Origin of the sequence: Muricoccus vinaceus (assembly GCF_042433125.1) — a bacterium.
In the GTDB taxonomy this organism is placed as follows: Bacteria; Pseudomonadota; Alphaproteobacteria; order Acetobacterales; family Acetobacteraceae; genus Roseomonas; species Roseomonas vinacea.
Genome location: NZ_JBHLVZ010000043.1, coordinates 166,410 through 212,071, shown reverse-complemented (window position 1 = coordinate 212,071; position 45,662 = coordinate 166,410). Strand labels below are relative to the sequence as shown.

General features: G+C 72.9%; 50 protein-coding genes (1 of these 50 only partly in view). 19 read left to right on the top strand and 31 right to left on the bottom strand.

Annotated features, from left to right (window positions below; all coding sequences use genetic code 11):
- Window positions 1-72: 72 nt before the first annotated feature.
- From ACFFIC_RS16265 to ACFFIC_RS16220, 10 genes are all read right to left on the bottom strand, one after another.
- Window positions 73-1,977 (bottom strand): hypothetical protein, encoded by a 1,905-nt coding sequence (locus ACFFIC_RS16265; RefSeq protein ID WP_377052182.1) that lies wholly within the window; start codon window positions 1,975-1,977, stop codon window positions 73-75.
- Between the two features lie 119 nt (window positions 1,978-2,096).
- On the bottom strand, window positions 2,097-3,068 hold the full coding sequence (locus ACFFIC_RS16260; protein WP_377052180.1) for a Bug family tripartite tricarboxylate transporter substrate binding protein: 972 nt from the start codon (window positions 3,066-3,068) through the stop codon (window positions 2,097-2,099).
- Between the two features lie 95 nt (window positions 3,069-3,163).
- A complete protein-coding gene (locus ACFFIC_RS16255; RefSeq protein WP_377052178.1) occupies window positions 3,164-3,988 on the bottom strand; it encodes an SH3 domain-containing protein in 825 nt (274 codons plus the stop codon).
- 170 nt (window positions 3,989-4,158) lie between these two features.
- Window positions 4,159-4,530, bottom strand: a complete 372-nt coding sequence (locus ACFFIC_RS16250) for a DsrE family protein (protein ID WP_377052176.1) — start codon at window positions 4,528-4,530, stop codon at window positions 4,159-4,161.
- A complete protein-coding gene (locus ACFFIC_RS16245) occupies window positions 4,527-5,315 on the bottom strand; it encodes a HesA/MoeB/ThiF family protein (protein WP_377052174.1) in 789 nt (262 codons plus the stop codon). The genes ACFFIC_RS16250 and ACFFIC_RS16245 overlap by 4 nt, the downstream gene beginning before the upstream one ends.
- Before the next feature lie 73 nt (window positions 5,316-5,388).
- On the bottom strand, window positions 5,389-5,979 hold the full coding sequence (locus ACFFIC_RS16240) for a hypothetical protein (protein ID WP_377052172.1): 591 nt from the start codon (window positions 5,977-5,979) through the stop codon (window positions 5,389-5,391).
- Between the two features lie 63 nt (window positions 5,980-6,042).
- Window positions 6,043-6,492 carry a dUTP diphosphatase gene (gene dut, locus ACFFIC_RS16235; RefSeq protein ID WP_377052170.1) on the bottom strand — a complete coding sequence of 150 codons (450 nt, stop codon included), beginning with the start codon at window positions 6,490-6,492 and terminating at the stop codon, window positions 6,043-6,045.
- Complete coding sequence (locus tag ACFFIC_RS16230) at window positions 6,489-7,934, bottom strand: bifunctional phosphopantothenoylcysteine decarboxylase/phosphopantothenate synthase (RefSeq protein ID WP_377052168.1); 1,446 nt, start codon at window positions 7,932-7,934, stop codon at window positions 6,489-6,491. Before ACFFIC_RS16230 ends, dut begins: the two co-directional genes overlap by 4 nt.
- Window positions 7,931-8,686, bottom strand: a complete 756-nt coding sequence (locus ACFFIC_RS16225; RefSeq protein WP_377052166.1) for a class I SAM-dependent methyltransferase — start codon at window positions 8,684-8,686, stop codon at window positions 7,931-7,933. Before ACFFIC_RS16225 ends, ACFFIC_RS16230 begins: the two co-directional genes overlap by 4 nt.
- Window positions 8,687-8,760: 74 nt before the next feature.
- A complete protein-coding gene (locus tag ACFFIC_RS16220) occupies window positions 8,761-10,476 on the bottom strand; it encodes a gamma-glutamyltransferase family protein (protein ID WP_377052164.1) in 1,716 nt (571 codons plus the stop codon).
- Between the two features lie 35 nt (window positions 10,477-10,511).
- Between ACFFIC_RS16220 and mutM the strand changes: the two genes are divergently transcribed.
- From mutM to ACFFIC_RS16195, 5 genes are all read left to right on the top strand, one after another.
- Window positions 10,512-11,405, top strand: coding sequence for a bifunctional DNA-formamidopyrimidine glycosylase/DNA-(apurinic or apyrimidinic site) lyase (mutM, locus tag ACFFIC_RS16215; RefSeq protein WP_377052163.1), 894 nt, complete (start codon window positions 10,512-10,514; stop codon window positions 11,403-11,405).
- Between the two features lie 102 nt (window positions 11,406-11,507).
- Complete coding sequence (locus ACFFIC_RS16210; protein ID WP_377052161.1) at window positions 11,508-12,056, top strand: MarR family winged helix-turn-helix transcriptional regulator; 549 nt, start codon at window positions 11,508-11,510, stop codon at window positions 12,054-12,056.
- A complete protein-coding gene (mdlC, locus tag ACFFIC_RS16205; RefSeq protein WP_377052159.1) occupies window positions 12,056-13,669 on the top strand; it encodes a benzoylformate decarboxylase in 1,614 nt (537 codons plus the stop codon). The genes ACFFIC_RS16210 and mdlC overlap by 1 nt, the downstream gene beginning before the upstream one ends.
- Before the next feature lie 15 nt (window positions 13,670-13,684).
- On the top strand, window positions 13,685-15,181 hold the full coding sequence (locus tag ACFFIC_RS16200) for an aldehyde dehydrogenase (protein WP_377052157.1): 1,497 nt from the start codon (window positions 13,685-13,687) through the stop codon (window positions 15,179-15,181).
- 20 nt (window positions 15,182-15,201) lie between these two features.
- A complete protein-coding gene (locus ACFFIC_RS16195; RefSeq protein WP_377052155.1) occupies window positions 15,202-16,176 on the top strand; it encodes a Bug family tripartite tricarboxylate transporter substrate binding protein in 975 nt (324 codons plus the stop codon).
- Between the two features lies 1 nt (window position 16,177).
- Here ACFFIC_RS16195 and ACFFIC_RS16190 read toward each other — a convergent pair whose 3' ends face one another.
- The 3 genes from ACFFIC_RS16190 to ACFFIC_RS16180 all read right to left on the bottom strand — a co-directional run bounded on the left by ACFFIC_RS16190 (window position 16,178) and on the right by ACFFIC_RS16180 (window position 17,920).
- Window positions 16,178-16,747, bottom strand: coding sequence for a histidine phosphatase family protein (locus tag ACFFIC_RS16190; RefSeq protein WP_377052153.1), 570 nt, complete (start codon window positions 16,745-16,747; stop codon window positions 16,178-16,180).
- Between the two features lie 41 nt (window positions 16,748-16,788).
- Window positions 16,789-17,415 (bottom strand): glutathione S-transferase family protein, encoded by a 627-nt coding sequence (locus tag ACFFIC_RS16185; RefSeq protein WP_377052151.1) that lies wholly within the window; start codon window positions 17,413-17,415, stop codon window positions 16,789-16,791.
- A 112-nt stretch (window positions 17,416-17,527) separates the two neighbouring features.
- Window positions 17,528-17,920, bottom strand: a complete 393-nt coding sequence (locus ACFFIC_RS16180) for a hypothetical protein (protein ID WP_377052149.1) — start codon at window positions 17,918-17,920, stop codon at window positions 17,528-17,530.
- A 122-nt stretch (window positions 17,921-18,042) separates the two neighbouring features.
- Here ACFFIC_RS16180 and ACFFIC_RS16175 point away from each other — a divergent pair, with 122 nt between their 5' ends.
- Window positions 18,043-18,816: a helix-turn-helix domain-containing protein gene (locus tag ACFFIC_RS16175; protein WP_377052147.1), complete on the top strand. Its 774-nt coding sequence runs from the start codon at window positions 18,043-18,045 to the stop codon at window positions 18,814-18,816.
- Here the strand turns inward: ACFFIC_RS16175 and ACFFIC_RS16170 are convergent.
- The 5 genes from ACFFIC_RS16170 to lgt all read right to left on the bottom strand — a co-directional run bounded on the left by ACFFIC_RS16170 (window position 18,813) and on the right by lgt (window position 23,571).
- Window positions 18,813-19,745 carry a ribose-phosphate pyrophosphokinase gene (locus tag ACFFIC_RS16170; protein WP_377052145.1) on the bottom strand — a complete coding sequence of 311 codons (933 nt, stop codon included), beginning with the start codon at window positions 19,743-19,745 and terminating at the stop codon, window positions 18,813-18,815. The two genes, ACFFIC_RS16175 and ACFFIC_RS16170, sit on opposite strands and share 4 nt — an antisense overlap.
- A 162-nt stretch (window positions 19,746-19,907) precedes the next feature.
- Window positions 19,908-20,840 carry a hypothetical protein gene (locus ACFFIC_RS16165; protein ID WP_377052143.1) on the bottom strand — a complete coding sequence of 311 codons (933 nt, stop codon included), beginning with the start codon at window positions 20,838-20,840 and terminating at the stop codon, window positions 19,908-19,910.
- A 138-nt stretch (window positions 20,841-20,978) separates the two neighbouring features.
- Window positions 20,979-21,764, bottom strand: a complete 786-nt coding sequence (gene pgeF, locus ACFFIC_RS16160) for a peptidoglycan editing factor PgeF (RefSeq protein WP_377052204.1) — start codon at window positions 21,762-21,764, stop codon at window positions 20,979-20,981.
- Complete coding sequence (locus tag ACFFIC_RS16155) at window positions 21,764-22,750, bottom strand: class I SAM-dependent methyltransferase (RefSeq protein ID WP_377052202.1); 987 nt, start codon at window positions 22,748-22,750, stop codon at window positions 21,764-21,766. Before ACFFIC_RS16155 ends, pgeF begins: the two co-directional genes overlap by 1 nt.
- Window positions 22,751-22,761: 11 nt before the next feature.
- Window positions 22,762-23,571 carry a prolipoprotein diacylglyceryl transferase gene (gene lgt, locus ACFFIC_RS16150; protein ID WP_377052141.1) on the bottom strand — a complete coding sequence of 270 codons (810 nt, stop codon included), beginning with the start codon at window positions 23,569-23,571 and terminating at the stop codon, window positions 22,762-22,764.
- Window positions 23,572-23,822: 251 nt separating this feature from the next.
- Between lgt and ACFFIC_RS16145 the strand changes: the two genes are divergently transcribed.
- The 6 genes from ACFFIC_RS16145 (at window position 23,823) to ACFFIC_RS16120 (ending at window position 28,325) form a co-directional block, all read left to right on the top strand.
- The gene (locus tag ACFFIC_RS16145; RefSeq protein WP_377052139.1) at window positions 23,823-24,845 is read left to right on the top strand and encodes a TerC family protein; all 1,023 of its coding nucleotides are present in this window, start codon (window positions 23,823-23,825) and stop codon (window positions 24,843-24,845) included.
- Window positions 24,846-24,960: 115 nt separating this feature from the next.
- Window positions 24,961-25,413 carry an accessory factor UbiK family protein gene (locus ACFFIC_RS16140; RefSeq protein WP_377052137.1) on the top strand — a complete coding sequence of 151 codons (453 nt, stop codon included), beginning with the start codon at window positions 24,961-24,963 and terminating at the stop codon, window positions 25,411-25,413.
- Between the two features lie 127 nt (window positions 25,414-25,540).
- On the top strand, window positions 25,541-26,044 hold the full coding sequence (locus tag ACFFIC_RS16135; RefSeq protein WP_377052135.1) for a type III secretion system chaperone family protein: 504 nt from the start codon (window positions 25,541-25,543) through the stop codon (window positions 26,042-26,044).
- Between the two features lie 51 nt (window positions 26,045-26,095).
- Window positions 26,096-26,914: a pyrroline-5-carboxylate reductase gene (gene proC / locus ACFFIC_RS16130; protein ID WP_377052133.1), complete on the top strand. Its 819-nt coding sequence runs from the start codon at window positions 26,096-26,098 to the stop codon at window positions 26,912-26,914.
- A gap of 21 nt (window positions 26,915-26,935) precedes the next feature.
- Entirely contained in the window at window positions 26,936-27,823 is an 888-nt protein-coding gene (locus tag ACFFIC_RS16125) for a hypothetical protein (protein ID WP_377052131.1), read from the top strand.
- 70 nt (window positions 27,824-27,893) lie between these two features.
- Window positions 27,894-28,325 carry a phasin family protein gene (locus ACFFIC_RS16120; protein WP_377052129.1) on the top strand — a complete coding sequence of 144 codons (432 nt, stop codon included), beginning with the start codon at window positions 27,894-27,896 and terminating at the stop codon, window positions 28,323-28,325.
- 6 nt (window positions 28,326-28,331) lie between these two features.
- On the opposite strand, the gene ACFFIC_RS16115 is transcribed toward ACFFIC_RS16120, so the two are convergent.
- A complete protein-coding gene (locus ACFFIC_RS16115; protein ID WP_377052127.1) occupies window positions 28,332-28,532 on the bottom strand; it encodes a DUF4169 family protein in 201 nt (66 codons plus the stop codon).
- A 39-nt stretch (window positions 28,533-28,571) separates the two neighbouring features.
- On the opposite strand from ACFFIC_RS16115, the gene ACFFIC_RS16110 reads away from it, so the two are divergent.
- Complete coding sequence (locus ACFFIC_RS16110) at window positions 28,572-29,234, top strand: dienelactone hydrolase family protein (RefSeq protein ID WP_377052125.1); 663 nt, start codon at window positions 28,572-28,574, stop codon at window positions 29,232-29,234.
- 234 nt (window positions 29,235-29,468) lie between these two features.
- On the opposite strand, the gene ACFFIC_RS16105 is transcribed toward ACFFIC_RS16110, so the two are convergent.
- Window positions 29,469-30,356: an S-methyl-5'-thioadenosine phosphorylase gene (locus ACFFIC_RS16105; protein WP_377052123.1), complete on the bottom strand. Its 888-nt coding sequence runs from the start codon at window positions 30,354-30,356 to the stop codon at window positions 29,469-29,471.
- A gap of 172 nt (window positions 30,357-30,528) precedes the next feature.
- Here ACFFIC_RS16105 and ACFFIC_RS16100 point away from each other — a divergent pair, with 172 nt between their 5' ends.
- The gene (locus ACFFIC_RS16100) at window positions 30,529-32,352 is read left to right on the top strand and encodes a putative bifunctional diguanylate cyclase/phosphodiesterase (RefSeq protein WP_377052121.1); all 1,824 of its coding nucleotides are present in this window, start codon (window positions 30,529-30,531) and stop codon (window positions 32,350-32,352) included.
- A gap of 89 nt (window positions 32,353-32,441) precedes the next feature.
- Here ACFFIC_RS16100 and ACFFIC_RS16095 read toward each other — a convergent pair whose 3' ends face one another.
- Genes ACFFIC_RS16095 through petA form a run of 3 tightly spaced genes read right to left on the bottom strand, consistent with a single transcriptional unit; the run spans window position 32,442 to window position 35,132 of the window.
- On the bottom strand, window positions 32,442-33,233 hold the full coding sequence (locus tag ACFFIC_RS16095; protein WP_377052200.1) for a cytochrome c1: 792 nt from the start codon (window positions 33,231-33,233) through the stop codon (window positions 32,442-32,444).
- On the bottom strand, window positions 33,233-34,510 hold the full coding sequence (locus tag ACFFIC_RS16090; RefSeq protein ID WP_377052119.1) for a cytochrome b: 1,278 nt from the start codon (window positions 34,508-34,510) through the stop codon (window positions 33,233-33,235). Before ACFFIC_RS16090 ends, ACFFIC_RS16095 begins: the two co-directional genes overlap by 1 nt.
- A gap of 13 nt (window positions 34,511-34,523) precedes the next feature.
- Window positions 34,524-35,132, bottom strand: coding sequence for a ubiquinol-cytochrome c reductase iron-sulfur subunit (gene petA / locus ACFFIC_RS16085; protein ID WP_377052117.1), 609 nt, complete (start codon window positions 35,130-35,132; stop codon window positions 34,524-34,526).
- 315 nt (window positions 35,133-35,447) lie between these two features.
- Between petA and hemF the strand changes: the two genes are divergently transcribed.
- Complete coding sequence (hemF, locus tag ACFFIC_RS16080) at window positions 35,448-36,308, top strand: oxygen-dependent coproporphyrinogen oxidase (protein ID WP_377052198.1); 861 nt, start codon at window positions 35,448-35,450, stop codon at window positions 36,306-36,308.
- Window positions 36,309-36,382: 74 nt separating this feature from the next.
- Window positions 36,383-37,378 (top strand): Bug family tripartite tricarboxylate transporter substrate binding protein, encoded by a 996-nt coding sequence (locus ACFFIC_RS16075; protein WP_377052115.1) that lies wholly within the window; start codon window positions 36,383-36,385, stop codon window positions 37,376-37,378.
- A 45-nt stretch (window positions 37,379-37,423) separates the two neighbouring features.
- Here the strand turns inward: ACFFIC_RS16075 and ACFFIC_RS16070 are convergent, their stop codons facing one another.
- Together ACFFIC_RS16070 and ACFFIC_RS16065 are read right to left on the bottom strand one after the other, a co-directional pair.
- Entirely contained in the window at window positions 37,424-37,642 is a 219-nt protein-coding gene (locus tag ACFFIC_RS16070; RefSeq protein WP_377052113.1) for a hypothetical protein, read from the bottom strand.
- 2 nt (window positions 37,643-37,644) lie between these two features.
- Window positions 37,645-37,836 carry a hypothetical protein gene (locus ACFFIC_RS16065; RefSeq protein ID WP_377052111.1) on the bottom strand — a complete coding sequence of 64 codons (192 nt, stop codon included), beginning with the start codon at window positions 37,834-37,836 and terminating at the stop codon, window positions 37,645-37,647.
- Window positions 37,837-37,951: 115 nt separating this feature from the next.
- Here ACFFIC_RS16065 and ACFFIC_RS16060 point away from each other — a divergent pair, with 115 nt between their 5' ends.
- Window positions 37,952-38,614 carry a tyrosine-protein phosphatase gene (locus ACFFIC_RS16060; RefSeq protein ID WP_377052196.1) on the top strand — a complete coding sequence of 221 codons (663 nt, stop codon included), beginning with the start codon at window positions 37,952-37,954 and terminating at the stop codon, window positions 38,612-38,614.
- Window positions 38,615-38,879: 265 nt separating this feature from the next.
- On the opposite strand, the gene ACFFIC_RS16055 is transcribed toward ACFFIC_RS16060, so the two are convergent.
- The 5 genes from ACFFIC_RS16055 to ACFFIC_RS16035 are packed head-to-tail and all read right to left on the bottom strand — an operon-like array spanning window position 38,880 to window position 43,337.
- The gene (locus ACFFIC_RS16055) at window positions 38,880-39,413 is read right to left on the bottom strand and encodes a HutD/Ves family protein (RefSeq protein ID WP_377052109.1); all 534 of its coding nucleotides are present in this window, start codon (window positions 39,411-39,413) and stop codon (window positions 38,880-38,882) included.
- Window positions 39,414-39,422: 9 nt separating this feature from the next.
- The gene (locus ACFFIC_RS16050; RefSeq protein WP_377052107.1) at window positions 39,423-41,216 is read right to left on the bottom strand and encodes an ABC transporter ATP-binding protein; all 1,794 of its coding nucleotides are present in this window, start codon (window positions 41,214-41,216) and stop codon (window positions 39,423-39,425) included.
- Window positions 41,217-41,263: 47 nt separating this feature from the next.
- A complete protein-coding gene (locus ACFFIC_RS16045; RefSeq protein WP_377052105.1) occupies window positions 41,264-41,677 on the bottom strand; it encodes a DoxX family protein in 414 nt (137 codons plus the stop codon).
- Between the two features lie 44 nt (window positions 41,678-41,721).
- Window positions 41,722-43,038, bottom strand: a complete 1,317-nt coding sequence (locus ACFFIC_RS16040) for a CCA tRNA nucleotidyltransferase (RefSeq protein WP_377052103.1) — start codon at window positions 43,036-43,038, stop codon at window positions 41,722-41,724.
- Window positions 43,035-43,337: a hypothetical protein gene (locus ACFFIC_RS16035; RefSeq protein ID WP_377052101.1), complete on the bottom strand. Its 303-nt coding sequence runs from the start codon at window positions 43,335-43,337 to the stop codon at window positions 43,035-43,037. The genes ACFFIC_RS16040 and ACFFIC_RS16035 overlap by 4 nt, the downstream gene beginning before the upstream one ends.
- A gap of 142 nt (window positions 43,338-43,479) precedes the next feature.
- On the opposite strand from ACFFIC_RS16035, the gene ACFFIC_RS16030 reads away from it, so the two are divergent.
- Together ACFFIC_RS16030 and ACFFIC_RS16025 are read left to right on the top strand one after the other, a co-directional pair.
- Complete coding sequence (locus ACFFIC_RS16030) at window positions 43,480-43,935, top strand: opioid growth factor receptor-related protein (protein WP_377052099.1); 456 nt, start codon at window positions 43,480-43,482, stop codon at window positions 43,933-43,935.
- A gap of 88 nt (window positions 43,936-44,023) precedes the next feature.
- Window positions 44,024-45,520 (top strand): protein adenylyltransferase SelO, encoded by a 1,497-nt coding sequence (locus ACFFIC_RS16025; RefSeq protein WP_377052194.1) that lies wholly within the window; start codon window positions 44,024-44,026, stop codon window positions 45,518-45,520.
- Window positions 45,521-45,524: 4 nt separating this feature from the next.
- On the opposite strand, the gene ACFFIC_RS16020 is transcribed toward ACFFIC_RS16025, so the two are convergent.
- Window positions 45,525-45,662: the 3' portion of a Bug family tripartite tricarboxylate transporter substrate binding protein gene (locus tag ACFFIC_RS16020; RefSeq protein ID WP_377052097.1), read on the bottom strand. It continues 837 nt past the right edge of the window; the window shows 138 of its 975 coding nt (coding positions 838-975); the start codon falls outside the window, past its right edge; the stop codon is at window positions 45,525-45,527.

The following is a 45,662-nucleotide window of genomic DNA, read 5'->3' as shown; positions in this document are numbered from 1 at the left end:
TCGCGCTGGGGCGACGATCGCAGGCGATCGCGCTGGGGCGACGATCGCAGGCGATCGCGCTGGGCTGCCCGGTCAAGCGTGGAGCAGGTTCATGGAGAGGGCGACCTCGTCGGGCGAGAGGACGGCGAGGAGCAGGGTGGCGGCGCTCAGGGCGTTGGCGCCCTCACCGCTGCCGGAAAGCACCTCCATCGCCGGCTCCCCCGCGCCCTGTTCCACGGCGCGGAGGCGCCCGGACAGAAGGTGGAGCGCCGCCTCGCGCAGGGCGGCGGCACGGGCGAGAACCTCGGCGTCGGGCGCGATCCGGCCTGTTTCGGCAAAGAACTCCGTGGCCCGCGCGCCGCGCAGCACGGCCGCCAGCGCGCGGGTGGGAGGCGCCTCCACGGTGTCGGACAGGTCTTCGGGGGTGACGGCCAGCATGGCGCGGCGCAGCGCCTCCTGTACCCAGGGCTCGGGGATCAGCGTGGCGCCGCGGGCCAGGGCGAGAACGGCGGCGCCCTGATCGGCCAGACCGGCGCTCCCGCCCCCCGCGGCCATGGCCGCGAGGCGGGTGAGCAGATGGCGCAGCCGGCGCCGGTCCCGCGGCAAGCCGCCCGCGCGCCAGGCCGCGTCCAGTGCCAGCGCCGTTGAAGCCAGTTCTCCCATGGGCAGGGGCGTGGTGTCGTCGTCCGGCAAGGCGGCAATCCGGCGGTCCAGCCAGTCCTGCAGGATGGCCAGCCGGTCGCGGCGGATGGGCTCGGCGAAGGCCGGGGCGTTCAGCAACGTGGCGGCCACGGCGGCCAGCGGCGCGCCGATGCCGGCCTGGCCGGGATCGCGGCCGCCCAGGCTCGACGGTGCGGCGATCAGGCGAAGCGCCTCGGCCGGGCTGCCCTGGGCAACCCCTTGGGCCAGCAACCGGTCCTCGCGCAGGGTCGCGACGCCGCCGGGAGGCAGGTCGGCCAGGCTGTGGCGCAGCACGAGCCAGTGGGGGGCGCCGTTGCGCCCGTATGCGCGAATGCTGAACACGCCTTCCGCGGCACGGGGGCGGAGATGAAGGGCGAGGGCCTCCTCCTCCGGCCCGGACTGCCAGAGGTGGAGCGATTCCGCGCCACTCTCGGAAAGCAGTTCCTCGGCCGCGAAGGGACCGGCGGAGCGGGGAAGCTGGACACCCTCGCGCCCGACCGACGCATGGGCGAAGGACGGCACGGCTTCGGACAGGGCATCGACCGCCGTGGTCAGCCGGATGGCCGACAGGCCCGCACGGCTTCCCGCCCTGAGCGTCACCGCCACGCGCAGCAGCGGATCGGCGGAGGAAACGCGGTACTCGTAGCGCAGGGTGCCGACATGGATGGAAAGCCCCGGCAGCGGGCGCAGGCGCAGCGCGCTCTCGTGCCACATCACGGCACCCGCGCCTTCGGGCTGGACGCCCTGCGCGGTGATCGCCTCTTCCACGTCGAGCGTGCGCGCGCGCAGCGACAAGCGCCCGAGCAAGCCGGGAACGCCGCCCACCGGGCGCAGCCGCGCCATGTTCCCGGTGTGCTGCACGATGCGCGCGCACGTCCCGTCCTGCGGCACCTCCCGGGGTGGGGCATTGCCGCCGGATGGGGCGCGCATGCGCTGGCGCAGCACACCGTGGGTGAGGTCGCCGGTGAACTCGTGCCAGGACGTGAGAAGGCGGAAGCTGGCGGGGTCGTCGCGCAGGATCTCCACGCGCCCGCCGGCCTGCGGCAGAACGGCGCGAGGGGGCGGGCCCTCCTCCTTCCCCACGGCGACCAGAAAGGAAAGAACGGAGTCGGCCAGGGCGGGATCCGCCTCGCGCAGGGCGGGAATGGCCATGGCCTCGGCCGCCAGCGCGTTGTCCAGCGTGTGCAGCGGCGCGCCCGGTGCGGCGCGGTGCGCGAGGCCCGAGAGCGGCTGTCCCTCCAGCACCGCTTGGCGCAGCAGCCGGCGCAGCCCGGCGAGCAGCCGGTCGCGCTCCTGGGGATGCAGCAGGTCAGGCAAGGGGCCGCGGCCTCCGTCGGCTGGGAGTGCCCCGTTCTAGGCGATTCCGCACGCCCCTGGAATTCGCGCGCCGCGCGCCGCGCGCGAGGCCGCCTCCCCTGTGGCCAATCCGCCGCGGATCAGTCGGTGAGGCGCACGCCGGTCGCGCGCGCGATCTCACCCCAGCGGGCGCTTTCCTGCGCGATGAAGCGCCCCATGGCGGCGGGATCGCGCGCTTCCACAGTGAAGCCCGCCGCGACGACGCCGCGGCGCACCGTTTCGTCGGTCTGGGCCGCGGCCAGGGCGGCGGCGACGCGCTCCACCGCCGCGTCCGGCACGGCGCGCTGCGCGAAAAGCGCGTTCCAGACCGGCAGGACAAAGCCGGGCACGCCGGCTTCCTCGAAGCTCGGCACCTCCGGCAGCAGCGGGTCGCGCGCGGGGCCGGTGACGGCGAGGGCGACCACCTTGCCCTCCCGGATCAGCGGCAGGGCGGAGCCGGTGGCGGCCACCATCACGTCGACCCGGCCGGCGGCGATCTCGATCAGTGCCTGGGGAGCGCCGCGGTAGGGGATGTGCTGCCCCTTCAGCCCCGCCTGGGCCACGAGCCCGGCCATGAAGAGATGGCCTGCCGATCCCGCGCCCACGCTGCCGTAGTTCACCTCCTGCACGCGGGCCTGGGCCAGGAAGCCCGCGAGGTCCGTGGCCAGCCCGGGCCGCACCACCAGCACCTGCATGGACACGCCGAGAAAGGCGACCGGACGAAAGTCGCGGTCGGGATCGAAAGGCATGCGGTCGGTGATGTGCTTGTTGATGGAGATGGTGCCGTTGCTGCCCACGAACAGCGTGTTGCCGTCGGGCACGGCGCGCGCCGCGTACTCGGCCGCGATCATGCCGCCACCGCCGGCGCGGTTGTCCACCACCACCGGCTGGCCGAGCGGGCCGGAGATGGCCGCGCCGTAGAGGCGGGCCAGGGTGTCGGGGGTGGTGCCGGCGGGAAAGGGCACCACGAGGCGCAGCGGCGAGCCGGCCTGGGCCCTCGCCCCACCCACGCCGGCCAGCGCGGCCGGGACGGCCAGGGCGAGCCTTCGGCTGATGCGGTGCTGTGTTGTCATGTGCGGCTGGCTTCCCCTGGCGCAGGCCGTCGCTGCGGCCCTTCCCAGCGGGATAGGGCGGTGTCCCGGGCTGGGCAAGACGTGCCCGCGCCGGATCATTTCACCTCTTCGCCGGGCATGGCGCCGAAGAAGTCGGTGCGGCGAAGCCAGCCGCGATGCTCGCCAACCTGGACCTCGCACCAGGCCTCCCCGCTGGCGCAGAGGCGGATGCGGCCGAGCACGCCCGGGCGGAGGCGCGCGACCACGCCCGCCGATTCCTCGGCGCGGCGGCGCAGCACGCGCTCCTCCCCGGTCACGACCATGTTGCGACGGCCGGTGAGGTTGGACTGGTGCACCCAGCCCTCCGTGCCCTCCATGTCGCGGATGCGGCGCCACAGCTCGAACTCCCGCACGATTTCCACGGGCAGGTCGCGGCGCTGATAGGTCCACTCGATGGGATAGCGGGTGCCAGGGCCGGCGCGGAGGTTCACCTCCTCCGCGCGGAGCGAGGCGAAGCGGGGCAGGGGCAGGTTGGTGACCGGGCCGATCGGCGGCGGCGGGGGCTCGGCGGGAGCCGGTGCGGGCGCCGGGGCGGCAGGGGCCGCCGCTGCGGCCGCCGCCGCCGCGGCCGCGGCGGCGGCCGCCGCGGCACGGCGGCGGCTGGCCGGGGTCTGGCGGGACTCACTGGGGCGCGCCTGGCCAGGACGGGCCTGTTCGGGGCGCCCTGCGGCCGGCGCGCGGGTGGTTGTGGCCGCGGCGCTCCCGGCCGGGGGAGTGCGCGGCTGTGAAGGGGCCGGCCGTGCCGGGCCAGGACTTGGCGGGCCAGGGCGTGGTGGGGTGGTGCTGGCCGCAGGCTGCCCAGGCGCGGCGCGGCGCGGCGCGGCGGGGGAGGCCGGGGCCGCGGGTGCGGCAGGGCTGGCCGGGGTGGCGCCCCGCGGCACGGGCGGCGGCAGGCTTCCGGCAGTCTGCGCCCACGCCTTCGGGGCCCACGCCTTCGGGGCCCACGCCTCCGGCGACAGTGCGAGGATCAGGGAAAGGAAAGGGACCAGGCGTTTCATCGGGGGGCGATCACGCGCAAAACCGCGCCGCCCGGTCAAGGCGCCCGATGCAACTAGAGCGAGAGAAGCTGCCCCGGCCCCACCGATTCCAGGAAGGTGACGACACCCGCCACCTCCACGCCCGCGGCGAGGTCGCTGGCCGCCACGCCCTCCGCCCGCAGACCGGCATCGCAGGCGATCCTGCGCAGGCCGAGTTCGGCGGCGGCCTCCAGCAGGGTTGAGATGCCGGCGACGCCGCGCGCGGCGAGCAGGGCCTCTCGCGGGTCCGACAGGAGGGGCGCGCCGCGCTGGAACAGGGCGAGGCCAGCATTTGTGGCAAAAAGCGTGACCGGGCGGCCGATGGCGGCGGCGGCGGTGGCGAGCACGAGCGCGTAGTGCGCGGGCTCGTGCCCCGCACCGCGCAGGAGGATGCCGAGGGGGGTCATCCTCCGCAAAGCTTGCAGGCGGGGTCGCGGCGCAGGCGGATCGTGCGGAAGCGGGTGTCCAGCGCGTCCCAGAGGAGGAGGCGCCCGGAGAGGGACTCGCCGATGCCAAGGATTTCCTTCAGCACCTCCGTCGCCTGGAGCGTGCCCATGACCCCCGTGACGGCGCCGAGCACCCCGGCCTCGCCGCAGGAGGGGACCAGCCCATCCGGAGGGGGTTCGGGGTGCAGGCAGCGGTGGCAGGGATGTGGCGCGCCGAGATGGGACTTGAAGGTGGAGAGCTGGCCCTCGAAGCGCAGCACCGCTGCCGAGACGAGGGGGCGGGCAAGGCGGTGGCAGGCGTCGCCGAGCAGGAAGCGGGTGGGGAAGTTGTCGGTGCCGTCACAGACGATGTCGTAGCGGGGGATGAGGTCGCGGGCGGTGCCTTCATCCAGGCGGCAGGCGTGCGGCTCGATGGTGGTGAGGGGATTCAGGGCACGCAGCGTCGTCGCCATGCTCTCGACCTTGGCGCGGCCGACGCGGTCCGTCGCGTGCGCGACCTGGCGCTGGAGGTTGGAGAGCTCCAGCGTGTCGTGGTCCACCAGGCCGATGGTGCCGATGCCGGCGGCGGCCAGGTACATGGCCAGCGGCGAGCCGAGGCCGCCGGCGCCGACCACGAGCACGCGCGCCTGGCGGAGGCGGGCCTGGCCGGTGGCGCCGACCTCGCCGAGGAGGATGTGGCGGGAGTAGCGGTGAAGCTCGTCCTCCGTGAAGTCGAGGTCGAGCGCGGGGGGGGCGGGGCCGTCCATCGGGGGGATGTCGGGCGTTCGGGAGCGCTGGGCAAGCTCCAGGCAGTGCGAACCAGCCCAGCGCCGGATGACGTCAGCGCGGCTGCGATGGCTCCGCGCCCAGCATGGCCAGGGCGCCCTTCCGTTCAATCCCGGCCTCGCCGGTGGGCGCACCGCAGCCGGACGGTCCACAGGCGGCCCGGATCGTGGCGACGCGGTCATCGCCTGCATGCCGGACCGCGGAGGTCTGCGCGGGCGGGTTCGCCGGGCTCAGGTCGGATATGACGGGTCCGCTCGGGGCGGGGCTGGCCGGGGTGAGAGCGATCTGGATGCTGTCCGGATATTTGGAGATCGCGCCGGTGCTGACGTCCACGACGATGCCGACCACCCCCCCGAGAAGAATGTTTCCAAGGAACATCGGCTGAAACTCAGGCGAAAGCGCCGTCTGCGCCGGCAGGTGGCCGTCCCGCGTACAGGTGATCGTCGTCTCGCGGTTGGACTTGCCGATCCGGACGGTGCCCGGCGTCGGGTTCACCACGGCAAGAGGAGCGCCGTTGCGTTCGATCTCGCAGCTCGCGCCGGCCGGTTCGGTCAGCACGGTCAGATTTTGGCTGGGGCTGGTGGTGATGGTGGCGCAGGCGGGCAGGAACGCGAGGCCCAGAAGGGCCGCGATGCGCAGGAACAAGGTTTCTCTCCGATTTTGAAGACGGAGATATCGTAACGATTCAGCAAGGACTTAACAGCACTTTTAACGGCCTCCCGTGCTGCCGAACCCCCCCTCCCCGCGCGGGGTGTCCGGCAGCACCGGCACCTCCTCGAACACGGCGCGGGTCACGGGCGCCAGCACGGCCTGGGCGATGCGCATGCCGCGCTCCACCCGGAACGGCTCGTTGCCCGCGTTCAGGATGATGACCTGGACCTCGCCGCGGTAGTCCTCGTCGATCGTGCCCGGGGAGTTCGGCAGGACGATGCCGTGCTTGAGGGCGAGGCCCGAGCGGGGGCGGATCTGCCACTCGTGGCCGGGCGGCAGGGCCACGCGCAGTCCCGTCGGGATGAGCGCGCGGCCGTGGGGCAGGATGACGACGGGGGCGCCGATGGCGGCCAGCAGGTCCATCGCGGCGGCGCCCTCGGTGGCGTAGGCGGGCAGCGGCAGGCCCTCCGCGTGCGGCAGGCGGATGACGCGGATGGTGGCGCTCACGGGTGAAGCGCCTCGGCCACGCGGTCGGCCAGGCGGGCGGCGACCTCGGGCTTGGGCAGGCGGGGCCAGTGCTCCACGCCGTGATGGGTGACGAGGTGGACGGTGTTCTCGGCGCCCCCCATGGCGTCGCCCGAGACGTCGTTGGCGACGATCCAGTCGCAGCCCTTGCGGGCGAGCTTCGCCTGGGCGTGCTCGATCACGCGCTCGGTCTCGGCGGCGAAGCCGATGACCAGCTCCGGCCGCTGCGGGTGGCGGGACAGGGTGGCGAGGATGTCGGGGTTCGGCACCAGCGCGAGCGGCGGCGCGGACTGGTCCAGCGGCTTCTTCATTTTCTGCTCGGCGACGGCGGCGGGGCGCCAGTCGGCGACGGCGGCGGCGAAGATGGCGGCATCGGCCGGCAGGGCCGCCTCGCAGGCGGCCAGCATATCGCGGGCGGTCTCGACATGGAGGGTGTCCACCCCACCCGGATCGGGAATGGAGACGGGTCCGGCGACGAGGGTCACGCGGGCGCCCAGCGCCGCGAGCGCCTGCGCGATGGCATGGCCCTGCTGCCCGGAGGAACGGTTGGCGATGAAGCGCACGGGGTCGATCGGCTCGTGCGTCGGGCCGGAGGTGACGAGGACGTGGCGGCCCGTCAGCGGCAGGGCGCCCGGGGCGGCGCCGCGCACGGTGTGCGGCGCGGGGCCGGCGGGGACCTGGGAGGCGGAGAAGGAAGACGGTGCCGCCTCCACCGGGGCCGCGTGGTGGTCGGCGGGGTGGGGCAGGCCCTCGGTGAAGCTGGAGGGGGACGGCGCCCGGGGCCGGGGCGGCGACTGGCCGTCCTGCTCGGCGATCGCGGCGTCCAGCGCATCCTCCAGCGCGGCGTCGGGCGCGCCGTGGGCAGGGTCGGACAGGACGGCGTCGATGGCGGCGAGGATCGTGGCGGGCTCGGACAAGCGGCCGGTGCCGCTCTCGGCCTCGGCCATGGGGCCGTCCTCCGGGCCGATGAAGGTGACGCCACGGGCCATCAGGGTGGCGACGTTGGCGCCGGTGGCGGGGTGGGACCACATGGTCGGGTTCATGGCCGGGGCGACCAGCACGGCGCCGCCCCAGGCGAGCAGCGCGGCGCCGGCGAGGTCGTCGGCCATGCCCACCGCCATGCGCGCGATCCGGTCGGCCGAGGCGGGTGCGACGACGACGAGGTCGGTCTCGCGCGCGAGCCGGATATGGCCGCGGGCGGATTCCTCCTCCAGCGACCAGAGGTCCTGGGCCAGCGGGCGGCCGGTGATGGCCTGCAAGGCGTGGGGGGTGACGAAGCGGGCGCCGCCGGCGGTCAGCAGGCCGGTGACGGTGGCGCCGGCCTTGCCCAGCAGGCGGGCGAGCTCAAGCGACTTGTAGGCGGCGACCGAGCCCGAGACGATCAGGAGGACGCGCTTGCCGGCGAGGTTCCCAAGGGGGCTCACAGGCGCCACCCCGAATGGATGGCGACGATGCCGCCGGACAGGTTGCGGTGGGTGACGTTCTCGAGGTCGGCCTCGCGGAACATCGTCGCCAGGGCTTCCTGGTCGGGCATCATGCGGATGCTTTCGGCGAGATAGCGGTAGCTTTCGGAATCATTGGCCACGCGGGCGCCGATGGCCGGAAGCGCCTTGAAGCTCCAGGCATCGTAGAGCGGGTCCAGCGCGGCAACCTGGAGGCGGGAGAATTCCAGCACGAGGAAGCGGCCGCCCGGGCGCAGCACGCGGCGGGCCTCGCGCAGCACGGCGGGCTTGTCCGTGCAGTTGCGCAGCCCGAAAGCCATGGAGACGCGCTCCACCGAGCGGTCGGGGAAGGGCAGCTTCTCGGCGTCGCAGCAGACGAAGTCGAGGCCCGCGGCGAGGCCCCGGCCGAGCGCCCTGCCCTGCCCCACGCCGAGCATGGCGGCGTTGATGTCGGCCAGGATCACGCGGCCCGCGCCGCGCTCCTTCGCGAGGAAGCCGATGTCCCCGGTGCCGGCGGCCAGGTCCAGCAGCGTGTCGCGCGGGCCGGCCCCGATGGCGTTGACGAAGGCGCGCTTCCAGAGGCGGTGCAGGCCCACCGACATGAGGTCGTTCATGACGTCGTATTTCGGCGCCACGCTGTCGAAGACCTGCCGGACCATGCCGGCCTTGCTCTCGCGCGGAACGGGGGTGAAGCCGAAGTCGATGGTGCCGTCGGTGTTGTCGTTCTGGGACATGGAGGAAGAATAGGACGGCCGGGCACGCTCCCCCAGCCCCCTTCCCTCCGGTGGGCAAAATCCTCCGCCGGCCCTCAGTCCCCCATGGCCGCCCCGTCCCGCCTCGGGTCCGCCGCCCCTTCCCAGCCACCGGGGATGCGCCGGATGAGTTGCAGCCCGGTGTTCATCTCGACCACGCGCGGGGCATGGCCCATCGCGCGCAGGGGTTCGGCCAGGCCCGCCGCCGGGGTGCCGGCTTCCAGCTCCTCCGCGCCGTTCTGGGCGCCGATGCGCGGGCGGGCGGTGGCGTGCAGGGTGTCCGCGCCCCAGGCGAGGACCTCCACCACCGCGACGGTGACGGAATCGACGATGCGGGCGCCGCCGCCGGCACCGACCACGAGTTCCGGGGCGCCATCCGGCCCGAGGACGACCGTGGGGGCCATGGTGGTGACGGGGCGCTTGCCGCCGGCCATGGCGTTGAAGGCGGACGCCTCCGGCGGGCCGGGGGTGGCGGCGAAGTTGGTCAGGCCGTTGTTCAGGGTGATGCCGGCGGCCAGCCGCTCCGCCCCGAAGTTGAGGTTGTTGGTGGTGGTGAAGGACACCGCGTTCCCGGCGGCATCCACGATGGCGAGGTGGGAGGTGCCGGCCAGCGCCAGGGGGTCGGAGGCGGCGGGGAGCGCGCCGTGGCGCTCCATCGGATTGCCGGCGGGGGCCTCGGCCATGGCGCGGGCGGGATCGACCAGGCGGGCGCGCGCCGCGAGGTAGGCGGGGGAGACGAGGGGCTGGGTGGGAACGGGCACGCGGTCGGGGTCGCCCATCCAGCGGCGCCGGTCGGCGGTGGCGAGGCGGCTGGCCTCCAGGATCAGGTGGGCGGCTTCCGGTGAGTCCGGTGCGAGCCGGGCGATGCCGAGGCGGTCCAGCATCCCGAGTTGCTGCTGCACGGCAATGCCGCCGGAGGATGGGGGCGCGGCCGAGCAGACCTGGCGACCGAAGGCCTCGGAGCAGACGGGATCGCGGCGCTTCGCTTGGTAGGCCGCCAAGTCCGCGGCCGTCATCCATCCGGGCACGGGCTCGCGCGCGGTCGCGTCCAGCACGGCCTCGGCGAGGGCTCCGCGGTAGAAGGCCTCGGCGCCGTGCTCGGCGAGGTGGCGCAGGGCGGCGGCCTGCACGGGGTTGCGGACGAGGGCGCCAACCGGAAGGGGCTGGCCGTCCAGCCCGAGGAACAGGGCGCGGATCTCCGGGTCGCGCGCGAGCTCCACGGCGCGGGCGGCGAGCACGCGGTGCAGGGTGGGCGGCATCGGGAAGCCATCCTCCGCCACGCGGATGGCGGGGGCGAGGAGGTCCCGCCAGGGCAGCCGGCCGTGGTCGGCATGGACCAGCGCGAGCATCCGCAGCGTGCCGGGAACTCCCACGGCCCGGCCGGAGCGGGCGACGGTGGCGGCGCCGGCGCGGCTGCCGTCGGCGGCCTCCACCAGGCGGGACGTCGCGGCGGCGGGGGCGGCGGCGATGCCTTCGTAGCCACCGAGCCGGCGGGTGGCCGCGTCCCAGTGCAGCAGCAGGGCGCCGCCGAGCAGGCCGGTGGCGTTGGGCTCCACCACCGAGAGCATGGCCTGGGCCGCCACGGCGGCGTCGGCCGCGCTGCCGCCGGCGCGGAGCATGTCGAGGCCGGCGCGGGCCGCGAGGGGATGGGCGGCGGCGACCATCTGGCGGGTTGCGCGGGTGGGACCCTCGGCGGTGGCGGGCAGGGCCGGCGCGACGGCCAGCAGGGCGGCGAGGGCGAGGAGGGGGCACGGGGCGATCGGGCGGGGCATGGACGAAATCATGCCCGCCTCCCCATATCCCGGCCATGCCCGAACTGCCCGAAGTGGAAACCGTGATGCGCGGCCTGTCCGCCGTGCTCACCGGCCGGACCATCGCCCGTGCCGAGACACGCCGCGCCGGCCTGCGCTGGCCCTTCCCCGAGAACCTGGCCGAGCGGCTGGGCGGCCGCCGGGTGGAGGGGTTCCGGCGGCGGGGCAAGTACATGCTGATGCGGCTGTCGGAGGGGGAATCGGCGCTGATCCACCTGGGCATGTCCGGCCGCATGGTGGCCCGCCCACCCGGGCAGGAGCCGGTGGCCCGCATCGCGCCGCAGGGTGCCTTCTCGGACGCGCGCGGCGCCGGGGATGGCCTCGCGCACGAGCACCTGATGCTGGAAACCGAGGATGGCTGGCGCGTCGGCTTCCAGGACCCCCGGCGCTTCGGCTGCCTGGACCTGGTGCCCACCGGGGCCGAGGACGGACACCGGCTGCTGGCGGGGCTGGGACCGGAACCGCTGGACGACGCCTTCACCCCGGCCGCCCTGTCGCGCTCCCTCGCGGGCAAGAACACGCCGATCAAGGCCGCGCTGCTGGACCAGGGCGTGGTGGCGGGGCTTGGCAACATCTACGTGGCGGAGGCGCTGTTCCGCGCGGGCCTCTCGCCCCGCCGGCTCGCGGGCACGGTGCCCGGGGCGCGGGCGGCGCGGCTGGTGCCGGCGATCAAGGCGGTGCTGGGCGAGGCCATCGAGGCGGGCGGGTCCTCGCTGCGCGACTACGTGCGGAGCGACGGGGAACTGGGGCGCTTCCAGGACCGGTTCGAGGTGTATGACCGCCTGGGCCATCCCTGCCCGCGCTGCCCCGGCCCCCCGGCCTGCCCCGGCGTCGCGCGGATCGTGCAGGCGGGGCGCAGCAGCTTCTTTTGCCCGCGGACACAAAGATAGCAGCCCCGCCACGGGGTGCTTGCCGCGAGATCGTTGGGCATCCTACGGTTCCGGCAAAAGCGGTGCGCGGTTCATGACGCGCCGCCCGGAGGATGCCGTTCCTTGGCCCAGCCATCCCAGGCGATACCCGCGCGCGCCGCTCATCCGCCCCAGGCGAAGGCCGCCCCTGCCCTGCGCGTGCTGCCCGGGGGCTTGGGCACGGTCCGGCTGGGGCCGCTTGGCGACACGCTGGGCTTTCACCTGCGGCTGGCGCAGGAGGCCTCCTTCGCGGCCTTTGCCCGGCGCAGCGGCGCCTCGGGGCTGGAGTCCGGGCTGAAGCCGGGGCGCTTCGCCATGCTGGTGATGATCCGCGAGAACCCGGGCCTGTCGCAGACCGCGCTCGGCGCCGCCGTCGGGCGGGACAAGTCCACCCTCACCCCGGCGCTCGCGGAGCTGGAGCGGCGCGGGCTGATCCGGCGGGACCGGGCGGCGGACCGGCGCAGCTATGCCCTCAGCCTCACCCCTGCCGGCGAACAGGCGCTGGAGGCCCTGAGCCTTCACGCCGCGGCGCATGACCGCGCGCTCGACGCCATCGTGGGCGCGGAGAACCGCGGCGCCTTTCTCGACACGCTGCGCCGGCTGATCGCCGCGCTGGATTCGGACAGGACCTGATGGACGGAAACACCACACCCACCCGCACCACCGTGCGGGAGGCGACCTTCGACCTGTTGCGCCAGCTCGGCATGACTACGGTGTTCGGCAATCCCGGCTCGACCGAGCTGCCCTTCCTGGACCGTTGGCCGTCCGACTTCCGCTACGTGCTGGGATTGCAGGAGGCGAGCGTGGTCGGGATGGCCGATGGCTATGCCCGCGCCACCGGGCGATGCGCCATGGTGAACCTGCATTCCGCCGCCGGCGTCGGGCACGCGCTGGGCAACGTGTTCACGGCGCTGCGCAACGGCGCGCCCATGGTGATCACGGCGGGCCAGCAGACGCGGGCGCTGCTGCCGAACTTCCCCTTCCTGGGCGCGACGGAGGCGGCACAGTTCCCCAAGCCCTACGTCAAGTTCTCGATCGAGCCCGCGCGGGCGGAGGACGTGCCGGCGGCGATCGCGCAGGCGCACCGCATCGCCACCCAGCGGCCCTATGGCCCGACCTTTGTCTCCATTCCGTCCGACGACTGGGCGGCGGCCTGCCAGCCGGTTCCGGCGCGCGCCTGGCACCCGGACACCGCGCCCGACCCGGCGGCGCTGGAGGAAGCGGCGCGGGCCATCGGCGCGGCGCGGCGCCCCGTGCTGGTGGTGGGGCCCGAGGTGGATGCGGAGAACGCGGGGCCGGCCATGGTCGCCCTCGCGGAGCGGATCGGCGCGCCGGTCTGGACCAGCCCCTTCTCCTCGCGCCTGTCCTTCCCCGAGGACCATCCGCTCTTCGTGGGGCATCTGCACGCCTCGCCGGAAAAGGTGTCGGACGCGCTGATCGCGCATGACCTGGTGCTGGTGATCGGCGCGCCCGTCTTCACCTTCCACGTGCCCGGGGAATGCGCGCTGTTCCGCGCGGGCATCCCGATCATCCAGATGACGACGGATGCGGAAACCGCCGCCTCCGCCCCCATGGGCACGGCGATCCTGGGCGCGCTGCGGCTGGGGCTGCCGGCGCTCGCGGCGCTGCTGCCGGCGGATGGGCGTGCCCTGCCCGCCCCGCGCCCGCGCCCCGCGCCGCCGGAGGCGAGCAGCCCGGTGAGCGCGGCCTATGCGCTGCACCGGCTGCACGCGGCCATGCCGCCCGACGCCATCCTGGTGGAGGAGGCGCCTTCCCATCGCCCGACCATGCACGCGCAGATGCCCATCCGCGAATGGGGAAGCTTCTTCACCATGGCCAGCGGCGGGCTCGGCTACAGCCTGCCCGGCGCGGTGGGGGTGGCGCTGGCGCATCGCGGGCGGCGCGTCGTGTGCCTGATCGGGGATGGGTCCTTCATGTACTCGCCCCAGGCGATCTGGACGGCGGTGCAGGAGAAGCTGCCGCTGGCGGTGGTCGTGATGAACAACGCGGGCTACGGCGCGATGCGCTCCTTCTCGCGCGTGCTGCAGGTGCGGGACGCGCCGGGGATCGACCTGCCGGGCCTCGACTTCGTGGCGATGGCGCGCGGCATGGGCTGCCCCGGGCGCCACGTGGCGACGCCGGAGGAGCTGGAGGACGCGCTGGCCGAGGCGATGGCGGCCACGGGGCCGATGCTGGTGGAGGTCTCGATCGATCCCGGCATCGCCCAGCTCTACGACAAGAAATAGGAAGGGAGACACACCATGCTGGACGTGCCGCTGATCATCGGCGAGGGCGACCGCCCCGCCACGGGCGCCGGAACCTTCGAGCGCCGCAACCCCGTGACGGGCGAGGTCGCGACCCGCGCCGCGGCCGCGACGGTTGCCGATGCGGAGGCCGCCTGCGACGCGGCCGCGAGCGCCTTCCCCGCCTGGTCCGCCATGGGGCCGAGCGCGCGGCGCGGCGTGCTGCTGAAGGCCGCCGACGCGCTGGCGGCCAAGGCGCCCGAGTTCATCCGCCTGATGGCCGATGAGATCGGCGCCACCGCGGGCTGGGCCGGGTTCAACGTGCACCTGGCGGCCGGCATGCTGCGCGAGGCGGCGGCGATGACCACGCAGACCACGGGCGAGGTGATCCCGTCCGACAAGCCTGGCTGTCTTGCCATGTCGATCCGCGCGCCGGTGGGCGTGGTGCTGGGCATGGCGCCCTGGAACGCGCCGGTGATCCTGGGCGTGCGCGCGCTGGCCCTGCCGCTGGCCTGCGGCAACACGGTGGTGCTGAAGGCGAGCGAGCTTTGCCCGGGCACGCACAGCCTGATCGCGCAGGCGCTGCGCGAGGGGGGCGTGCCGCCCGGCGTGGTGAACGTGGTGACGCATTCGGCGGAGGACGCGCCGGCCGTGGTGGAGGCGATGATCGCCCACCGCGCCGTGCGCCGCATCAACTTCACCGGCTCCACCAAGGTCGGGCGGATCGTGGCCGTGCACGCGGCGCGGCACCTCAAGCCCGTGCTGCTGGAGCTGGGCGGCAAGGCGCCGATGATCGTGCTGGAGGATGCCGACCTGGACGAGGCTGTGAAGGCCGCGGCCTTCGGCGCCTTCATGAACCAGGGCCAGATCTGCATGTCCACCGAGCGGCTGGTGGTGGTGGAGAGCGTGGCGGACGAGTTCGTGCGCCGCCTGGATGCGTTCGTGGCGGCACTGCCGGTGGGCGATCCGCGCGGGGGCAACGTGTTCCTGGGATCGGTGGTGGACGAGGCCTCGGCGGTGAAGGTCGAGCGCATGATCGCGGACGCGACCTCCAAGGGCGCGGTGCTGCATGGCGGCGGCGCGCGGCAGGGCACGATCATGCCGGCCGCCATCGTCGATCGCGTGACGCCTGAGATGGACCTCTACGCGGAGGAGTCCTTCGGGCCGGTGGTGGCGATGATCCGCGTGGCGGACGCGGAGGAGGCGCTGCGCGTCGCCAACGACACCGAGTACGGGCTGTCGGCCGCGATCTTCACGCGCGACGTGGCGCGCGGCATCGCCCTCGCGCAGCGGATCGAGAGCGGCATCTGCCACGTCAACGGCCCGACCGTGCATGACGAGGCGCAGATGCCCTTCGGCGGCACCAAATCCTCCGGCTACGGCCGCTTCGGCGGGCGCGCGGGGATCGCGGAGTTCACGGAGCTGCGCTGGATCACGGTGGAGACGCGTCCGGGGCAATACCCCTTCCCACCCGCCGCCAAGGCGCCGCCCGCCGCGACGCCGGGTGCGCATTGAGCGGCACGGGACGAAACGCCATGACCATCCTCACCCGTCGCCTCGCCCTCGGGGCGGCCACCGCCCTGGCGGCGCCCGCCGTCCGTGCCCAGGGCGCCTGGCCCAACAAGCCCGTGCGCATCGTCGTGCCCTTTCCGCCGGGGGGGCTGGTGGACCTGCTGGCGCGCTCCGTCGCGCAGTCCATGGCGGCGCGGCTGGGGCAGCCCTTCGTGGTGGACAACCGCACGGGGGCCGGCGGCAACATCGGGGCGGACATCGTCGCGAAGGCGGCGCCGGACGGCTACACGCTGCTCGCCTCCTCCATGGGGCCGCTGGCGGTCAACCAGTTCATCTATCCGTCCATGCCCTATGACACCAACACGGCCTTCTCGCCGGTCACGCTGCTGGCGACGACGCCCAAGGTGGTCTGCGTGGCGACGTCGCGCCCCTGGCAGAACCTGGGGGCCCTGGTCGCCGCGGCGAAGGACAAGCCGGGGCAGCTCACGGCCGGCTCGGCGGGCGCGGGCAGCAGCCTCCATCTGGCGCTGGAGCTGTTCAAGGGCGCGACGGGCACGGACATCCAGCACGTGCCCTATCGCGGCGCGGCCCCGGCGGTGACGGACCTCGTCTCGGGCAACATCGACATGGTCATCGACAACGTGCCGAACATCATCCCGCAGATCCGCGGCAAGGGCGTGCGGGCGCTGGCGGTGGCCACGGAGAAACGGCTGCCGCAACTGCCGGACGTGCCGACCACGGCCGAGGCCGGGGTGCCGGGCTTCCTGTTCGGCACGGCCTTCGGCATGGCCGCGCCGGCGGGCACGCCGGACGCCATCATCGCGGCGGCGGCCGATGCCGTGGCGGAGGCTCTGCGCGACCCCGCGATCGGCGGGCGGCTGGCCGAGCAGGGCACCATCCTGGGCGGCACCGGCCCGCAGGCCTTCGCCGCCCTGGTGGAGAACGAGAAGCGGACGCTGGAGCCGGTGATCCGGCGCGCCAACATCCGCGCCGACTAGCTCAGGCCCCGAGTTCGGCGGGGACGAGGCGCCAGCCTTCCCCCGCCGCCGGCGGCTCCACCCGCAGCGGCAGGGCGTTGGGCGTGCGGATATTGGCCGGCAGGCCCGCCGCCTGGCGGAAGGCACGCCAGAGGGCGCCGTGGGCCACCACCAGCACGGGGCCTTCCTTGGCCGTCGCGCGGTTGATCGCGGCCACGGCCCGCTCGCGCAGGTCGGCGAAGGGCTCGGCGCCCTCGGGCGTCGTGGTGCCGGCGATCCAGTCGTCGAACCAGCCGGACATCTCCTGGCCTTCCTGCACGCCGAAGGCGCACTCGATCAGGCCCTCGTCGAAGGTGATGGGCAGGTTGAGGCGGGCGGCGACGATCTCGGCCGTGACGCGCGCGCGGCCGAGGGTGCTGGAATGGATGGTGCGGATGCCCTTGTCCGCCAGGGCCTCCGCCGCGCGCCCGGCCTGGGCGAGGCCCACGGGGTTGAGCGGGATGTCCACCTGCCCCTGGGACAGCATGCGGGCGTTCCAGTCGGTCTCGCCGTGGCGGAGGAACCAGAAGGGGATCGGGTTGGGTTCGGTCATCGGACTGAAAAGCCGCGGGAGTGTTCCCCGGCCTTCCCTTCTCAGGCGGCCAGCCCTTCCTGCTCCAGCACCCGCTTCACCGCCGGACGCTCCAGCATCGCCTTCAGGTGGCGGTCCAGCTTGGGCGGCAACGGCTTGCCGACGCGCCTGGCCTGCCAGAACTCCACGAAGAACAGCGCGGCGTCGGCCACGGAATAGCCCTCGGGCAGCACCCAGGTGTCGCCGGTCCAGTTCTTCTCCAGCAGGTCGAAGAACTTGTCGGCGTTCTCCTGCGCCTGGGCGATCACCTGCGGGTGGTCCTCCTCGCGGACGGAGAAGTTGCCCGGGCGGAACTGGCGGGTGAAGGCGTTGGGGTGGATGGTGCCGGTGACGTAGTCGATCGCCTCCAGCGCGCGGGCCTGGGCGGCGGGATCCTTCGGCAGCAGGTTGGCCTCGGGGTTGGCGGCGCCGAGGTAGAGGGCGATGGCCGGCCATTCCGTGAGCGCCCGCCCGCCGTTGCCGAGATCGAGCGCGGGCACCTTGGCCTTGGGGTTCACCGCCTTGAACTCGGGCTTGTGCTGCGCGCCGTCCTTGAGCGCGACGGACGACAGCTCATAGGGCTTGCCGATCTCCTCGAGGATGACGTGGATGCCCATGGAGCAGGCGCCGGGGGCGTAGTGAAGCTTCATCTGGCGGGTTCCTCAGCCTTGCGGGGGCGGAGGGTGGCCGAAATAGGAGCGGGGTTGAAGGGGGGCGCCGTGTCCGGGCCCGCGCCCCGCGGCGCGGGCGCGGGCGAAGCGCTCAGGCGGCGAGGGCGCGCGCCCCGCGCAAGGCACTGGCTTGCACGCCCGCGAAGCCCGCGACGACCAGCGCCTGGCCCAGCACGAAGGCCTGGCCCAGCGCGTTCGGCACCACCCAGCCCAGCGCCAGGATCGCGGCGCTCTCGGCGGCCCAGAGGACGTTGAGCGCGATCACCGCGAGCACCAGCGGGCGCGCCGGGAAGGGGCGCCGCGCCAGCCAGAGCACGAAGGCCGCATAGGGGATCAGCACGGCTCCGGCGGCGCGGAGGAGGCCGGGCGGCAATTGGGTGAGCCCGGCCAGCGGGCCGGCCGCGAGGAGCATCAGCGCGCCGGTGGCGCCGCTCGCCGCCGCGTCCAGCAGCAGGGCGCGGCGGAGGAAGGGGGAGGCGTTCATGGGTTGGCTCCGTTCAACCGGCGGAAGTGCCGGCGGGCGGACCCTGGGCCTGGCGCCGGTCGTGGGTCGATGACCTCGGAGGTCATGGAGACGCCGCGGGCGACGGGGTTAGGCTCGTTTCCATGAGCACACGGGCAGCCCCGATCGGCGACCACCTCCGCGCCTGGCGGCAGCGCCGGCGGATGAGCCAGATGGACCTGGCGCTGGAGGCGGAAATCTCCACGCGGCACCTGAGCTGCCTGGAAACGGGGCGGGCCATGCCCAGCCGGGGCATGGTGCTGCGCCTGGCGGAGCAGCTGGAGGTGCCGCTGCGGGAGCGGAACCTGTGGCTGGCCGCGGCCGGATACGCGCCGGCCTATCCCGAGCGGCCGATCGGCGATCCCGCCATGGCGCCGGCGCGGGCGGCGGTGGAGGCCGTGCTGGCCGCCCATGCGCCCAATCCCGCGCTGGCGGTGGACCGGCACTGGAACCTCGTCTCGGCCAACGCGACCGTGGCGGCCCTGATCCGGGGGGCGGATGCCGCCCTGCTGGCGCCGCCGGTGAACGTGCTGCGGCTGGTGCTGCACCCCGGCGGCCTGGCGCCGCGCGTGGGCGACCTCGGCACGCTGAAGGGGCACCTGCTGTCCCGCCTGGCGCGGCAGGCCACGGTGTCGGGGGATGCGGCGCTGGCGGAGCTGTTGCGGGAGTTGCGCGCCTATCCCGCGCCGCCCGGCGGGGCGGAGGAGCCGGAGGCGCTGGCCCTGCCCTTCCGGCTGCGCGTGGGTGAGGACGAGATGTCGTTCCTAACCACCACCATGGTGTTCGGGACTGCGCACGAGGTGGCGCTGTCCGAGCTGACGGTGGAAACCTTCTTCCCGCTGGACGACGCGACGCGCGAGGCGCTGCGGCGGCTTTAGTTGAACAGCGTGGAGACCGAGGATTCCTCGCTGATCCGGCGCATGGCCTCGGCCAGAAGCGGCGCGATGGTGAGCTGCTTGATGTTGGAGGACACGCGCACCGCTTCCGTCGCCTGGATGCTGTCGGTGGTGATCATGTGCTGGATCGGCGCGGCGCCGATGCGGGCCACCGCCCCGCCCGAGAAGACGCCGTGCGTGACATAGACGGAGGCCGAGCGCGCGCCGTTCTTGAGCAGAGCGTCCGCGGCGTTGCAGAGCGTGCCGCCCGAATCGACGATGTCGTCCACCAGAATGCAATCGCGGCCATCCACGTCGCCGATGACGTTCATCACCTCCGACACGCCGGCGCGGGGGCGGCGCTTGTCGATGATGGCGAGGTCCGTGTGCAGGCGCGTCGCGATGGCGCGCGCGCGCACCACGCCGCCGACGTCGGGCGAGACGACCATCAGGTCGCGGCCCTTGAAGCGCTCCTGGATGTCGCGCGCGAAGAGGGGGGCGGCGAAGAGGTTGTCCACGGGAATGTCGAAGAAGCCCTGGATCTGCCCGGCGTGGAGATCCAGCGTCAGCACGCGGTCGGCGCCGGCCTGGGTGATGAGGTTGGCGACCAGCTTGGCGGAGATGGGCGTGCGCGGGCCGGACTTACGGTCCTGCCGGGCATAGCCGAAATAGGGGATGACCGCGGTGATGCGGCGCGCCGAGGAGCGGCGCAGCGCATCCAGCGTGATCAGCAGCTCCATCAGGTTGTCGTTGGCGGGATAGCTCGTGGACTGGATGACGAACACGTCCTCGCCGCGGATGTTCTCCTGGATCTCGACGAAGATCTCGAGGTCCGCGAAGCGGCGGACGGAGGCCTGGGTGAGCGGCAGGTTGAGGGCCGCTGCCACCGCCTCGGCGAGGGGGCGGTTGCTGTTGCAGGCGAGGATCTTCATCCGCGTGGATTCTCCGGGCGCGCCGCGCGCGGGCCGTGCGGGTGCTGGCGCGGCGGCTTGGGGCGGGCGGGGGATAGCAACCACCCGCGGTCAAGTCCATGGCAGGGGTGGCTGCGCGGGCCACGCAGGGCGCATGCCAGCGCGGCGCCGCGCACGCGAAGGTTACGGCGCGCGCGGGGGGACGGTAGCGGGAGGAGCCGGGGGCTGGTCCCTGCGAGCCGCGGCCTCGCCCAGGCCGCCTGCATTGGCGATGATGTCGCGCACGGCCACCGAGGCTTCCTCGGCCACCACATAGGCCACATCCCCCCAAAGGCCGTTCAGGCTGCCGGCCGGCACCTCGTTGAGCTGGAGCGCGCGGCCGAGGTCGTGTCCGTCCCGGCGGGACACCTTCCAGAGGATTTCCACCCGCTGCTTGCGGGCCGCCCCCGCGGCCATGGTGATCTCGCCCGAGACGGCGAAGGCGGCGCCATCGGCCCCGTCCTGAACCACAAGGCCCTGGGAGGCCAGGAACTCGCGCATGCGGGTGGCGAGCGCCTGGTTGCCGTCTCCCGGGGCGCCGCGCACACCGGTGAAGCGCACGCGCGGCGGGCCGCCCGCGCCGTTGAAGGCGACCGTTTCCGAGGCGCGGCGGGCGGCCTCCCCGCGGGACAGCAGGCCCGCCACCACCCCGGCATCGCGGGAGGCGACCTTTCGGAGCAGGTCGGGGGTGGACTGGCTCCACTCCGCGACGCCGACCGAGGCGCCGCGCGCCTGGCCGAGCACCCGGCCATCGGCATCGCGCACGGCATAGGCCGGGACCACGCCCTGGCCCTCGCGGTCGGCGCTGATGTCCAGGCGCCAGTCGAGCGGCGCGGGGGGGCCGGCGACCGCCGGAACCTCGGCGGCCTCCAGCGCCTCCGCCACGGCGACGGCGAAGTCGCTGGAGGCGACGTCGGACAGCAGCGCGGTGGAGGGGGACGGCACGGCGATGCGATAGGCCGGGGGCGCGGCCAGCCGGCGCCCCTCGGCGCCGGGGTTGCCGCGGAAGGGCTGCGGCAGGGGCCCGCAGGCCGCGAGCAGCGCCAGCGGCAGCAGAAGGCTCAGAAAGGGGCGCATGGCAGTCAGCCCAGCACGCAGGAGGCGACCAGGGTCAGGAAGGCGAGCGCCAGGAAGATGAAGATGTACGGCATCGGGCGCCCTTATCCCTGGCCCGGCGCCCTCGCGCCAGGGCGATCCTCAGAAAGGGGGCGATCCTCAGAAAGGGAGCGCGATGGCGGAAAGCTGGTGGCCGATCGGGCCGCCACCCTCCAGCGTGCGGCGGCGGTGGGAGAAGAAGCGGTCCTCCTCGGCCAGGGTGTCGTTCGGCAGGGCCTCGGCCGCGACGCCGGCGGCGCGCAGGCGGGCCAGGATCAGGCCGGCCATGTCGAACTGCCAGCGGTCCTCCCGCGCGCCGGGCGCCAGGAAGCGGCCTCCCGCGGGATCCGCGGCCAGCAGGGCCTCGCGCAGGTCGGGCCCCACCTCGTAGCTGGGCTGGCGGATGCAGGGGCCGAGGCTGGCGGCGATGTCCGCGCGGGCGGCGCCGAGCGCTTCCATGGCCTCGATCGTGGCCTCCAGCACCCCGGACAGGGCGCCGCGCCAGCCGGCATGGCAGGCGCCGACCACGCCCGCGCGCGGATCGGCGAAGAGCACCGGGCCGCAATCGGCGGTGATGATGCCCAGCGTGACGCCGGGCCGGTTGGTCACGGCGCCGTCCGCATGCGGCCGGGCCTCGTGCGCGACGGGCGCCTCCACCACGGCGACGGCGGTGCCATGGACCTGGAACAGGCCGGACAGGGAGGCGGGCTCGGTGCCCAGGGCGCGCATGGCGCGGGCCCGGTTCTCCCGCACCGCCTCCGGTTCGTCCTGGCCGGACAGGGAGCAGTTGAGGCTGGCGAAGCGCCCGGCGGAGACGCCACCGCGCCGGGTGAAGAAGCCGTGGGGCATGCCGGACAGGCCGGGGGCGGTCAGGAACTCGGCACCAGGGGGCACGGGCGTGGGCATCATGCGGTCTCGAAGCCGGGCGGGGTGGGAAGGGTCGGGTGACAGAGGACCAGGGCCTTGAACAGGCGGCCCATGGCCTCGGGCGCGGTCAGGCGGGTGGCGGCCTCGATGTGGCGGGCACCCCTGCCGGGGTCGGAGGCGGCAAGGGCGGCGGCGCGGCTGTGCAGGCCGAGGGCGGAGAGGAAAACGCCCTGCGGCACCGGGCCGTGAGCGGCGGCACCGGCCGCCCGGGCCGTGCGGGCAAGGGCGGCGAAGTCCACATGGGCGGTGAGGTCGGCCGTGCCGGGCTCCGCCAGGGGATCGGCGGCCTCCCTCCCCCGGATGGCCTGCAGGCTGTCGCCCGGGGCGCTTTCCGCCGGGCCATAATCCAGGAACAGGGCGGCGCCGCCCCTCGCGGCCAGGCGGGCGCCGAGGGTGGCGGCAAGGCGGAGCGCGGGCTCGTTCACCTCGCGGATCTCGCCCTCCGCGCCCGTGCCGGGCAGGGCGACCCCGGAGGCGGGGCGCTCGGCGAAGGCGCCACCGGCCACCCAGCGCTCGGCCCAGGCGCCGTCGCGGCGGACGAACTGGCGGATGGGCAGGGCATCGAGGAACTCGTTGGCGAGCAGGATCAGCGGGCCATCCGGGAGCGAGGCGGCGTCCTCGTGCCAGGTGGCCTCGGGCAGGCGGGCGCGCTGGGCCTCGCGCAGGAGGGGCGAGGTTTCCACCAGGTGCAGCCGGGCGGCGCGGGCGAAGTCCGGGACCATGGCGCGGGCGGCGCGGAGCGCGTCGGCCATCAGCGTGCCGCGGCCGGGGCCCGCCTCGGCCAGGATCACGGGGTCCGGGCTGCCCATCAGCGTCCAGGTCACGGCGGCCCAGAGGCCCAGGCATTCCCCGAAGGCCTGGGTGATCTCGGGCGCCGTCGTGAAGTCCCCGCCGGCGCCGAAGGGGTCGCGCCCCGCGTAGTAGGCGGCGTTGGCGCGGGCCATGAAGGCGTCCAGCCGCTCCATGGAGGGCTCGCTCAAGCCGCGGGCACCTCGGCGAGGCGGCGGCTGCGGAGCATGAGCCATGCGCCCACCAGCACCATGGGGACGGAGAGAAGCTGGCCCATGGTGGCGCCCGCGAACAGGAAGCCGAGATGGGCATCGGGCTGGCGGAAGAACTCGCCCACGATGCGTGCGATGCCGTAGCCGGCCAGGAAGGCGCCGGAGGTGAGGCCGGGGCGGGCGCGGAGCGAGGGCGTGCGGATGATCCACTGAAGGATCGCCAGCAGGATCAGGCCTTCCATGGCCATCTGGTAGAGCTGGGAGGGGTGGCGCGGCTCGGGCCCGGCATGGGGGAAGATCACGGCCCAGGGCACGTCGGTCGCGCGGCCCCAGAGCTCGCCGTTCACGAAGTTGGCGATGCGCCCGAGGCCGAGGCCGACCGGGACGACGCTGGTGATGCGGTCCGCGAAAAGGAGGAGCGGCAGGCGGTTGCGGCGCGCGAACCAGATGATGGCGACGATCACGCCGAGGGCGCCGCCGTGGAAGGACATGCCGCCATGCCAGAGGTAGAGGATTTCCCAGGGCGCGGTCCAGATCAGGTCTGGCCGGTAGAACAGCACGTAACCGAAGCGCCCGCCGAGGATGACGCCGAGCGTGGCCCAGGTGACGAAGTCGTCCATCTGCTCGGGCGTGGCGGCGGCGGGCGGGCGGGTCACCAGGCGGCGCGCCATCTGCCAGGCGATGACGATGCCGACGATATAGGCCAGCGCGTACCAGCGGATGACCAGGGGGCCGATGGCGATGGCCACCGGGTCGAAGGCGGGGAAGAGGATCGCGGGGATCATGCGGGGGGGCCGCCAATGCCGGGGGTGGTGAACATCGCGCAGCCTTCGGCCGGGAACGGGAGCGCCGCGGGGTATAGGCCCGATCCCGCCGCGCGGAAATGGAGGCTCTCCTCCGTCCGGCCTCTTGAAGCCGGAACGGTGCTGGGCCAGTTCGTTGCGGACCCCTGATCCGGGCCCCTCTGGCGAGAGCCTCCGGCTGCTCCGCGATGTCGGATCACTCTTCGGCATCGAGCCGGCATGGAGTGGCCCGCATGGAATCCGCCTTTCCCCTTTTCGCCGACTGGCTTTCGGCCGCCTGGCTGGGAACGCCCGCCTGGATGTGGCTGGGCTTCCTGGCCCTGGTCGCGGCCCTGCTGGCCTTCGACCTGGGCGTGCTGCACCGGGAGAGCCGCGAGATCGGCACGCGGGAGAGCCTCGGGCTCTCGGCGCTCTACATCGCGCTCGGCCTCGGCTTCGGCGGCTGGGTGTGGTGGGCGCTCGGGGCCGAGTCCGGGATGAACTACCTCACCGGCTTCGTGGTCGAGAAGACGCTGGCGATGGACAACGTCTTCGTCATCGCGATGATCTTCTCCTTCTTCGCCGTGCCGCGCATCCACCAGCACCGCGTGCTCTTCTGGGGCATCCTGGGCGTGATCGTGCTGCGCGCGGTGATGATCGGCTTCGGTGCCGCTCTGGTCACGCAGTTCTCCTGGGTGCTCTATCTCTTCGCGGCCTTCCTCGTCGCGACCGGCGTGAAGATGCTGCTTTTCGCGGAAAAGGAGCGCCCCCTTTCCGAGAACCCGCTGGTGCGGCTGATGCGGCGGCGGCTGAACGTGACCGAGGCGCATCACGGGGAGCGCTTCTTCGTGCGCCTGCCCCACCCCGCCACCGGCCGGCCCACCTGGTTCGTCACGCCCCTCTTCATGGCCCTGGTGATGGTCGAGGTGGCGGACGTGATCTTCGCCGTGGACTCCGTGCCGGCGATCTTCGCCATCACCACGGACCCCTTCATCGTCTACACGTCCAACATCTTCGCCATCCTGGGGCTGCGCGCCCTCTATTTCGCGCTTGCCGCGATGATCCACCGCTTCGCGCACCTGAAGGTGGCGCTGTCGGTGGTGCTGATCTTCATCGGCGCCAAGGTCTTCGCGGCGGAGCTGATGGGCATCGGGAAGATCCCGCCCACCGTCTCGCTCAGCGTGACCTTCGCGATCCTGGCCAGCGGCATCCTCTACAGCCTCTGGAAGACACGGCCCGGGTCCGGCGCGCCGCAGCCCGGCGGCCCCGGCGGGTGAAACGCCGCGCCTTCCCTGGGGCGGCCACAAAACAACGCCCACGAAATCTCGCCGGGGACTACGCCCGCAGCCCCGGCGGGACCATGTTGGGAACAGCAAGATCGAGGATACTACGATGCGCGAGGGTGATCAGGGTTCTTCGGGCCCCTCCGGCACGGGCGGGGCAGGCGGCCCGGGCTCGGGCGGGTTCGGCTCGGGCTTCGGAACCGGCGGCTTCGGAACCGGCGGCTTCGGGTCCGGCAACTTCGGCGGCGGCGGCCGGGGCAAGTTCTTCGACGACCTCGCGGGCATGGCGGGCGGCGCCTTCTCCGTCCTCTCGGGCGTCCGGGCGGAGATCGAAAGCGCGGTGCAGGCCCAGGTGGAGGCGCTGACCGTCCGGCTGAACCTGGTCAAGCGGGAGGAGCTGGACGCGGCGCTGGAGGTGGCGCGGCGCGCGCGGGAACAGGCGGAGTCCCTGGCCGAGCGCGTGGCCGCCCTTGAGGCCCGCATGAACGATGCCCCCCCGGATGCCACACCCTTCGAAACCGGCGCGGGCACCGATCCGACGGAGGCCGGCGGGGGCATCTGACCCAATTCGTTGCAGCCTTCGGGGTTGCCGCTGCGTTCGGCATCGCAGTATCAACCTGTTGGGGCTGGCCCGACCGATTCGCTACCAGACTCGGGGGGTCTGTCCGTCTCGGATAGGAGGTGACGCCATGTCAGCCACCCTCGCTGCCACCCGGGACAGGGCCGCCAACCCGCTCGACGTCGTCGAGCAGATCGTGGCGGCCAACGAATGGGCCTTTGACCGCCGTTCGGACGGCGAGATGGCCGCGGAAGCCCCGGGCAAGTGGTGCGACTATGGCCTTCACTTCGCCTGGTCCACCGAGATCAGCGCCATGCATTTCACCTGCGCCTTCGACATGAAGGTCCCGGCCTCCGCCCGCGGGCGCCTGCACGAGCTGCTGGCTCTGGCGAACGAGAAGCTGTGGATCGGGCATTTCGGCATCGAGGGCGAGGAAGGCGTGCCCGTCTTCCGCCACGCCGTCCTGCTGCGCGGGGCGCGCTCCGCCAGCGTGGAAAGCCTCGAGGACATGGTGGACATCGCCATCACCGAGTGCGAGCGCTTCTTTCCCGCCTTTCAGTTCGTGCTCTGGGGCGGCAAGCCGCCCACCGAGGCGCTGGCGGCCGCCATGCTGGACTGCGTCGGCGAAGCCTGAAACCTTCGGGCCCGCCCGCCGGTTGGCGGGCGAGCTTCGAAGGATCGTCCCATGTCGTCTGACCTGTTGCCGCCCGTCCTGCTTGTTGGCTGCGGCAAGATGGGGGGCGCGCTGCTCCATGGCTGGCTGGAGCGCGGCCTTTCCCGTGCCGTGGTGGTGGAGCCGCACAAGCTCTCGACCGAGGCCTTCGCGCACCACCCGGGCGTGGAGGTGGTGCCGGAGGCCGACTGCATTCCGTCGGGCTTCGTGCCGGAGGCGGTGATCTTCGCCACCAAGCCGCAGCAGGCGGATGCCGTGCTGCCCTCCTACCGGCCCTTCGCGCGCGGCGGCGCCCTGTTCGTCTCGATCATGGCGGGCAGGACCATTTCCGGCCTCGACGGGATGCTGGACGGGGCCGCGGTGGTGCGGGCCATGCCGAACACCCCGGCCGCCATCGGCCAGGGCTTCACCGTGGCCTGCGCCGGGCGGCGGGCTTCGGCGGAACAGAAGGCGCTGGCCGACCAGCTTCTCTCCGCCACCGGAGAGGTGGCCTGGGTGGAGGCGGAAAGCCTGATCGACCCGGTGACCGCCATCTCCGGCGGCGGCCCGGCCTATGTGTTCCTGCTGACAGAGCTGCTGGAACGGGCGGCGCTGGACCAGGGGGTCCCGGCCGATCTCGCCCGGCGGATGGCGCGGGCGACCGTGGTCGGTTCCGGCGCGCTCCTGGCGCGCAGCGCGGAGGACGCGGCGGTGCTCCGGCAGAACGTCACCTCCCCCAAGGGCACGACGGAGCAGGCGCTCGCGGTGCTGATGGCGGAGCACGCCTGGCCTGCCCTGGTGCCGCAGGCGGTCGACGCCGCGACGCGGCGGTCCCGCGAGCTGGCGGGATAGCCGCTTCCTCCGGATCACCCCATGAGGTTGATACGCTCCGTGGACGCGCCATGTTGCGAGGCGATGGACACGCGCGACGCCCCCTCCCCGGCCCTTCTCGATGCCTTCTGGCGCGTGGTCGCGCGGGAAGGGTGGCACGGCACCACCTTCGCCCGCATCGCCGCCGAGAGCGGGGAAACGCTGGCGGATCTGCGCGGGCGCTATCCAACGCCCGTCGCGCTGCTGCGCGCCCATGCCCGTGTGGTGGACCAGGCGGTGCTGGAGGGCACGGTTCCGGGCCAGCACGGCTTCGGCAGCGCGCGGGACCGAGTGTTCGATCTGCTGATGCGGCGGCTCGACGCGCTGGCGCCGCACCGCGAAGGCGTGCTGCGCATGCAGCGCGACCTGATGCGCGACCCTCTCTCGGCCCTGCTGCTCTCGCCCATCCTGATGGCCTCCATGGCCTGGACGCTGGAAGGGGCGGGGATCTCCACCGCGGGCATCGCGGGCGCGCTGCGGGTGCAGGGCCTGGCGGGCGTCTGGGTCGCCACCGCCCGCGCCTGGGAAAACGACGAAAGCGTGGACCTGGGCCCGACCATGGCGGCGCTGGACCGTGCGCTGGATCGGGCCGAGAGCATCGCCCGCACCCTTCGCCTGACCGACGAGGAGGCGATGGAGCCCGCCCCACTGTCGCCGGACAGCTTCCAGGAGCCACCGATCGGCGACACCGGCATCATGATGGCCGACGCCGCCAGCGGCCCGGACCTCCCGGGCATGGGTGGCGATCCCGGCGACGTGCTGACCGGCGAGCCCCTGTCCCCGTCCGATCCCGCGCCGCCCTCGGCCCTCGGCCCCGAGGCGCCCGGCGAGGGTCCTGCCGCGTCGCCCTCGCGCAAGCGCCACGGGAAGGACGGCCCGGCCCTGGCCTGACGTGCCGGTTGCGCTTGCAGGTCCGGGGTAGGACGGCCAGGATGGCCGCACCCCCCAAGGAGGAAAATCCATGTCCGACCGCCCCACTCTGCCCACGGAGATGGACCCCATGCGCATGCTGTCCGAGATGAGGCTGCCCATGATGGACGTGGAGGCACTGGCCGCGGCGCAGCGCCGCAACCTCGAGGCCTTGTCCGCCGCGAACCGCGTCGCTCTGGAAGGGGCTCAGGCCATTGCCCGCCGGCACATGGAAATCCTGCAGCAGTCGATGAGCGAGATGACGGACGCCGTGCGGGGGGCGACCTCCAGCACCGATCCGCAGACCCGCGCGGCGCATCAGGCCGATCTGATGAAGTCCACCTACGAGCGCGCGGTGGGCAACATGAAGGAGCTGGCGGACCTGATCCAGAAGTCCAACGCCGAGGCGCTGACCGTGCTGAACAAGCGCTTCTCCGAGGCGATGGACGAGGTGCGCGGCCTGGTGGCCAAGAAGGAAGGCTGAGGCGCCTCAGCCCGGCCCGGATTTATCCGGGCCATGTTCCAGGCGGGCGCCGTTCAGCAGCGCGTCCCGCCTGGCCTTTTCCTCGGCGTCGCGCAGGCGCTCGGCTTTCGTGCGGCCGTGGGCGGCGCGGTTGGCCGCGGCCTTTTCCGTTGCCACCGCACGGGCGCGGGTCTTCCGGGCGCGGTTCAGGTTGACGATCTCGGCCATGGGCCCAGGATAGCTGGCCCATATTGCCGGAGCCATCCCATGCAGATCGAGTTGACCGCGGCCGATGGACACCGGCTTTCCGCCTGGCGCAGCGGTCCCGCCGATGCCAAGCGGGCGCTGGTGGTGATCCAGGAGATCTTCGGGGTCAATCCGCACATGAAGCGGCTGTCCGACCACCTGGGCAGCCTCGGCTGGGCGGTGGTGACCCCCGCTCTGTTCGACCGCGCCGAGCGGGGCGTGGAGCTGGGCTACGAGGCGCCGGACCGGGAACGCGGCATGGCGCTGCGCAAGATGGTGCCGGACGACAAGGTGATGCTGGACGTGGCGGCGGCGGCCGACGCCCTGCCCCAGGGCGCGGCGCACGGCATCATCGGCTATTGCTGGGGCGGCACCATCGCCTGGTGGGGCGCCACGCGTTCGGACCGTTTCCGGGCGGCGGTGGGCTATTACGGCGGCGGCATCGCCGGCACCCGAACGGAGGTGCCGCACTGCCCCGTGCAGTTGCACTTCGGCGAGGAGGACAAGGGCATTCCGCTGGCGGATGTCGAGCTGATCCGGCAGGCGCAGCCAGGGGTCGAGGTCCATGTGTACCCAGGCGCCGGGCACGGCTTCGCCTGCGAGGACCGTTCCAGCTACGATGCGGCCGCCACGGAACTCGCGGGAGGCCGGGCACTCGCCTTTCTTTCCTCGCATCTGGGCTGAAGGCGGAACTTCACGGTCCCGACGCTGCTCGCCGCCGCCGCCTTCCTCACGATGCTGTCCATTCCCCATCCGGCGCCGAATGGGTTTTCGCGGTTACCGCTGCCCATGGGGTTCCCGCTCGGCGTCGCGGGGGCAATGGCCTTCATGCCGGGGCGGCGGCGCCGGGCGAAGGGATCGGGGGCGAGCTCCGGCGCGCAGGGCAGGCCGGAGTGATTCGCCCCCACTCCCGGTGGTTCAGGCGGCGCGCAGCACCCGCCCCGCCACGGCGTCCAGCTTCGCCATCAGCGCGGGGTCGCGCTTGTCGGGCGCCGTGACGATGGCGGCATCCAGCGCCCGGTCGCAACCCGCGGGGCAGGGGCCGCGCGCGGCGCCCAGCGCCGGCACCACGGCGCGCACCAGTTCCTTCGCGCGGTCGGCATTGGCCAGCAGCACCTTCACCACCGCGTCCACCGTGACGTGGTCGTGGCCGGGGTGCCAGCAGTCGAAGTCGGTGACCATGGCGACGGTGGCGTAGCAAAGCTCGGCCTCCCGGGCGAGCTTGGCCTCGGGCATGTTGGTCATGCCGATCACGTCGCAGCTCCAGGCGCGGTAAAGCTCGCTCTCCGCCCGGGTGGAGAATTGCGGCCCTTCCATCACGAGGTAGGTGCCGCCGCGCTTGTGGGGCAGGCCGAGGTCGCGCGCGGCTTCCTCCAGCGCGTCGCCCAGGCGCGGGCAGAGCGGATGCGCCATGGAGACATGCGCGACGCAGCCCGTTTCGAAGAAGGACTTCTTGCGGGCGAAGGTGCGGTCGATGAACTGGTCGGCGATCACGAAGGTGCCGGGCGGCAGGTCGGCGTTCAGGCTGCCCACCGCCGAGAGCGAGAGAATGTCCGTGCAGCCCGCGCGCTTCATGATGTCGATGTTGGCACGGTAGTTCAGCTCGCTCGGCGGCACACGGTGGCCGCGGCCATGGCGCGGCAGGAAGACGCAGGAGACCCCCGCCAGGGTGCCGAAGAGCAGCTCGTCCGAAGGCTCGCCCCAGGGGCTTTCCACCCGCTGCCAGCGGCGGTTCTCCAGCCCCTCGATGTCGTAAAGGCCTGATCCGCCGATTAGGCCGATGACCGGGGCAATCGTTTCAGGCATGATGAGCTCCGCGTGGCGGTGTCGCGCCTTGGCGCTTGGCATTCGGCGCCCGCTCTAGCGGAGCGGGGCGGCCTGCACCAGGGTGGCCGGCGCAGGGTCCGCGGAGTGGAGCCTCCCGGCTTCACGTCGCGGCATGGTGGTCGTTTCGTGACGGCAGGGAGATACTTGGGGAATGACAGTGGTTCCGCAGCCCGCGGGTGAGGCGGCGCGGTTGTTCGATGTTGCGGAACTGGCAGAGTTCGATCGCGCGACGGAGGACTTGCTTGGAGCCTTCGTGCGCGTGGCCAGCGATCTGGTGGGTGCCCCGATCTGCGGCGTGTCGCTGGTCGGCGAGCACGAGCAGTTCTTCAAGGCGCTGAAAGGCCTGCAGGCCGGCCCCACGCCACGTGACGACGCCTTCTGCGCGCATGCCATCCTCAATCCGACGGAAGTGATGGTGGTGCCTGACCTGCAGGCCGATCCGCGCTTCCAGGCGAATGCGCTGGTCACCGGCGATCCGAACCTTCGCTTCTACGCGGGTGCCCCGCTGCTCAGCAGCCGCGGCAATGCGGTCGGCACCCTTTGCGTGCTGGACCGCCATCCCCGGACGCTGTCGCCGGCCATTGTGGACCGGCTCCAGGATCTGGCGCGCGGCGCATCGGCCGCGCTTTCGCTCCGCTGGGCGATCCAGGAGGTGCAGCGCACGGCCCGAACCGATCCGTTGACGGGCCTGCTGAACCGCGCGGGCATGACGGAGGCCCTGGCCAGGCGGGACGTGCGCCACCTTGGCGTGCTGATGATCGACCTGGATGGCTTCAAGCCGATCAACGACACCTACGGCCATGCCGGCGGCGACCGGGCGCTGGTGGAGGTGGCGCGGCGCCTGCAGGAGGCGGTGCGCGACGGGGACGCGGTCGCCCGGCCGGGTGGCGACGAGTTCGTGGTGCTGGCCTGGGGCCTTCCGGGCGTGGATGCCGGGATGGCGCTGGCCGAGCGCATTCATGCCGGCCTGGCCGACACCTTCGTGCTGAACGGCTCCTCCGTTCCGCTGCGCGCCTCCATCGGCTTCGCCCTGGCCCGGCCGGGCGAGGCGGGCGACAGCAACGCGACCGCACTGATGGAGCAGGCGGATGCGGCGCTCTACGCGGCCAAGCGGGCCGGGCGCAGCACCACGCGCGCGGCCGGCGCCGTGCCGGAGGAGGAGGTGCCGGGGCGCATCTTCCTGGAGGACCGGCTGCGCGAAGCCTTCGCGCCAGGTGGCAAGGTCCCGTTCCATTTGGTGTTCCAGCCGATCGTGGACCTTTCGCGCCTGGAAGTCCGCTCCGCCGAAGCGCTGTTGCGGTGGCGGACCGAGACGGGAGTCCTGCTTCCCCTCGCGGAGGTGCTGCCCGTGATCGAGGGCATGGGGTTCTCCGGCGCGCTCGACCGCTGGGTGATCGACGAGGCCTGCCGGCTGATCGGCCCGGGCTGGCTCCCCTACCCCATTTCCGTCAACGCCTCGGCCAGCACTTTCGGGATGCCGGGCTTCGATGACCAGGTCGCGGCGGCGCTGCAGAGGCGGGGCACTGCGGGCGAGTTGCTGATGATCGAGATGACCGAGCGGTCCCTGACGGGCAACCCCGAAGCGGCGCGCGGAAACATGCAGGGACTGGCACGGCTGGGCGTGCGCGTGGCGCTGGATGATTTCGGCGGCGGGCACGGCACGCTGGCGCGCCTGCGCGGCTTTCCCTTCGCCTCGGTCAAGATCGACCAGGGGCTGGTGGCCGATTGCGCGCGCGAGCCCAAGGGGGAGGCGCTGCTGGAGGCGGTGGTCGGCATGGCCCGCGCGCTCTCCACGCCGGTGGTGGCGGAGGGCGTGGACGAAGCGGCGCAGCTGCGGGTGCTGGCCCGGCTCGGGGTCGGCGCGGCGCAGGGTTTCCTGCTGTCGCGCCCCGTGGCCTGGGAGGACCTGCAGGCGGCCGGGGCCGCTGCCTGTGCCCGGGCCCGGGCCCTGCTGGATGCGCCCGCGCGGTCCTGAAGCCCGGCGGGAGCCCCGAACGGAAAAGGCCCCGCCCCGGTTTGCACCGGAGCGGGGCCTTCCCGTTTTGGGGCCTGCTTCGGGCTGGCCTAGTGCAGGTCGGCCCAGAGCTTGCGCTTCACGGCGTAGGCGAGGCCACCGAGGATGGAAAGGAAGATCACCATCCGCACGCCCATGGCGCGGCGCTGCTCCAGCTCCGGCTCCGCCGCCCAGGACAGGAAGGTGGTCACGTCGGTCGCCATCTGGTCGATGGTGCCGTTGGTGCCATCGGCGAACTCCACCTGCCCGTCCGTGTTGAGCGGGGCGGCCATGGCGATCTGATGACCCGGGAAGTACTTGTTGTAGTTCATCCCCTCGGCGACGGTGACGCCCGGAGGCGGCTCCTCGTAGCCGGTCAGCAGGGCGTGGATGTAGTCCGCCCCGCCCTCACGGGCCTTCACGATCACCGACAGGTCCGGCGGCAGGGCACCGTTGTTGGCGGCGCGGGCCGCGGCGTCGTTCGCGAAGGGGCGGCGGAAGTGGTCGGCGGCACGGGCCGGGCGCTCGAACATCTCGCCGTTGTCGTTGGGCCCGTCCTGCACCTGGAACTGCGAGGCGAGCGCGGCGATCTGCGCCGCGTTCAGCCCGATGCCGGTGAGGTGGCGGTAGGAGAGCTGCCGCATGGAATGGCAGCTCGAGCAGACCTCCTTGTAAATCTGGAAGCCGCGCTGGGCGGAGGCACGGTCGAAGGTGCCGAAGGGGCCATCGAAGGTGAACTTCGTGTCCGGCAGGTTGATCACGTCGTGACCCTGGGCGCGCGCCTCCCCCGCGCCGAGCGCGGGAGCGAGGAAGAGCGCGGCCGCAACGGCGGCCGCCTTAACGGTGGTGAACAAGGGGCGCATCACGCCTTCTCCATCGGCTTGGCCGTTGCGCCGGCAGGCAGGGGACCCCCGCCCCGGTGCGACAGCACGGCTCGGCTGATGCTTTCGGGCAAGGGCAAGGGACGCTCGAACTTGGACAGGAAGGGCAGGATCACCAGAAAGTAGGCGAAGTAGTAGGCCGTGCAGACCTGGGCGATCAGGATGTAGGGCGCCTCGGCCGGCTTGCCGCCCACCCACATCAGCACGAAGAAGTTCGCGGTGAAGAGCAGGAAGGCCCACTTGGCGATCGGGCGGAAGCGCATGGAACGCACCGGCGAGGAGTCCAGCCAGGGCAGGAAGAACAGCACCACCAGCGCGCCGCCCATCAGCACCACGCCGCCCAGCTTGTTCGGAACCGCGCGCAGGATCGCGTAGAAGGGCAGGAAGTACCATTCCGGCACGATATGCGCGGGCGTGACCAGCGGGTTCGCCGGGATGTAGTTGTCGGCATGGCCGAGCATGTTCGGCGCGAAGAACACCAGCAGGGCGAAGACCAGCAGGTAGACGACGATGCCGATGCTGTCCTTGGAGGTGTAGTAGGGGTGGAAGGGAATCGTGTCCTGCGGCCCCTTCGGCTCGATGCCGAGCGGGTTGTTCGAGCCCGTGATGTGCAGCGCGGCGATGTGCAGGAACACCACGCCCGTGATCACGAAGGGCAGCAGGAAGTGCAGCGAGAAGAAGCGGTTCAGGGTGGGGTTGTCCACCGAGAAGCCGCCCCAGAGCCAGGTCACGATGCTCTGCCCCACCACCGGAATGGCGGAGAAGAGGTTGGTGATGACCGTCGCACCCCAGAAGGACATCTGCCCCCAGGGCAGCACGTAGCCCATGAAGGCGGTGGCCATCATCAGGATGAAGATGACGACGCCGATCATGAAGAGCAGCTCGCGCGGGGTCTTGTAGGAACCGTAGTTCAGGTTCCGCCAGATATGGATGTAGACCACGATGAAGAACATCGAGGCCCCGTTGGCGTGGATGTAGCGGAGCAGCCAGCCGTAGTTGACGTCCCGCATGATGCGCTCGACGGAGTCGAACGCCATGTGGGTGTTGGCCGTGTACTGCATGGAAAGCACGACGCCGGTCGCGATCATGATCGCGAGGCTGATCATGGCGAGCGCGCCGAAGTTCCAGAAGTAGTTGAAGTTCCGCGGCGTCGGGAAGGTGCCGTATTCCCGTTGCACCATGGAGATGACGGGCAGCCGCTGGTCGACCCAGCGGAGCACCGGGTTCTTGACGTCGGACTCGTGAAGGCCCTCGGGCATTGTTCTTGGCTCCTCAGCCGACCCGGATTCGGGTGTCGGAGGTGAAGGTGTAATCGGGAACGGCGAGGTTCAGCGGCGCGGGGCCGCGGCGCACGCGGCCGGCGGTGTCGTAGTGGCTGCCGTGGCAGGGGCAGAACCAGCCGCCGAAGTCGCCGCGCGCATCCGTCGGCTTCTGGCCCAGCGGCACGCAGCCGAGATGGGTGCAGACGCCGACGACGATCAGCCACTGCTCCTTGCCGGGCTTGGTGCGGGACTGGTCGGTGGCGGGGTCGCGCAGCTCGCCGAGCGGAACGGCGCGTGCCTCCTGGATCTCCTGCGGGGTGCGGCGGCGCACGAAAACCGGCTTGCCGCGCCACATGGCGGTGATGGCCTGTCCCTCGGCGATCGGGCCCAGCTCCACCTCGGTGGAGGCCAGGGCCAGGACGTCCTGGCTCGGATTCATCGAGTTGATGAAGGGCCACACCACCACGCCGACCCCCACCGCCGCGAAGGAGCCGGCGGCAAGTTTCAGGAAGTCGCGGCGGGGCGGGCCTTCCTCGTGGTGCACGCCGACCGGATCGGCCTGACGCGGGCCCGCCTCGGAGGGGCTCGTCTTGGGCGGGGAAGCCAGCACATCGGCCATTCGATCGCTCGTCCTGTTCTCCGTCCCCACCCGTGCGGCGCCGGGGGCGCGACAGGAGGGGCGGTTGCACTGTCTCCCGCAGGGCCCGGGCGGCCCGGACAAGGTCCGGGCCGGCGGGGGCCTAGCGGGGCGTGGCCGGGCGCGCGCGGCTGCGCGGTGCCAAGCCGGTTCCGCCGTCATATAAAGGTTGGGAATGCAGGGTGGCAACGGCGCCAACCGCGCCGCAACACGACGATGAGGCATATGACACACACGACGGACCAGAATGTTCCCGGAGAGGCCGCCCAGGGCCCGGCCGAGGCCGGGTTCCATTCCATGGCCGGCCCGGCCCGGGCCTGGTTCGAGGGGCTGCGCGACCGGCTCTGCGCCGCCTTCGAGGCGATCGAGGACGAGTGCGGCACCGGGGCCCACGGCGGCATGCCGCCGGGCCGCTTCGAGCGCACCGCCTGGGACCGGCCGGAGGGCGGGGGCGGCGTGATGTCGGTGATGAAGGGCCGGGTCTTCGAGAAGGTGGGGGTCAATGTTTCCACCGTCTGGGGGGAGTTCAGCCCGGAGTTCCGCAGGCAGATCCCCGGGGCGGAGGAGGACCCGCGCTTCCTGGCCACGGGCGTTTCCCTGGTGGCGCATATGCGCTCCCCCCGGGTGCCGGCGGCCCACATGAACACGCGTTTCATCACCACCCGCCGCAGCTGGTTCGGGGGGGGTGGGGACCTGACGCCGATGTTCCCGGAGTCGCCGGAAGCCCGGATGGACGCGGCAAGCTTCCACGCCGCCTTTCGCGCCGCCTGCGACCGGCACGACCCGGACTACTACCCGCGCTTCAAGGCCTGGTGCGACGAGTACTTCTTCCTGCCCCACCGGGGGGAGCCGCGCGGGCTGGGGGGAATCTTCTACGACTGGCTCGGCCGGGACGAGCCGGAGGGCGCGCGGCTGGAGGACCATTTCGCCTTCACCCGGGACGTGGGAGAGGCCTTCCTGGAAGCCTATCCCGCCATTGTCCGCCGCCGGATGCACGAGCCCTGGACCGGGGCCGAGCGCGAGGCGCAGCTGATCCGCCGCGGGCGCTACGTGGAGTTCAACCTGCTGCACGACCGGGGCACGCTGTTCGGCCTCAAGACCGGTGGGAACGTGGAGGCGATCCTGATGTCCATGCCGCCCGAGGTGCGCTGGCCCTGAGGGGTCCGGGGGCTGGCCCCGGCACGGGGCTGGCCGCTAGGCTGGGCGCCAAGCAAGAACGAGGACACCTCCCCATGGTCGCGCGCCGCCCCCTCCTGGGTTCCCTTCTCGGCACGGGCCTGGCCCTGCCCTTCATCCGCCCCGCGGGGGCCCAGCCGGCCGCGACCGACTGGCCGAGCCGGGCGGTGCGGGTGATCGTCCCCTTCCCGCCCGCGGGATCGACCGACGTGATGACGCGCATCTACTGCGAGCAGCTCCAGTCCAGGCTCGGGCAGAACTTCGTCATCGAGAACCGGCCGGGCGCGGGCGGCAACATCGGAATGGACGCGATCGCCAAGTCACCGGCCGATGGCTACACGCTGGGCATGGCCACGATCGGGCACTTCTCGATCAACCAGTATCTTTATTCCCGCATGCCCTGGGAAATCGACCGCGACTTCGTTGCGGTGGCGCTGACCTATGAGCTGCCCAACGTGGTGGTGGTCAGCAGCCAGCACTGCCCGGCGCGCACCCTGTCCGAGTTCATCGCCTGGTCCCGGGCGCGCCCGAACGGGATCACCTATGGCAGCCCGGGGGTCGGGACCACGGCGCATCTCTCGGGCGCGCTGATGGCGGCCCGCCTGAACCTGAACGCGGAGCACGTGCCGTTCCGGGGCGCGGCGCAGATCATCCCGGCCATGCTGTCGGGCGATCTCACGGTCGCGGTGGACAACCTCGCTTCCTACATCCCGATCATCCAGGAGGGTCGCATGCGCGCCTTCGCGGTGACGGGAGCGGAGCGCTGGCCGAGCCTGCCGGACTTGCCGACCATGGCGGAGGCGGGGATGCCGGATTTCGTGATCACATCCTGGGCCGCCATGGTGGCGCCGGCGGCGACGCCGCGGCCGGTGGTGGACAGGCTGAACGCCGCCCTCAAGGCCGTGGCAGAGGACGAGGCGATGCAGCGGCGGGCGCTTCAGGCCGGAACCAAGCTGCTCTGGTCCACTCCGGAGGGGGCGGCGGCCCGCGGCAAGAGCGAGCGGCCGATGTGGCAGGAAGCGGTCCGGATCACCGGCGCACGTGCCGACTGACCCGGCCAGGGCGGCAAAGCCGCCCTGGCCCAGGCGCCGCTGCCCTCAAGAGCCGCTGCGTTCGCCTTTCTTCTCGGCATCATGCGTGTGGTGGCTGTCGCGCTCGCCACCACCGCCGGACACCTGGCTCTTGCTGCTGTTGGTGGCCGCGCCGGGCTCGGTGTGACCCTTCTCCCGGTGCGCGTGGCCGTGGTTGCCGCCCTGGTGGCTGCTGCCGGGCCCGCCGGCCGAGCGGTCGGTGGATTCCTCGTTTCCCTTGGGCATGATCAACGGTCCTGCTGGTAACCCTGGTGGTGGGTGTTGATGCCGGTGGCGTTCTGCTGCCCCGGATCGAGCTTGCCGCGGTTGTCGGCGGTGTTGCGGGCGTCCTTGGGATTCACCTCGCCCTCGCCGGGCGTGTTGCCGCCGTGCGGCGCCTGGTTGGCGGGCGGAACCGGCGGCAGATGGGCTTTCGACATGGCGGGCCTCCTCGTTCTTCGGTGAGGAATACTAACGCAGGGCCGGAGGGGGATGTTTCCCGCGGCATTGCTCGCCGATTGCCGGATGGCCCCTTCCCACCCTATCTCCCGCCCCATGCCGCAGGACCTGACGACCCCAGCCGGACGCCGGGCCGCCCTGGTGAACAGCCTTTTCGTGGACCACGCGATCCTCCGGCAGGGCTGGCGGAACTGGGGGGTGGTGTCGCCGGGGCGCCTCTACCGCTCGAATCACCCTTCCCCCTGGCAATTGCGGGATGCGGCGCGGCGGCTCGGACTGCGCACGGTGATCAACCTGCGGGGGGAGCGGGTGAATTGTGGCTCCGACGCCCTGTCGCGGGCCGAGGCGGCACGGCTGGGGCTGGTGCACGTGGACGCCCCCTTCGAGAGCCGGGGCGCGCCGCACCGGGACAGGCTGCTGCGGCTCGCGGGGATCTTCGGGGCCATGGCGGAGCCGGCGCTGATCCATTGCAAGTCCGGCGCCGACCGGACGGGGCTCGCCGCGGGGGTGTTCCTGATCCTGGGCGGCGGGACGAGCGCGGAGGCCCTGGCGCAGCTTCACTGGCGGCACGGCCATGTCAGCGCGTCGCGCACCGGGATTCTCGACGCCTTCTTCCGGCTCTACGCGCGCGAGGCCGAAGGGCGGGTGCCGTTCCTCGACTGGGTGCGGGACGGGTATGACGAGGCGGGGCTGCGGGCGGCGTTCCGGAGCAAGGCCTGGGCGGACCGGGTGGTGGATGGAGTGCTGCGGCGGGAGTGAGGAGCGGGCGACTCCGGGAGGCGCCGCCTCCCGGACCCTCCGCCGGAAAGCCGGCGGGCTCCCCGGACCCCGTGGTCCGTTTTTGGCGCCGCCACGGAAGAAGGCAGCGCCTTTGAATATTTGTCATGGCCGCGAGGGCTGACCTGTCAGTCGCCGGAGGTCGATGACCTCAGGCGCATACCCCACCGATCGCAGGGTCCGGGGTGGCCGCTGCCACCCCGGTGGAGGGTTCGGGAGGCAGAACCTCCCGAGGGACACCGGCGCCTCAGATATCCACCATGAGCGCGAGCCCCGGCCCTTCGATGGCCGTCGCGCCGGGATGCAGCATCGTGTCCCCGGCTCCGAGCCGCTCGTTCCCGACCGTCAGGCTTCCCTCGGCGCAGAAGATGGCGGTGCATCGGGGAGTGCTGCGCACCGTGTGGCCCGCGGCGATGCTGCGGACGGCCACGCGGGCCTCGTGGCCGCGGCCGGTCATGACGTTGAAGGCGCGGGCGGCCCCGCCGGCCATCCGGCAGAAGGTGGGGACATCGCCGGGGAAGCTGGCGGGCACCCAGGGGAGGCAGGGCAGAGGCGGGTGGCCATCCAGCTCAAGGGTGACCCCCGCGCCGCCGAGAAGGGTGAAGATCCGGTCGGTCCGGGGAAAGTGGGAAAAGGCGGCATCCCCGGCGAGGTCGGCCACCGTGATCAGCCAGCCCGGGTTCTCCGCGCCGGCCTCCTGCGCGGCGATGTCGCGGGTGATGCCGAGGCCGTTGGGCCAGGGACGGGGCTGGAGATCGGCGGCGCGGATGATGCGGTGCATGGGGACCTCTCAGGCAGGGGCGAAGGCCTGCGCGCGGACCAGGCCGGCGTAGAGGCCGCCCGCATCCAGAAGCTCGGCATGGGTGCCGGATTCGGCCACACGGCCGGCCTCCATCACCACGATCAGGTCGGCGTCGCGCACGGTGGAGAGGCGGTGGGCGACCACCAGGGTGGTGCGGCCGGCGCGCAGCGTCGCCAGCGCGGCCTGCACGGCGGCCTCGCTGTTGGTGTCGAGCGCGCTGGTGGCCTCGTCCAGCAGGAGGATGCGCGGGTTGCGCAGCAGGGCGCGGGCGAGGGAGATGCGCTGGCGCTGGCCGCCCGAGAGACGGGCGCCGCCGGGGCCGAGAACGGTGCCGTAGCCCTGGGGAAGGCCCAGGATGAAGTCGTGCGCGGCGGCGGCGCGGGCGGCGGCCTCGACCTCCGCCTCCGTGGCGCCGGGACGGCCGCTGGCGATGTTGGCGTAAGCCGTGTCGTCGAAGACGGTGGCGTCCTGGCCGACATAGGCGATGGCGTCGCGCAGGCTCTCCAGGGACACGGCGCGCAGGTCTGCGCCATCGACCGTCACGCGCCCGGCGGTGGGGTCGTACAGGCGCGGCACCAGGGCCAGGGCGGTGGACTTGCCGGCGCCGGAGGGACCGACCAGGGCCACGGTGCGGCCGGGCTCGGCGCTGAAGGTGACGCCGTGCAGGGCCCCGCGATCGGCCTCATAGGCGAAGTGGACGCCCTCGAAGGCGATCCGGCCGCGGCCGGGCGGGAGGGGCGGCGCGCCGGAGGGGCTGGTGATCCGGCGGGGAGCATCGATCACGGCGTTCACGCGGGACAGCCCGGCCAGCCCTTCCTGAAGGGCGGCGTTGAGGCTGCCGAGCGCGCGGACGGGGCGGGCGGCGATCAGGAGGGCGGCGACGAAGCCGGTGAACTCGCCCACCGTCCCCTCCCCCTGGGAGACGCGCCAGCCGACGACCGCGAGGATGGCGGCGACGGCGAAGCCGCCGATGGCCTCCAGCATGGGATCGAGGCTGGCGCGGGTGCGGGCGATGGAGAGAAGGCTGGCGCGGAGATCGGCGAAGAGCCGGGCGGCGCGGGACTCCTCGGCCTCCTCCAGCCGGTAGGTGCGGACCACGCGGGCGGCGGCGAAGCTTTCGGTCAGGCTGGCCGCTGCCTCCCCCACCCTCTCCTGCATGCCGCCCGAGGCGCGGCGGATGCGCTTGCCGAGGCGCAGGATGGGCACGACGGCAACCGGGTAGAGCGCCGCCGCGATGAGCGACATCTTCCAGTCCAGCCAGACCATGGAGGCGACGAGCCCGACGACGGTCAGCACGTCGGCGATGGCGTTGATGGCCTTGGTCAGCGCTTCCCGGATGGCGGCCGCATCGGCCGTGAAGCGGGCGGCGTGGCGGGCGGGAGCGTCGTGGGCGACCATGGCGAGGTCGGCCCGCGTCAGGGCGCGGAAGAGGCGGTTCTGCAGCCCCTCGATCACGCGCAGCACGGTGGATTGGATGGAAACGGCCTGGCCGTACTGGGCCAGCGCCTTGGCGCAGGTCAGCAGCACGATGGCGGGCGGGATGGCCCAGACGATCTGCAGGCCGCCATCGGCGCCGGGCTTCGCGAACAAGTCGAAGGCCTGCTGGATCATCACCGGGTAAAGGGCGGTGAGCCCCGCGACCAGGGCGGTGCAGAGCAGGGCGAGGGCGATGCGGCGCGGGTGGTGGCGCAGTTCCTCGCGCCAGAGGCGGGCGAGAAGCGCGCGCGCCGCCTCGGGGTCGAGGCGGCGCTTGCCGGGTTTGTCGGTCCGGGAATTGGCCATGGCGGGCGGTTACAGCACAGGCCCCGCCAGGGCCAGGAGGCTTGGCGTCAGATCCGGTTGGTCGTGCTGCGGTCGCGGGTGGCGTCCACGCTCCAGGGGCCGGGGCCGGCGAAGACGAGGTAGAGGAAGATGAAGCAGTAGAGGATGGCCGCGTCGCCGCCGTTCAGGGTCGGCCAGAAGTTCCGGGGGAAGTGGAACTGCCAGTAGGCGACCGCCATCTCGCCGGCCAGGAGGAAGGCGACGGGCCGGGTGAAGAGGCCGAACAGCAGCAGAAGCCCGCCCACCAGCTCCATGATGGCGCCGATGCCGTACTGGGAGAGAAGCGGCGGCAGGTTGCCGCCCGCCGGCGGTCCAGGGAAGGCGAAGAGCTTCTGCGTGCCGTGCAGCAGGAAGATAAAGGCCGCGACGATCCGCAGGATCGAGAGCACGCGCGGGGCCCAGAGGGCGAGGTTCGCGTTCATGGCAACGGTTCCGGAGAAGTGTGGACAATCCGTAAACCGGTCCGTCAGCCCTCCGGAAGGGCCTTGCCGTGAATGTTCCTCATCAGGCCCGCCAATCGTGCCCGGCATGCAACGGTGTCCGCGGTGCAGCCCCCCTCCATCCACCATGCCCGGACCTCGGCGAGAAGGCGGCCGACGGAGGGGCCGGGCGGCACCCCCATCGCGAGGGCGTCACGGCCCTGAAGGGGAAACACCGGGACGGGCATGGCCAGGAGGCGGGCCCGCAGCCGGTCCCAGGCGGCGTCGTCCGGCCCCTGCCAGGACCAGGCGCGGTTGATGGCCTGGCGGTGCCAGGTGGCATCCAGCAGGCGATGCTTGGGCTGCTCGGCCAGCAGGCGGCGAAGCGCGTCGTCCTCCGGGCCGCCCGTCGCGATCCCGGGCTGGAGGGGCAGGAGGTCGTGGCCGGCGCGGTAGCGGGCGACCAGGCGGGCGACCTCCTCGTTCGACGCCTTCAGGCGGCGCGCCGCGGCGGCGGCACCGTGGGTGAGCAGGGCGTCGAAGCGCAGCATCGGGTCGGCGGGGGCGCCGATCTCCGAGAGCGCCCGGAGGTGGCGGGAGGCGCCGAGCGAATCGGCGCCGAGGAGGGCGGGGAGGACGCCGGTTTCCTCCATGAGCGCCACCGCCCCGGCGGGATCGGGCGCGGCGAGGAGGCGCTTGATCTCGGTCCAGACGCGCTCGGCCGAAAGGCGGGCGAGGCTGGGAACGGCATCCCGGATGGCGGCGACGGCGATGGGGTCCGGCTGGCCGACGCCGTAGCGGGCCTGGAAGCGGAAGAAGCGGAGGGCGCGGAGATGGTCCTCGGCCAGGCGGGTGGCGGGATCACCCACGAAGCGGACACGGCCGGCGGCGAGGTCCTCCCGGCCGCCGAAATAGTCCCAGAGGTGGCCCCTGGCGGAAAGGGAGAGGGCGTTCATGGTGAAGTCGCGCCGGGCCGCATCCTCGCGCCAGTCGGTGGTCCATTCCACGACCGCGTGGCGGCCGTCAGTGACCAGGTCGCGGCGCAGGCTGGTAACCTCCACGGCCTGGCCGGCCAGCACCGCGGTGACGGTGCCGTGGGCGAGGCCGGTCTCGTGCACGCGCAGCCCGGCGGCCATGAGGCGGGCGGCGATTTCCTCCGGTGGGAAGGGAGCGGCGACGTCCACGTCGGCCACGGGCCGGCCGGCGAGTGCGTCCCGCACCGCGCCGCCCACCGCGCGGGCGCCGGGCAGGGCCGCGAGCACGGCGGCGGATGCGGGCTCGGCCAGGAAGGAGGGCGGCTCGATGTGGCCTGCGGGGGGATCGGCGGGGAAAGGGCCGGGCGGGCGTGGATCGGGCGCGCTCACTGTCGCAGCGGTCCCGGGTCCGGGTTCCTGAGCGTCGGCCAGGCGCCGGTGGAACGCTCCTCGCCGGCGTGGCCGGGGGCGATGCCCTCGGAGGTCACGCGCGGGGGGACATAGGCGGTGTAGGGGTCCATGCCGCGGGACAGCCCGTACCAGATGGCGGCGCCGATGGAGATGGAGAGGCCCAGCAGCGCCAGGGCCACGGCATGGGCGGCCACCGCGCGCCCCGGGTTGAAGCGCAGCCAGAGAGCATAGAGGGCGAAGGGGGCGAGGAAGAGGACGGCTTCGACAATATAGGGCATGAGGGTTCCGAAAGGGGCGGAGAGGACGGGGCGCCCGGCGGCCGAGCCGTTTCTGTCCTCCGTGTCATGTCGGATCGCCGCGTGCTTAGACCAAGGGCGGCCGGGCGCGAAGCCGTTCGGGGACGCAACGAGAGGAGTGTTCATGACCGACCTCATCCGGCACTTCCTCCGCGGCGAGGGGCGCGACGGGCAAGGGCGGCGGCTGGCCGAGGTGCTGGCCTTCGACGATGCGCGCCTGGAGGCGGTGCACGACTTCATCCAGTGGCTGTTCCCCCTGCCCGACCCCAGCCAGGCGGTGCCGGGATCGCCGGTGCTGGGGGCGGCGGAAGCGGCGGCGATCCGTGCCGACCCGCGGGCGCAGGCGGGGTTGCGGGCGGCGTTGGAGCGGATGGCGGGCTTCTATGCCGCGACCGACCACTGGCTGGTGCGGCATGACCACAATCACCGGCGGATCACGCGGATCATCGCCGCCGCGCGGGACTTGCTGGACCGGGACGAAGCGGCGGCCTTTCACGCGGCCATCTCCGCGCGGAACGCGGAAGCGGGCGGGGTGATCGATCCGGTGAGCCTCCGCTACTGGGAAAGGGCGCTGGCTTAGGGGCGCCTCCCGCCTTCCTGCTCGCGGCGACGCGATGCGCGCCCACCTTGTTTCCGCACCCGCCGGGCTCGATCTGAGCGGGATGACGATGACCCTCGAGGCGACGCGGGAGGGCGGCACCGTCCGCTTTCCCTTCGACAACTCCTATGCCCGCCTGCCGGACCGCTTCCGCGCGCGGCTGGACCCGACGCCGGTCGCGGCCCCGCGCCTGCTGCGGCTGAACACCGCCCTGGCCGAGCGTCTGGGGCTCGATCCCGCGGCGCTGGCCTCGCCGGAGGGAGTGGCGATCCTCGCGGGGAACCGGGTGCCGGAAGGGGCGGAGCCGATCGCGGCCGCCTATGCCGGGCACCAGTTCGGCGGCTTCTCGCCCCAGCTCGGCGACGGGCGGGCGATCCTGCTCGGCGAGGTGGTGGCGCCGGACGGCGCGCGCTTCGACATCCAGCTCAAGGGTTCCGGCCGCACGCCCTTCTCGCGCAGCGGGGACGGGCGGGCGGCGGTCGGGCCGGTGCTGCGGGAATATCTTGTCAGCGAGGCCATGGCGGCGCTGGGCGTGCCGACCACCCGGGCACTGGCGGCGGTTTCCACCGGCCAGGCGGTGATGCGCGAGACGCCGCTGCCGGGCGCGGTGCTGACGCGGGTGGCGTCGAGCCACATCCGGGTGGGCACCTTCCAGTTCTTCGCCGCGCGGCGGGACGTGGAGGCGCTGCGGGTTCTGGCGGACCACGCCATCGCCCGGCACTACCCCGAGGCGGCCGAGGCCCCCTCCCCCGCCCGCGCGCTGCTGGAAGGCGTGGTCGCGCGTCAGGCGGCGCTGGTCGGGCAGTGGATGCTGATCGGCTTCATCCACGGAGTGATGAACACCGACAACACCTCCGTTTCCGGCGAGACGATCGACTACGGGCCTTGCGCCTTCATGGACGCCTACGACGCCTCCACGGTGTTCAGCTCCATCGACCATGGCGGGCGCTACGCCTATGGCAGCCAGCCCGGGATCATGCAGTGGAACCTCGCCCGGCTGGCCGAGGCGTTGCTGCCGCTGCTGGCCGAGGACGAGGACGCGGCGGTGGCGGTCGCCCAGGAGGTGCTGGCCGGCTACGCACCGGCCTTCGAGGCGGCCTATCTCGGCGGCCTGCGCGCCAAGATCGGGCTGCCCGGCGACCGCGCCGGAGACCACGCCCTGGCGGGCGACCTGCTGAAGGCGATGGCGGAGAACGGGGCGGACTTCACCCTCACTTTCCGCCGCCTCTGCCGCGCGGCGGAGGACGAGGCGGGGGATGCGGCGGTGCGCGCGCTGTTCACCGATCCCGCGGCCTATGACGCCTGGGCGCTGCGCTGGCGCGAGCGGCTGGCGGAGGCGGGCGGCGACCCGACGGCCCGCGCGGCGGCGATGCACGCGGTGAACCCGGCGGTGATCCCGCGCAACCACCTCGTGGAGGCCGCGCTGGAGTCCGCCGTTCAGCGCGACGACCTCGCACCCTTCGAGGCGCTTCTGGCGAGCGTGACGCGCCCCTTCGAGGACCAGCCGGGCGCCGACGTGGCACCCGGCGCGCCCGAGCAGCCCTACATGACCTTCTGCGGGACCTGAGGGCTCAGGCGTCCAGCCGGATGCCGAGGTCGCGGATGAGGGGACGCCAGGCGGCGTTCTCCGCCCGCACGAACTCGGCCATCTCCGCGGCGCTGCGCGGGACGAGTTCGGCGCCGATGTCGCGCATCTGCTTCGAGACCTC

Bases quoted from the DNA above. Each gene is read 5' to 3' on its own strand.
- ACFFIC_RS16260 (WP_377052180.1), bottom strand. From the start codon at position 3,068: ATGACAACACAGCACCGCATCAGCCGAAGGCTCGCCCTGGCCGTCCCG.
- ACFFIC_RS16250 (WP_377052176.1), bottom strand. From the start codon at position 4,530: ATGACCCCCCTCGGCATCCTCCTGCGCGGTGCGGGGCACGAGCCCGCG.
- ACFFIC_RS16245 (WP_377052174.1), bottom strand. From the start codon at position 5,315: ATGGACGGCCCCGCCCCCCCCGCGCTCGACCTCGACTTCACGGAGGAC.
- ACFFIC_RS16225 (WP_377052166.1), bottom strand. From the start codon at position 8,686: ATGTCCCAGAACGACAACACCGACGGCACCATCGACTTCGGCTTCACC.
- ACFFIC_RS16220 (WP_377052164.1), bottom strand. From the start codon at position 10,476: ATGCCCCGCCCGATCGCCCCGTGCCCCCTCCTCGCCCTCGCCGCCCTG.
- mutM (WP_377052163.1), top strand. From the start codon at position 10,512: ATGCCCGAACTGCCCGAAGTGGAAACCGTGATGCGCGGCCTGTCCGCC.
- mdlC (WP_377052159.1), top strand. From the start codon at position 12,056: ATGGACGGAAACACCACACCCACCCGCACCACCGTGCGGGAGGCGACC.
- ACFFIC_RS16200 (WP_377052157.1), top strand. From the start codon at position 13,685: ATGCTGGACGTGCCGCTGATCATCGGCGAGGGCGACCGCCCCGCCACG.
- ACFFIC_RS16195 (WP_377052155.1), top strand. From the start codon at position 15,202: ATGACCATCCTCACCCGTCGCCTCGCCCTCGGGGCGGCCACCGCCCTG.
- ACFFIC_RS16190 (WP_377052153.1), bottom strand. From the start codon at position 16,747: ATGACCGAACCCAACCCGATCCCCTTCTGGTTCCTCCGCCACGGCGAG.
- ACFFIC_RS16185 (WP_377052151.1), bottom strand. From the start codon at position 17,415: ATGAAGCTTCACTACGCCCCCGGCGCCTGCTCCATGGGCATCCACGTC.
- ACFFIC_RS16180 (WP_377052149.1), bottom strand. From the start codon at position 17,920: ATGAACGCCTCCCCCTTCCTCCGCCGCGCCCTGCTGCTGGACGCGGCG.
- ACFFIC_RS16175 (WP_377052147.1), top strand. From the start codon at position 18,043: ATGAGCACACGGGCAGCCCCGATCGGCGACCACCTCCGCGCCTGGCGG.
- ACFFIC_RS16170 (WP_377052145.1), bottom strand. From the start codon at position 19,745: ATGAAGATCCTCGCCTGCAACAGCAACCGCCCCCTCGCCGAGGCGGTG.
- ACFFIC_RS16165 (WP_377052143.1), bottom strand. From the start codon at position 20,840: ATGCGCCCCTTTCTGAGCCTTCTGCTGCCGCTGGCGCTGCTCGCGGCC.
- pgeF (WP_377052204.1), bottom strand. From the start codon at position 21,764: ATGCCCACGCCCGTGCCCCCTGGTGCCGAGTTCCTGACCGCCCCCGGC.
- ACFFIC_RS16155 (WP_377052202.1), bottom strand. From the start codon at position 22,750: ATGGAGCGGCTGGACGCCTTCATGGCCCGCGCCAACGCCGCCTACTAC.
- lgt (WP_377052141.1), bottom strand. From the start codon at position 23,571: ATGATCCCCGCGATCCTCTTCCCCGCCTTCGACCCGGTGGCCATCGCC.
- ACFFIC_RS16145 (WP_377052139.1), top strand. From the start codon at position 23,823: ATGGAATCCGCCTTTCCCCTTTTCGCCGACTGGCTTTCGGCCGCCTGG.
- ACFFIC_RS16140 (WP_377052137.1), top strand. From the start codon at position 24,961: ATGCGCGAGGGTGATCAGGGTTCTTCGGGCCCCTCCGGCACGGGCGGG.
- ACFFIC_RS16135 (WP_377052135.1), top strand. From the start codon at position 25,541: ATGTCAGCCACCCTCGCTGCCACCCGGGACAGGGCCGCCAACCCGCTC.
- proC (WP_377052133.1), top strand. From the start codon at position 26,096: ATGTCGTCTGACCTGTTGCCGCCCGTCCTGCTTGTTGGCTGCGGCAAG.
- ACFFIC_RS16125 (WP_377052131.1), top strand. From the start codon at position 26,936: ATGAGGTTGATACGCTCCGTGGACGCGCCATGTTGCGAGGCGATGGAC.
- ACFFIC_RS16120 (WP_377052129.1), top strand. From the start codon at position 27,894: ATGTCCGACCGCCCCACTCTGCCCACGGAGATGGACCCCATGCGCATG.
- ACFFIC_RS16115 (WP_377052127.1), bottom strand. From the start codon at position 28,532: ATGGCCGAGATCGTCAACCTGAACCGCGCCCGGAAGACCCGCGCCCGT.
- ACFFIC_RS16110 (WP_377052125.1), top strand. From the start codon at position 28,572: ATGCAGATCGAGTTGACCGCGGCCGATGGACACCGGCTTTCCGCCTGG.
- ACFFIC_RS16105 (WP_377052123.1), bottom strand. From the start codon at position 30,356: ATGCCTGAAACGATTGCCCCGGTCATCGGCCTAATCGGCGGATCAGGC.
- ACFFIC_RS16100 (WP_377052121.1), top strand. From the start codon at position 30,529: ATGACAGTGGTTCCGCAGCCCGCGGGTGAGGCGGCGCGGTTGTTCGAT.
- ACFFIC_RS16095 (WP_377052200.1), bottom strand. From the start codon at position 33,233: ATGCGCCCCTTGTTCACCACCGTTAAGGCGGCCGCCGTTGCGGCCGCG.
- ACFFIC_RS16090 (WP_377052119.1), bottom strand. From the start codon at position 34,510: ATGCCCGAGGGCCTTCACGAGTCCGACGTCAAGAACCCGGTGCTCCGC.
- petA (WP_377052117.1), bottom strand. From the start codon at position 35,132: ATGGCCGATGTGCTGGCTTCCCCGCCCAAGACGAGCCCCTCCGAGGCG.
- hemF (WP_377052198.1), top strand. From the start codon at position 35,448: ATGGCCGGCCCGGCCCGGGCCTGGTTCGAGGGGCTGCGCGACCGGCTC.
- ACFFIC_RS16075 (WP_377052115.1), top strand. From the start codon at position 36,383: ATGGTCGCGCGCCGCCCCCTCCTGGGTTCCCTTCTCGGCACGGGCCTG.
- ACFFIC_RS16070 (WP_377052113.1), bottom strand. From the start codon at position 37,642: ATGCCCAAGGGAAACGAGGAATCCACCGACCGCTCGGCCGGCGGGCCC.
- ACFFIC_RS16065 (WP_377052111.1), bottom strand. From the start codon at position 37,836: ATGTCGAAAGCCCATCTGCCGCCGGTTCCGCCCGCCAACCAGGCGCCG.
- ACFFIC_RS16060 (WP_377052196.1), top strand. From the start codon at position 37,952: ATGCCGCAGGACCTGACGACCCCAGCCGGACGCCGGGCCGCCCTGGTG.
- ACFFIC_RS16055 (WP_377052109.1), bottom strand. From the start codon at position 39,413: ATGCACCGCATCATCCGCGCCGCCGATCTCCAGCCCCGTCCCTGGCCC.
- ACFFIC_RS16050 (WP_377052107.1), bottom strand. From the start codon at position 41,216: ATGGCCAATTCCCGGACCGACAAACCCGGCAAGCGCCGCCTCGACCCC.
- ACFFIC_RS16045 (WP_377052105.1), bottom strand. From the start codon at position 41,677: ATGAACGCGAACCTCGCCCTCTGGGCCCCGCGCGTGCTCTCGATCCTG.
- ACFFIC_RS16035 (WP_377052101.1), bottom strand. From the start codon at position 43,337: ATGCCCTATATTGTCGAAGCCGTCCTCTTCCTCGCCCCCTTCGCCCTC.
- ACFFIC_RS16030 (WP_377052099.1), top strand. From the start codon at position 43,480: ATGACCGACCTCATCCGGCACTTCCTCCGCGGCGAGGGGCGCGACGGG.
- ACFFIC_RS16025 (WP_377052194.1), top strand. From the start codon at position 44,024: ATGACCCTCGAGGCGACGCGGGAGGGCGGCACCGTCCGCTTTCCCTTC.